Origin of the sequence: Polyangium sorediatum (assembly GCF_029946465.1) — a bacterium.
GTDB lineage: Bacteria > Myxococcota_A > Polyangia > Polyangiales > Polyangiaceae > Polyangium > Polyangium fumosum.
This window is the reverse complement of sequence record NZ_JARZHI010000036.1, coordinates 1-57671: the sequence shown is the minus strand read 5'-3', so window position 1 is coordinate 57671 and position 57671 is coordinate 1. Positions and strand designations below refer to the sequence as shown.

The following is a 57671-nucleotide window of genomic DNA, read 5'->3' as shown; positions in this document are numbered from 1 at the left end:
GTGATCGCGCTCGCCGGAGGCGCGGGCTCGGGGTGGGCGTGGCAAGGCGGCGGCGCCTTCGTGCTCGCCTTCGTCGCGTCGGGCGCGGCGGTCTCTCGGATTGCGTCCGCGGACGAAGGAAACCCCCTCACGCCGTTCGGCGGCGTGTTCCTCGTCGCGTTCGTGGGGATCATGGTCGCGGCGTCGAACGGGTGGAAGACGACGCTCGTGGGCGCGCCGATGGTCGTGCTCTCGATGCTCCTCACCATCGTGCGGCCCGTGAATCACCGCCGGGCGTGTGACATCGTGCTTTGCGTCGGCGCGATTGCGACGGGGGTGGGGGTTCTGCTGGTCTGAGCGCTGTTTCGGACTTGATTCGAGCTCAAAGGTTCAGGAACATGCCTCCATGCGTACCTTTGCTTGCGCGGGATGGCTCCTCGTCTCGTCTTCGCTCCTCGCCTGCGGCGGAGGCGGCTCCTCGGGCAGCGGCGCGGGCGGGGATCCAACGACCGATCCCGCGCTCGATGCGGTGATCGAGGCAGGCGTCAAGGCATTTCGCAAGCCGGGCGTGCGGGGCGCGTGTGCAGGTTGTCACTCCCCGGACGGAATCGATATCGCGGCGATCGACTATGACGAGGCCACGATTCGCCGCCGGGCCGAGGCGGATCAGGTGGGCGCCGAGGAGACGGACGCCATCGTCGCCTTGATCGATGCGCTGCGGAAAAAACACGCGATCGTGCCGGTGTCGGCGACAGCCTACCGGCCGTACCAGCCGGGCGGCGAGGTCCTCGGGGAGCTGCCGCCCGAGGGCGAGATGGATTCGTACGAGCGCCGCGAAGCGCGTGACCGTGTCTTTCTCGCGTCGCTCGAAGAGCAGAAGCTAAAGATCCTCGACGGCCCCATCGACAGCATCGACAAGGCCGCGGCCGTGGCGGACGAGCTCGACGCGATCGACCTCCGCAAGCTCCGCGTGGGCATCCCCTTCGATCGCTGGTCCGAGGACCCTTTCAATACGCCGGCCGGCCTTCCGCCGTTCGAGAGCGTGGCCGAGTGGATCCCCTGGCACGCGCAGCGGCCCCTTTTGGGGATGGACGAGGCCTGGTATGCGATCGTCGACGAATACCTCGCCGATCCGGCCGATGAGGCGAAGTTCTGGCGATTCTACGACGCGATCGACGAGATGACCGAGCCCGACGCCTGGAACGGCGGCGCCGACGAGCCCGGCGTCGCCTGGAATCGCGAGAAATGGAAGAGCGTGCAGATCGCGCAGCACATGCTCTTTCGCAGGAAGACGGATGAATACCCGAACGTCTGGCACGGGTCCGAGCCGCCGAGCGCGACGACGGGGCCCACGGAGTCCGCGCGGAACCGCGCCATCGATCGCAATCCGATCTGGCACGTGGGGGACATCATCCGGGTGAACCCGCTGCATTGCACGGGCGCGAGCACCTGCATCGAGCTGCCCGATTTCGCCGACGTGCCCGAGGACGAGGACATCCGCGAGCTCCAGACCGACGTGATCCAGCAATCGTGGTTCTGGACCGCGTGGGAGTACGACGCGCCCCTGCTCATCGCCGGCAACGGGATTCCTTCGATCGACGGCGATTATTTCCTGTCCACGTTGATGAACCGTTATGCGATTCATCATGGCTTCCTCATGGCGAAGGGGATGGTCGCGAAGGCGCGTGCGCCGCTCGGTTGGCTCAACGCAAAGGCGCCGGACCGGGATCGGAACAAGGAGGACTTCAACGCGGCGGGGCACGGAAAATGGGCGAGCCCGCGGCCGTTCCTGCTCACGCGTCAGCTCGAAGGGACGCGGCACGTGGTGGCCGATCCGGCGCGGCAGCCGGCGCATACACGTATGGTGACGAATGCGATCCGGATGGGGCTCTACCTGATGAAAAAGGAGCTCGACGCGCCGGCCCCGACGGTCTTCGACAAGGAGAGCACCCTCAAGAAGCTCGAGATCTTGAAGAGCTGGTTCCACGACGGCGCGTGGGACGATCCGCTCTACAACACCGGCATCGATCCGCTGATCGACGAGCTTGTGGGCAAGGTCGCGGCTGCGAAGGAGATCAAGGACCCGAGCATTCAGTTCCCCGACGCGAGCGACATCCAGTAGTGCGCAGGATTCTGGGGGCACGGAACGCTTGTGCGGGCGCGCGCGGGGCGGTATCCTCCGGCGTGGTTGGGTGGGATTCATGGACGTGAAGCTGCTTTTGCAGATCCTGGGTGGGCTGCTCGTGCTGGGGTTCTTGGTGTGGGCCATCAAGGATTTCGGAAAGTTCGAGAAGCAGCAGCAGCGCGTCTTCCAGGAGGGCGTTCGGGGCGAGGGCACGGTCGTGGACGTGAAGGACGGCACCTCGCGCAAGGGGCAAGAGCGCGAAGTCGTGCTCACCCTCGACATCACGTCTCCGGGGCGGCCGCCCCTCCGGGCGCAAGCGAGCGTGTTCGCGGGCCCGATCAAGGCGCGTGAGCTCGTGCCTGGGCTCCGCCTCCCGGTCCTCGTGGATCCCGTCGACGCGTCGCGCGTCGTGGTCGATCCGGCGTCGGGCTTTCCGCCCGCGCGCTGAGCGCCCGCCGGGCGTCTCGTTCGAGCTTCGTTTGGTGGTTTGGCCCTCGGGCCTCTTCGATTGAAGGTACGGACCATGACCGATCTCATCACGTTCTCTTCGAGTGGCCTGCCGGATGACGTTCGTGTGGTGGGCTTCCGCGGGCGAGAGTGGATCTCGCGGCCGTATCGATTCGAGGTCTTCCTCGTCGCGAAGAGCGAGAGCGGCGAGGGCGTCGACCTCGGCGATGCGGTCGGCGCCAAGGCGCAGATGGTGATCGACCGCGCCGACGACCGGCTGCCTCCGTATGTCTTCGCCGGGATCCTCGCGGGGATCGAGCTCTTGCACGAGACCGACGGGCAGGCGCTGCTCCGCGCGACGATGGTCCCGCGGCTCTGGGAGCTCTCGCTCGCGCGGCACAGCCGGGTCTTCACGAACATGAGCGTCCCGGAGATCCTGCAGGCGGTGCTCGAGGAGCACGGCATCTCCGGCGACGGGCTGGAGCTCCGGCTCGGCAGCTACGAGAAAGAGGCCCACGTCTGCCAGTATCGCGAGAGTGATCTCGAGTTCCTCTCGCGGTGGATGGAGCGCGAGGGCATTTATTATTTCTTCGAGCACGCCGACGGGGGCGAGAAGCTCGTGCTTTGCGACAACGCGTCTTACGACGACGAGCCGCTCGGCATGCCCATCCGGTATTACCCGCAGACCGGCGAGGACCGGAGCGCGCGCGCCTCGTTCCGGTCGTTCCGCAGCGCCCACGTCTCGTTGCCCGCCTCCGTGAAGCTCGCGGATTACGACGACACCAAGCCGAACCTCGACGTCTCGGGCAAGGCCACGGTGTCGCAGCAGGGCTCGGCCGAGGTCGTCTGGTATGGCGACCGGTTCTTCACGCCGGGGGCCGGCGCGCGCCTCGCCAAGGTGCGCGCCGAGGAGTACAAGGCGCGGCAGGTCGTGTTCCAGGCGGCCGGGACGCGCACGCACCTCCACACGGGCAAGGCGTTCGAGCTCGAGGATCACCCGCGCGCGAAGTTCAATGCCCGCTATCTCGCGATCGAGGTCGCGCACCACGGCAACCAGGCGATGGGCCTCGCGTCTTTCCGGGAGCTCGTCGACCTCTCGCACGACGAGGTGTATTTCGTGGAGGTCCTGGCGATCCCGGCCGACGTGCAGTTCCGGCCGGAGTCGCGCGCGGCGTGGCCGCGCATCCACGGCTTCGAGAATGGCGTCGTCGACGGCGCGGCGGAGAGCGAATACGCGCAGATCGACGATATGGGGCGGTACAAGATCAAGCTCCATTTCGACGAGGGCACCGGCAAGGACGGCAAGGCGTCGACGTACGTGCGCATGATGCAGCCCCACGGCGGCGGTATCGAGGGCTTTCATTTCCCGCTGCGGAAGGGCACCGAGGTCATCGTGAGCTTCCTGGGCGGTGATCCCGACCGTCCCGTCATCTCGGGCGTCGTGCCCAATGCGCTGACGCCGAGCCCGGTGACGAGCGGCAATCACACGAAGAACGTCATCCAGACGGGGGGCCGCAATCGCTGGGAGCTCGAGGACAAGGCGGGCCAGCAGCGCATCACGATGTCGACGCCTTATGCGAACACGTACCTCCGCATGGGTTCGCCGAACGACGATCACGAGGCGATCCTGAAGACCGATCAGCGTGGTCTCTGGCACACGTGTCAATCGACGGATCACATCGTCGGCACGTGGCAGAACATCGAGGTCGGCTCGTACCAGACGGAGTCCGTCGGCACGTATTACACGATGCAGGTCGGCGGCTACAAGGAAGAGAGCGTCACCGGATACGTGAAGGAGACGTACGGGTCGACGAAGGACGAGACCGTGACCGGGAAGGTCACGGAGACATGGCCCACGCAGGAGACGACGGTCTCGGGGCTCCGCAAGCAACACGTGGGCACGCTCGACGTGGACGTCGACAAGAACGCCACGCTCGACATCGGCGGCAACCAGACGATCAACGTGACGGGCGATCGCACGCTCAATGTGACGGGCAATCGCAACGACGTCGTCGTCGGCAACGTGACGGTGAACGTCACGCAGAGCTACACGCAGAACGTCACGTCGAACATGAACGTCCTCGTCCTCGCGAACAGGACGGTGACGGTCGCCGCCGACGACAAGAGCATTTTCGGCGGGCCCGAGGCGAAGATCACGGTGGGCCCGAACCTCGACATCACGCTCATCAGCAAGAACGAGGGCGTGATCGGGCTCCACACCGAGTTCAACGTCGGCGGCAAGATCGAGATGTTCGCGGGCTTGAAGCTCGCATTGGTGGCCGGCATGAGCATCGAGGTCGGGGCTTTCAAGACGGAGACGAAGGCGTTCTCGGCGAAGGTCAACGTGACGAAGATCGAGAGCGCGGCGACGTGGCTGGGGACCAAGGCGATTACCTTGCTCACCGGCATGAAGATCATCTGAGCGCGCCTCCATGAAGATCATCAAGCCGCAGCGCCTCGGCCTGCTCACGCACACGTTCGAGAACGACGGGCGGGCGTATTTCGTCATCACGGCGATGGCGTATTACGCCTTCGGCGAGGAGGACCGGCCCCTGCACGAGGCCGCGATGTGGACGATGATCCCCGAGGAGGCCGGGCCGCAGACGGTCTTCGACGCGGGGATGACGAAGCAACGCGCCGAGGTGCTCGTGGCCGGCAAGGCCCTGGCGCTCGGGGGCAAACCCGTGCCCGCGCGTAGCGTGCGCCTGCGGGTGTTGCGCGGGACGCGCGCGCTCGTCGAGAAGGAGCTCTACGTGGTCGGCGATCGCCGCTGGGAGCTCGGGGGGCCGAGTGATCCGGAGCCGTTCGTGCAAATGCCGGTCGCCTGGGAGCGCGCCTTCGGAGGGCAAGATTTCCCGGACAACCCCCTGGGCAAGGGCGCGGCCCCGGTCGAGGTGGACGGCAAGAAGGTGCATTTCCTGCCCAACATCGAGGATCCGAAGCGCCTCGTGAGGAAGAAGGGCGAGCGCGCCGCGCCCGTCTGTTTCGCGCCGGTCGACCAGACCTGGCCCGCGCGCATGCGCAAGGCGGGCACGTACGACGACGAATGGCTGAAGACCCGTTTCCCCGGGCTCGCCGCCGACATCGACTGGACCTTCTTCAACGCCGCGCCTGAGGATCAGCAGATCCAGGGATATTTCACGGGGGAGGAGACCTTCGAGGTGCACGGGATGAACGCGGCCGAGACCGTCGTCTCGACACGGCTGCCCCGCCTGCGGCCGCGGCTCTTCATCCTGCAGCGGAGAAACGGCGAGGAGGCATTCCGCGAGGCCGCTGCGCGCATCGATACGGTGTGGCTCTTTCCGAACGCGAAGCGCGCCGTGGTGCTGTATCGCGGGATGCTCGAGGTCGAGGAGGACGACGCGGCGGACGTCGTTCACGTCGTCGCCGCTTTCGAGCGGCCGGGCGAGCCGCGCTCCCCCACGCATTACCGGAGCGTCATCGACAAGCGGAACGACAAGAAACACGGCGCGATTTACGCGCTCGCCGACGACGATCTGATGCCCTCGCGCGCGTCCGACGATCCGAAGACGGAGGCGCCCGAGGAGACGTTCAACGACATGATGGGCGTCGTGGAGCGGGAGAACCTCCTGCAAAAGCGCCTCGAAAAGCAGGCCGACAAGGAGCTCGAGGCGATGCGCGCCGAGTTCCTGGCGGCCGGGTTCGATCCAAAAAAGGTCGACGCCCACATCGAGGAGCAACGACAAAAGCAAAAGCAGGTCGAGCCGCCGAAGGATCCGGCCGAGCTCGTGGCTTTCCTGGAGCGCGTCGAGGGCGAGAGCGAGGCGGCGAAGAAGCAGGCGGACGAGGTGCAGGCGCAGCTCGAGGCCGAGGCGCGGGCCGAGCTCGAGAAGATCGGGGTCGATTACGACGAGACGGTGAAGCGCACGAAAGGCCAGGGCGGGGGGCCGCCCAAGTTCTCGGCGGACAAGGAGCTCGCATGGCTGCGGGACCAAGCCGAGCTCGGCAGGAACGCGGGGGTCCCCCTCCCGCACGCCGAGGCGAAGCTCGCGGATCCGGCGTTCGAGAAGACCCTGCGGGAGACCGAGGAGAAGCTCTTCGAGGTTTATCGGCGTTACGGGCACCTCTCGCCGTCGGCGTCGTCGAAGGATGCCGAGGAGAGCCGCGCCTTCCGGCAATCCATCGAAGCCGCGCTCGATCGAAACGAGAGCCTCGCAGGGCGTGATTTCACGGGCGTCGATTTCGCCGGGATCGATCTCTCCGGCGCGGATCTCACGAGGGCCTTGCTCGAACAGGCGAACCTCGCGGGCGCGAAGCTCCGGGGCGCAAATCTGACGGACGCGATGCTCGCGCGCGCGAACCTCGAAGGGGCCGATCTCGACGGGGCAAAGCTCGTCGGGACGAACCTCGGGTTCGCGAACCTGAAGAAAGCGAAGCTCTCGGGCGGGGTCGATTGTGCAGGGGCCATTTTCTGGAAGGCGGAGCTCGAAGAGGCGAAGCTCCCGGAGGCCAAGCTCGAGGGCGCGCAGTTCATTGAGACCAACCTCGCGAAGGCGGATCTCGCAGGCGCGTCGGGGGCGAAGGCGCTCTTCCTGAAGGTCCGGCTCGACGAGGCGAATTTCGCGCGGGCGGCCCTGCGCGAGGCGATTTTCCTCGAATCGACGGTGGAGAAGGCGAATTACGCGGGGGCCGACCTCGGCGAGGCGACGTTCGTGAAGGTGCGCGGCGACGGCGCGAGCTTCGCGGGCGCGTCGCTCGAAGGGGCGCGGATGGTGCTCGAGACCTCGTTCGCGGGCGCGGATTTCCGCGGCGCCCGGTTCAAGCGGACGTGCATGCGCACGACGGGGTTTGCGGGCGCCGATTTCACGGCTGCCGAGATGCCGGAGGTCGATTTCTCCGAGTGTGATCTCTCGGGCGCGAAGATGCGCGGCGTGATGGCGGATGGAAGCCTGTTCATTCGGACGAACCTCTCCGGCGCCGACCTCGTGGCGGCGAGCCTGAAGATGGTGATCCTGCAGAAAGCGAAGCTCTGGGGCACGGACTTGCGCGGGGCGAACCTCTTCCGGAGCGACATGGCAAAGGTGAAGCTCGACACGAAGACGAACCTGAGGGACGCGCTGCTCACCGAGGTGCGCGTGGTCCCGGAGCGCCGCCGGCCGGAGGGAGCGTCGTGAACCGCGAGGAGCTGCAAAAGGCGCTCGAAGAAGGACCCATGGTCGCGGGCGCCTGGCTCTCGGGCGTGGATCTGTCGGGGATCGATCTCGGCGGCGCGATCTTCGAGAACGTGAAATTCGTCGGGGCGAACCTCTCGGGCGCGAGCCTGAAGGAGGCCACGTTCGTCCATTGCGATTTCGCGAACGCCGACCTCACGGGCGCGAGCCTCCGGCACGCCGTGCTGAACGAGTGCGAGTTGCCCTCCGCGAAGCTCGATCGGGCCGATCTCACGGCGGCGACGTTCAACGCGTCGAACCTCTCGGAGGCGTCGTTCTGCGGGGCGAAGCTCGTCGTGACGTCGATCGTGGACAGCAAACTCGACGACGCGTCGCTCGCGGGCGCCACGCTCGACAAGGCGAACATCGTCAACACGAGCACACCACGCATCTCGCTCGAAGGCGCGGTCCTCGAACGCGCGAACGTGCTGCATTGTGATCTCTCGAAGGCGAAGCTCGACGGCGCGCGTTTTCACATGGCGGTTCTGATTGGCTGCGACCTGTCCGGACAATCTCTCGCGGGGCTCGACCTCGCGAAGACGCAGTTCATGGACGCGAACCTCGAGCGCGCCGATCTCTCCAAGGCACGCTGCAACAACTGCAATTTCAAGGGCGCGAACCTCGAAGAGGCGAAGCTCGACGGGGCGCGCCTCGAACAGGCGCTCTTCGCGGAGGCGAAGATGGTGAAGGCGAGCCTGCGCGGGGCGAACCTGAGCCAGGCGATGCTCGTCGACCTCGACGCGCCCGGCGCCGATTTTCGTGACGTGAAGGCGCAGATGTCGGTCTGGCAGAAATCACGCCTCGTGGGCGCGATGTTCCAGGGCGCCGAGCTCCATTACGCTGATTTTTCGTATGCCGACGTGAGCGCCGCCGTGTTCCAGGGCGCCACGTTGTTCCGGGCGCGCTTCCACCGCGTGAAGGAGGAGGCGACGACGTTCGGGCCGGGCCGCGCCCTCGCGCTCGGCGACGACGTCGAGCTCGCGAAGGCCGAGGAGTACAAGTCGTCTCATCGATGATCGGAGAGCGAGAGCCATGCGAAACCTAGCGACGAAACAGAGACCCTCGGATCTCGCGACACAACTCGCGGGCGAAGTCCTCCGCGTGGAAGGCGCCGTCTTTTTCGTGCGGGCCGACGGCGCCGTGCACGAGGCGCGGCGGGCCGCGAGCTGCCTGCTCGAACCGGTGCCGGGGGATCGGGTGCTGCTCGCGTCGATCGCGGACGGCTCGTCCTACGTGCTCGCCGTGCTCGAGCGCGCGGAGGGCGCGCCCGCGACGCTCTCGGTCGAGGGCGATTGCGCGCTCCGGCTGCCGAACGGGCGGCTCTCGGTGACGACCGCGAAGGGCGTCGGCGTCGTCTCCGCGGGGGACGTCTCCATGGTCGCGCCCGCCGTCGAGGTGAAAGCGGCAGAGGGCACGTTTGGCCTCGGCCGCCTGACCGTCGTCGGCAAGGAGCTCTTCGCCGAGATTGCGTCCGCGAAGACCACGGTCGGCGCGCTCGACGTCGTGGCGGAGCGGGTGATGCAGCAGGTGAAGCGCGCGTACCGGTTCGTCGAGGAAATCGATCAGCTCCGGGCGAAGCGGGTCGATTACACGGCCGAGAAGAGCATGCGCCTCCACGGCGAGAACACGCTGATGACGGCCGACGGGCTGGTCAAGCTCGACGGCGAGCACATTCACATGGGATAGGGGGATCTGCCATGTTCGCGAATACGCAGATGATGGGAATGGATCTCGGCTTCCCGGACGTGTGCCTCACGCCCACGCCCGCGCCCGTGCCCATTCCTTATCCCAACATCCAGATGGGGCCGATGACCGTCCCGGCGGCCTACCACTGCCTGATGATGTGCGCGCCTGCGCATAACATGTTCTCGACCGGCGTGATGAGCATGGGCGATACGCCGGGCATCGCGCTCGGCGTCGCGAGCGGAATGGTGATGGGGCCGCGCCGCCACGTGACGGGCGCGTTCACGTGCCTCGTCGGCGGAGCGCCGGTCACGCGCATGACGAGCGCGGCGATCCAGAACAACACGAATTGCCCAGGGATGCGCATCGTGCCGAGCCAGGTGCAGGTGCTCGTCCTGTCGCCTTGAGGCGCCGAACTCCAAGGCGAAGCCCGGAATCCTAAGATGGGCGCTTGTCGGATAGGAAAACCTGCCTTCGCCGGACTCGCGGCGGTCGCCGCGTTCACGAGCTTTTTGGTGCCGGCGCGGGCCGAGCTCCCCGGCGTCGAAGACCGCCGTTATGGCCTCGGCAGCGTGAACATGTTCCTGCGGTATGCGCAGGTCCGCGACCCCGAGGCCGCGCGGGATCTGTCGGGCCTGTTCATGGGCGGGCTCTCCGCGCGTGCCTTGTATGGCAAGCGGCTCGCGTATGCGTTTGGCCTGGGGCTCGAGCTCGGCGCGGGCGGGGCGCCGGGGTTTGGCTTCGGGTTCGAGCTCTATCCGGCCGGCGTCGCGGTCGCGATCGGGCCGTCGGGGTATTTGGGGCTGTTCACCGGGATCGGCGTGAACGGCGTGACGGCACGCGTGCCCATGACGCTCGTGCTCCCGACCGAGGTCCGGCTGGAGCTCGACGTGACGAAGCGAGCGCGGATCGGCGCGCTCTTCGCGGTGAACTGGACCCCGGCGGACGATGTGCGGCAAACCCGCACGGGGTTGATCCCGTTCGTCGACGAGACCACGATGGCCCTCACGGCGCGGTTCGGAAAGACGTTCGAGAAATACGGCACGCTGATGGGCCGCGGGTATTTCTTTCGCCTGGAGCGGCGCGAGCTGATGCGGACCGTGTTCCTCGGGCTCGCCTTCGGCTGGCAGCTCGACGCCGCGAAATGATCAGCGATCGTCGAAGCCGATCCGGCCCGGGTTGACCGGCAAGATCAACGCCGGCGGCCACCAATCCACGCCGATCGTCAATCCCAGGATGTGCAGCTCCACGCCCTCCCGCAGGCCGAGCCTCACGCCGGCGATCCACGTCTCGACCTGCAGGCCCGTGCCGCCGCTCGTCGTCGAGATCCCGATCGGCCCCCGATAATCTTTGCCGATGGCCGTCGACGGCAGGTCGACCGGGATCTTGCAACGCCGGAGCATCTGATCCACGTAGGTATTGCTGTTCGGGCCGGGGATCGGCCAGTAATCGGGGTGCTCCTCGTTGTACCGCGGCGTCTCCTCGTCGAGGCATTGGACGATGTTTCGGATCGAGGCCCGGTCCCCCTCGACGACCCCGTGCAGCGCCACGTCCCCCTCGCCGAAATACTCCAGCGGCTGCGTCGTCGGCTCCTTGAAGGCGCGCGAGAGCAGCTCGTACCGGAGCAACGAGCCCTGGTCCGCGACGTTCGCCACGATCCACGCGTGCCGCGCCACCATCGTGATCGGCTCGGGCATCTCGCCGCTGAGCACGGCGACGTAAGGCTTGTCCGCGGCTGGCAACGTGGTCGGGCGCCGCAGGACGACACAACCCGCGCTCGACGTGAGCGCGGCCGCAGCGAGCGCGACGTGGGCGAGGAGGCGGGCTTGGTTCACGCGATCCTCACGCGCGCGAGAGCGGTTTCGTCGAGCTGGTACAGGGCGTCGAGCAGGTTCATTTGCAGGCTGCCGGGGCCGGCGCTGCGCGCTCCGGCGATCTCGCCCGCGACGCCGATCACGGCCATCGCGTGCGCGGCGGCGACGAGCGGATCGGGCTCCACCGCGAGGAAGGCCCCGACGAGCGCGCTCGCCGTGCATCCGAGGCCCGTCACCCGCGTCATCATGGGGTGGCCGTTGCGGACGGCGAGCAGCTTGTCGCCGTCGGTCACGTAATCGACGGCGCCGCTCACCACGACCACGCATTTGTAGGTCTGCGCGAGCTGCCGCGCCGGTTCGATCGCCGCTTGGGACGGGTCGGTGCTGTCGACGCCGCGCGTGTGCCTCGAACTCACGGCCGCGAGGGCGAGGACCTCGGAGGCGTTCGCCCGGATGACCGTGGGCCCGATCTGCGCGAGCTGATCCGAGACGCGCGTCCGGAGCGGCGTGGCGCCGACCCCGACCGGATCGAGCACCCAGGGTTTTTCGAGCTCGTTCGCGCGTGTAGCGCAGAGGCGCATCGCCGTGATCCATGGCGACGAGAGCGTCCCGATGTTGATCACGAGCGACGAGGCGATGGCCACGAATTCCTCGACCTCCTCGGCCGCGTGCACCATCGCCGGCGCGGCGCCGAGCGCGAGGAGGGCGTTCGCCGTGGTGTTCATCACGACGTAATTGGTGATGTTGTGCACGAGCGGTTGGCCCGTTCGGACCTTTTGCACCGATTCCCAGACTGCGCGCACGTGATCCCCCATGGCCTGCTCTCTGCTCGAAGCGCCGATCTTTGGGACAACCGGGGACGTCTGTCAACCTAGCATTCGGGAATGCCGACGCTCACGTCGACGCCGGTGTCGAGCGGGGCTTCGAGCACGTGCACGGCGAGGCCGCCGCGCGCGGTCTCCTTGTACTTCTCCTTCATGTCGGCGCCCGTGTCCCGCATCGTCTTGATGACCTTGTCGAGGGCCACGAAATGGCGGCCGTCGCCGCGCAGCGAGAGGCGCGCGGCCTGGATCGCCTTGATCGCGGCCATCGCGTTGCGCTCGATGCACGGCACCTGCACGAGGCCGCCGATCGGATCACACGTGAGCCCGAGGTTGTGCTCCATCGCGATCTCGGCCGCGTTCTCCACGTGCGCGGGGCTGCCGCCGAGCACCTCGCAGAGCGCGCCCGCCGCCATCGAGCAGGCCGAGCCCACCTCGCCCTGGCAACCCACGTCCGCGCCGCTGATCGAGGCGTTCTCCTTGTAAAGCAGCCCGATCGCCCCCGCCGTGAGCAAAAAACGCACGACGCCGTCGTCCGTCGAGTGGGGAATGAACCTGCGGTAGTAATGCAAGACCGCCGGAATGATCCCCGCCGCGCCGTTCGTCGGGGCCGTGACCACGCGCCCTCCGGCGGCGTTCTCCTCGCTCACCGCGAGCGCGTAGAGGCTCACCCAATCCATCGCCGTCAGCGGATCACGCAAGCCCGCCTCCGGGTTTTCGAGCAGATTCTGGTAGAGCCCCGGCGCGCGCCGCTGCACGTGCAGGCCCCCGGGCAGCGTGCCCTCCGTGCGCAGGCCGCGCTGCACGCAGGCCTGCATGACCTGCCAGATTCGCAAGAGCCCCGCCCGCGTCTCGGCCTCGGGCCGGAAGATCGACTCGTTCGCGAGCATCAGGTCGCTGATGGAGAGCCCGCCCGCGGCGCAGGACACGAGCAGCTCCGAGGCCGTGCGGAACGGGTAGGGAGACCTCGCGCTCGCGGCTTCTTTCGGCGCGCCTTCGCCCGCCCCGGGGTCGTCGACGACGAAGCCGCCGCCGACCGAATAATAGACGCGCGCGTCGAGGACCTCGCCCTCCGCGTTCGTCGCGGTGAATCGCATCCCGTTCGGGTGAAACGGCAGCGTCTTGCGGGAGAAGAGGATCTGCGAGGGGAGCGTGAAATCGATCTCCTTCTGGCCGAGCAAGGCGAGGCGGCCTGTGGACCGGACGGCGCTCACGAGCGCATCGACGCGCTCGACGTCGACCCCGTCGGGCGTCTCGCCGAGGAGGCCGAGGATCACGGCCTTGTCGCTGCCGTGGCCCTTGCCCGTCGCGCCGAGCGAGCCGAAGAGCTCGGCCTTCACCTGGGCCGTTCGTTCGAACGCGCCTCGCTGCGCGAGCCCCAGGGCAAACGTGCGCGCGGCCCGCATCGGCCCCACGGTGTGCGAGCTCGACGGTCCGATGCCGATCTTGAACAGATCGAAGGTGCTGATGGTCATCGCGGGGCTCGAGTGTACTCCCACCGCGCGCCCCTCGCCTGGCGAAGCGCGCGGAGGTGCTACATTCGCCCCGCGCGGACAGGCTGTTCCGCCGCGCCCTTTCCGCGATGAAGATGCTTCCGACCTTCCCGTGTTTGATCGTCGCCCTCGTGACGGCCGCCTGCGCCGCCGAGCCCCCCCAAACCTTCCGGCCGGCGTCGCCCGCGAACCCCGCGGCCGCGCCGGCGAAGCGGCCCTCCGTGGGCGCTGTGCTCGCCGCGACAGACCCGCTCGAAGCGCGCGTCTGCGCCGAGGGCGCTGCGTGTGTCCTTCCCGGCGCCCCGGCCGCGGACGCGCCGCCTGCGGAGCACACCGGGCACGGCGCGCATCACCATCACCACCACGGACCGTGAGGGAGCGGAATCCATGACGAGCTCCCGTGTTTTCCAAGGTCTTCCCGTCCTGCTCGTTTGGCTCGCCGCCGCGGGCTGTGGCCACGGGGCCCTCGACTCGGACGTGCGCGAGGTGAACGAGTTTCTGGCGGCGCAAGGGGCGGGGCGAACGCCGGGCGGCGCGGCGCCACCCTCCGCGACGCTCCCGTCCGAGGAGCGCTGGGAGGAGGATCCGGCCGAGGCGCCGCGTATCCTCGCCAAACCCTTGCATGCCGAGGCGGCCGTGCGCCTCTCGCTCCTCTTGAACCGCGATTTGCGGGCCTCGATGTACGAGCTCGGCATCGCCCGTGGCCGTGTCGTCACGGCGGGGCTCTTGCCGAACCCCGAGGTCGAGGTCTCGCTGCGCGCCCCGCAGGACCCGTTTCAAACACTACAGGCCGACATCGGGATCGAATACGACATCTCGCGGGTGATCCTCTTGCCCCTGCGCAAGGGCGCGGCCGAGGCGGAGCTCGCGGCCGAGCGCGTGCGCGTCGCGGGGCAGGTGCTCGACACGGGGTATCGGGCGCGGATCGCGTTTTACGAAGTGCAGGCGCGCCAAGGCGTGCTCGATTTGCGCGGGCGCGCGCTCGCCGCGTACCAGGCCGGGTATGCCGCGGCGGAGGAGCTCCACCGCGTGGGCAACCTCCCGGACGTGGACCTCGCGACGCAACGCGCGGCCGTCGAGGCTTCGCGGATCGAGGTCGCGGAGGCGGAGAACACGCTGCTCGACGCGCGGGAGCGGCTCAACCTGGCGATTGGTTTGTCAGGGGAGCAGACCTCGTGGACGGCGCCGGATCCGCTCCCGCCCCCCGAGGTCGATACGATCGACGCGCATGGAGAGAAAAAGGCGCTCGCGGCGAGCTTCGAGCTCGCGGAGATCGCGGGCCGGATGCAGGCCGCGGGCAAGCGCGTGGGCGTGGCGCGCGCCGAGGGCAGCTTGCCGCACCTCTCGGGCGGGTTTCATAGCGAGCACGACGGCCGGAGCTGGGAGATCGGCGGGCACGTCACGGTGGGGCTGCCGATCTTCGATCGGGCGCAGGGCCGCGTGATCAGCGCCGAGAGCGAGCTCGGGGTCCTGCGGGAGCGGTACGTGGCGACGGCGACGACCGTGCGCGCGAGCCTCCGCATGGCGCAGAACCGCGTGGAGTCTGCGGGCAAACGGTCGAAACATTTCCGGGAGGTACTGATCCCCGCCCGGGAGAAGGCGCTCGCCGAGACGGTCTTGCAATACAACGCGATGCAGGTCGGCGTGTTTCAGGTGCTCGAAATGCAGCGCCGGGTGACGGACACGGGCATCGCGTACACGGAGACGCTCCTCGAATACTGGAAGGCGCGCGCGGCCCTGGAACAGATCCTCGCGGGCCGGCATCGATCGGTCGGGCTCGCGGCGCCGGGCGTCGGAAGCCTCGGCATGGGCGCGGCGGACGTCGGGGCAGGGCAGGACCACTGAAGGAGGCACCATGGATCGACGTGATTTCGTGAAGATCGGCGCCGCGATCGGCGGCGCGCTCGTCGCCTCCGAGGCGCTCGCCCAGGGCGCGCCCGACAAGAACGCGGGCAAACGTCCGCGCCGCGCCGGGCCTTTCCCCGGGGGACAACCGGCCGTCGTCACGCCCAATGGGGCGACGCTCCCGCTCGTCGAGAAGGACGGCGTCAAGATCGGCCACCTCGTGGCAATGCCGGTCAAGCACACGTTCGCCCCCGGCCTCGACGCCGAATGCTGGGGGTACAACGGCCGCGTGCACGGCCCCACGATCGAGGTCGTCGAGGGCGACCGCGTGCGGTTTTACGTCACGAACCGCCTCCCCGAGCCGACGACCGTGCACTGGCACGGCGTCATCCTCCCGAACGGCATGGACGGCGTCGCGGGCGTCACGCAAAAGCCGATCGAGCCGCGGGAGACGCACGTCTACGAGTTCACGTTCTCGAAGGCGGGCACGTTCATGTACCACCCCCATTACGACGAGATGACCCAGATGGCGCTCGGCATGGTGGGGATGATCGTCGTGCACCCGAAGAACCCCAAGGGCCCGCGCGTGGACCGCGATTTCGCGCTCGTCACCCACGAATGGGCGATCCCCGCCGGCACGCGGCGGCCGGATCCGAACGAGATGACGGATTTCAACGTGCTGACCTTCAACGCGAAGGCCTACCCGGGCACGGCGCCGCTCGTCGTGGGCAAGGGCGAGCGCGTGCGCATCCGGCTCGGCAACCTCTCGGCGATGGATCACCACCCCATCCACCTGCACGGCTTGACCTTCGAGGTCGTGGGCACCGACGGCGGCGAGGTCCCGGTCTCCGCGCGTTTCCCCGAGACGACGGTGCTCGTGCCGACGGGCAGCGTGCGCGTCATCGAGTTCGTGCCCACGGAGCCGGGCGATTGGGTCATGCATTGCCACATGACCCACCACATGATGAACCAGATGGGCCACGGCTTTCCCGTGATGGTCGGCGCGAATGCCAAGAAGATCGACGCGCGGGTGCAGGCGCTCGTGCCCGATTACATGACGATGGGTCAATCCGGCATGGGCGGGATGGACGACATGAAGATGCCTGTCCCGAAAAACGCGATCCCCATGCGCGGCGGCAAAGGTCCGTTCTCGACGATCGACATGGGCGGCATGTTCACGATTTTGAAGGTGCGCGACGACCCGGACGCCGAGGATGGGAGCGGCTGGTATGTGCACCCGAGCGGGACGGTGGCAAACAAGGCCGACAACGTGAAAATGAAGGCAGACGGGATCGATCCGGACGTGACGTTCTAGAACGCAAGCGCCTGACAAGCGTCCCGGACGGCTGGTTTTTCCGGGCTAGCATCACGGGCGTACGTCCATTAAAGCTGGATTCATGGCTCCGCGTGGTGTCCAGGATGCAGCGGTCGAGGGCTGGCTCGCCGGCGGGGGCGAGATGGGCGCTTTGATGCGCTCGTTCGATTGGTCGCGGACCCCGCTCGGCCCGGTCTCGGGCTGGCCGACGAGCCTCAAGATGATGACCGGCGTCGTCTTGAACAACCGCTTCCCCATGCTGATCTGGTGGGGGCCGGAGTTCATCCAGGCGGTCTACAACGACGCCTACCGGCCTATCCTCGGCAACAAGCACCCCGCGTCGCTCGGCGCCCCGGGCAGCGAGGTATGGGCCGAGATATGGGACGTCGTGAGCCCGATGGCGCAAAGCGTGCTCGAGGGCGGGCCCTCGACGTGGAGCGAACATCTGCTGCTCTGGATGCAGCGGCGCGGGTTCGTCGAGGAGACGTACTGCAGCTTCTCCTACAGCCCCGTCCCCGACGACGAGGGGCGCGTGGGCGGCGTGCTCGTGACCGTGCACGAGACGACCGAGCAAATCCAGGACGACCGGCAGCTCCGAATGTTACGCGACCTCGCGGCCCACTCCGTCGACGCGCAATCGGCCGAGCAGGCGTGCCGCACGGCCGCCACGATCTTCGCGACGAACCACGCCGACCTGCCCTTTGCGTTGCTCTACCTCGCCGACGGGCGCGAAGGGGAAGCGAGGCTCGTCGGAGAGAGCGGGCTCGTTGGGTACGAGGGCCCGGCCAAGCCCGCGGCTCTCCCGCTCCGGGGCGACAGATCGCGGGCCGCGTGGCCCCTCGCCGCCGCGGCGCGCATGGGGCGGGAGGTCCTCGTGGAGGACCTCGCCGCGAGGTTCGGCGCCCTGCCCGGCGGCGGCTGGGGCGACCCGCCGGCGCGCGCGCTCGTCCTGCCCCTCGTGCGCACCGGGCAACCCGAGCCCTACGGCTTCCTCGTGGCCGGCGTGAGCCCGCATCGCCTGCTCGACGAGCGCTACCGCGGGCTCTTTCGGCTCGCGGCCGATCAGGTCGTCACCACGATCAGCAACGCCCGCGCCAACGAGGAGGCGCGCGCCCGCGCCGAAGCGCTCGCTGCGATCGATCGCGCCAAGACGGCCTTCTTCAGCAACGCGAGCCACGAGCTGCGCACGCCGCTCACCCTGATCCTCGGGCCGGTCGAGGACGCGCTCGCGTCGGACGCGGGGGCGCTCCGCGGCGAGGGCCTGCGGTGGGTGCATCGGAGCACGATGCGGCTCGCGAAGCTCGTCAACGCGCTGCTCGATTTCTCGCGGATCGAGGCCGGGCGTATCCACGCCGCGTACGAGCCGACCGACCTCGCGGCGCTCACGGTCGACCTCGCGAGCGCGTTCCGTTCGGCCTTCGAGCGGGCGGGGCTCGTGTTCGAGATCGACTGCCCGGCGCTGCCGGAGCCGGTCTTCGTCGACGCCGACATGTGGGAGAAGATCGTGCTGAACCTGCTCTCGAACGCGCTCAAGTTCACGTTCGAGGGGAAGGTCCGCGTGGCCTTGCGCGCGGCTGAGAGCCACGTCGCGCTCACGGTCGAGGACACGGGCACGGGGATCGCCGCGCACGAGCTGCCGCGCCTCTTCGAGCGCTTCTACCGCATCCAGGGCGCGCGGGCGCGTACGCACGAGGGCTCCGGCATCGGGCTCGCGCTGGTGCAGGAGCTCGCGCGGCTGCACGGGGGGCGCATCGAGGTCACGAGCGAGCTCGGCCGGGGGACGACGTTCTTGGTGGAGATCCCGCTCGGCGCGGCGCACCTGCCCGCGGATCGCGTCCGATCCGAGCCGGCGCCGCCGTCGTGCCGGATCGGCGCGGCGGCGCCGTACGTGGAAGAGGCGCTGCGGTGGCTGCCCGACGAAGGCGCGGACGCCGGCGACGTGCCGAGCGCGCCGCGTCTGCCCGTGGAGCCTGCGCTCGGCGCGCGCGCGTCGACCCCGAACGCGCGCATCCTGCTCGCCGACGACAACGCCGACATGCGCGCGTACGTCGGGCGTATCCTCGGCGAGCACTGGCAGGTCGAGGCGGTCGGGGACGGCGCGGCGGCGCTCGAGGCCGCGCGCGCGTCGCGGCCGGACCTCGTGCTCACGGACGTGATGATGCCGAACCTCGACGGCTTCGGGCTCCTGCGCGCACTGCGCGACGACGCGGCGCTCGGCGACGTGCCGGTGATCATGCTCTCGGCGCGCGCGGGCGAAGAGTGTCGCGTCGAGGGCCTCCAGGCGGGCGCGGACGACTACCTGTCGAAGCCCTTTTCCGCGCGCGAGCTCGTGGCGCGCGTGGCGATCCACTTGCAGCTCGCCGAGCTGCGGCGGAGCGCGGTGCGGGAGCGGGAGAAGATGTACGCGCTCTTCATGCAAGCGCCGGTGGCGATCGCGTCGTTCCGCGGCCCGCGGCACGTCTTCGAGCTGGCGAACCCGTACTACGAGACGATGGTCGGCAAGACGAACCTGGCGGGCCGGGCGTACGTCGACGTCTTCCCGGAGCTCGCAGACCACCCCATCATCGGCATCCTCGACCGGGTGTACACGACCGGCGTCCCCTACGTGACCGACGAGCTGCGGATCGACATCGATCGCGGCAGTGGGCACGTGGAGGAGTCGCACTTCAGCTTCAACCTGTTCCCCGTGCGCGGGGCGTCCGGGGAGCCGGAGGGGTTTTTGTGCGTGGCCGTCGACGTGACGGAGCGGGTGCGGGCGCGCAAGCGGCTGGAAGAGGCGATGCAGGAGCGGGAAGAGCTGCTCGTGCGGGAGCAGGAGGCGCGGCGCCAGGCCGAGTCGGCGAACCGGTCGAAGGACGAGTTTTTGGCGATGCTGGGCCACGAGCTGCGCAACCCGCTCGCGCCGATCACGACGGCGCTGTACCTCATGCGGATGCGCGCGGGCGACGTGGCCGCGCGGGAGCGCGCGGTGATCGAGCGGCAGGTGAAGCACCTGGCGCAGCTCGTCGACGATCTCCTGGACGTCTCGCGGATCACGCGGGGCAAGGTGGAGCTGAAGAAGGAGCGGATCGAGGTCGCGGAAGTGGTGGCGAAGGCCATCGAGATGGCGAGCCCGCTCCTGGAGCAGCGGCGGCACCACCTGACGGTCGAGGTGCCCTCGCGGGGCCTCGTGGTGGACGGGGACGGGACGCGCCTCGCGCAGGTGATGTCGAACCTGCTGACGAACGCGGCGAAGTACACGGAGTCGGGCGGGCAGATCGTGGTGGAGGCAGAGCGGCGGGGGCGCGACGTGGAGATCCGGGTGCGCGACAACGGAATCGGGATCGCCGCGGACGTGCTGCCGAGGGTCTTCGATTTCTTCGTGCAGGACAGCCAATCGCTCGACCGCGCGCAGGGAGGGCTCGGGCTGGGTTTGGCGATCGTGCGGAACCTCGTGACGATGCACGGAGGGACCGTCTCGGCGCGGAGCGAGGGGAAGGGGCGCGGGAGCGAATTCGTGGTGCGGCTCCCGGGCGTGGCGGGGCTCTCCAAGGCGGAAGGGGCGCGGACCTGGGGAGGGGAGGAGGCGAAGGCCGCGGTGGCAGGGCGCGCGGGGCATCGCATTCTGGTGGTGGATGACAATGAGGACGCGGCCATGCTGCTGGCCGAGTCGCTGGGGAGCCTGGGGCATCAAACGCGGGTGGCCTCCGACGGGCCGTCGGCCTTGCGGCTCGCCGAGAACTTCCGGCCGGACATCGCGCTGCTCGATATCGGCTTGCCCGTCATGGACGGCTACGAGCTGGCGCATCGGCTGCGGGAACGGCCGGAGCTCGACCGGCTCCGGTTGATCGCGGTGACGGGGTACGGGCAGGCGTCGGATCGGTCCCTCTCGCAGAAGGCCGGATTCGACGCCCATCTCGTCAAGCCGGTGCAATTCGATCGGCTGGCGGGGCTCGTCGAGGAGCTCTTCGGGCAGGAGGGGGAGGCGGAGGAATAGCCGCCGCTAAAACGCCGTCCAGAACCGGCTCCGCCTCGACTTCGCGCTCTGCCGCCCTTCGTATCCTTCCTTCTTGTCCGGCCCGAATGCGACGCCGAGGACGAACGAGCCGCGGAAGAAGTATTCGTCTTCCTTCATCTGCTTGCCCGTCGCGACGTGCTGCCAGGTGACGCCGTGGGGCGTGAAATCGGCTTGCAATCCGATCACGAAGAAGTCGAGGATGAACGCGGTGCGGAGCCCGGTCGTGAACGCGACGGTATGGTTGTCCACGATCTTGTAATCGGGCGCGTCCACGGTCTGGAGGTCGAGCGGGAACCGCGCGCCGAAGAAGGGCCGCAGCTCGAAGATGTCCGCAAACTTGATGGACCAGCTCCCGTGCACGGCCGGCCCCAGGTACCGATACGAGCCGTAGGTGCCGGCATAGTTGACGCCATAATCGAGCGTGCCGCCCAGGCAGATGGCGTCGAGGAGCCGAAGCTCCAGGGTGCCGCCGACCGCCGCCTCGGTCCCCGCGCCCCCGTGCACCGTCGCGACGAACCGATGTCCCTTGTCGCGAGCCGAAGCCGCAGGCAAGAGCGCGAAGAAGCCGAGGAGCGCGGAAGCGAACTGCGCAATTCGAAGACGAGTCATCGGAACACCTCCAGAAGGGATCCATTCCGGGCTGCGGAAAGGAAGCTCGTCCCGAAGAATGTGGGCAGCCGTCTGACCAGCGACGCTCATCCGACGAGCCGTGGGAATCCGCCGACGAGGGGCGCTCTGGGGGCGACGAGGCGCTCAAGCGCTGGCGCGGGATCTTGCGGCCTCGGCCATCGGCACGGTGAAATGGAACGTGCTGCCATGCCCGAGCGTGCTCTCGGCCCAGATCCTCCCGCCGTGGGCTTCGACGATCCCCTTGGCGATCGCCAGGCCCAAACCCGACCCGAGCCTCGCGGTCTCCTTGGCCTGCCAGTACCGCTCGAAGAGGTGGGGCAGTTGCGCGTCGGGGATGCCGGGGCCCGTATCCGAGACGCAGATCTCGATGTATCGATCCGAGCGATGGGCGTGGACCGTGACGACGCCTCCCTCCGGCGTGAACTTGATCGCGTTTCCCAGGAGGTTCGAGAAGACTTGCAGGATTCGATCGTGATCCGCGAGGATACGCGGCAGGTCGGGATCGAGCTCGTGGGTGACGTGAATCGACCTCGCGGCCGCGAGGGTCTCGATGGATTCGCAGCAGATGCCCACGATGGCTCGAATGTCGTGGACCTCGGGCTCCACGACGAAGGTCCCCGATTGGATCTTGGCGAAGTCCAGGATGCTCATGATCAGCCGTTGCATGACCGTCGCCGAGCGGTCGACGCTGTCTGCGATCTTCGAGAGCCGCGCCCGCACGTCCGGATCGTTGGGGCGGAGCCTCTTCAGCAGACGCGCGTTCATCAGGATGGCCGAGAGCGGGTTCTTCAGATCGTGCGACACGATGGCCACGACGTCTTCCCGTGTTCGAATGGCCTCACGGAGCTGCGTCTCGATGTTCTTTCGTGCGGTGACATCGCGGATGATCGCGGTCACCTGCAGCTCGCCGTCGACGAGCACGGGGCTCAGGGAGACGTCGATGGGGAACTCGCTCCCGTCTCTTCGCGCGGCATAAAGATCGAGACCCGCTCCCATGGGGCGCGCGTGGGGATCTGCGACATAGGCGGTCCTGTGCTGGACGTGCCCCCGATACCGCTCGGGGATCAACATCTCCACCGGCTGATCGATCACCTCCTCGGGCTCGTATCCGAACAGGGACGCGATCTGCTTGTTCACGAGCGTGATGCACCCCCGGGCGTCGACGACGACGATCGCGTCGTGGGCGCTCTCCACGAGGCTTCGATAACGCCGCTCGGCCACCTCGCGCGCGCGCTCCGCCCGTTTTCGCTCGCTGATGTCGCGAACGAAGCTCAAGAGCCTCCCATCGGGGGAGAACTTGGCGCTGATCTCGACCGGCAGATAACTGCCGTCCTTCTTTCGCAGATCCCATTCAGCGACGTCGACGGTTCCGGGCTCCGCCAGGCGCCTCAGGGCGGCCTCGAAGCGTGACGCGGCCTCGGGCGGGATCCTGTCGAGGAGCGCTGTGCCGACGAGCTCGTCCCGGGAGAGGCCGAGCATCCCGCACCCGGCGCCATTCACGTCGATGCAGCGCCCCGCCGCGTCGACGACGAAGATCCCGTCGGCCGCGAGCTCGACGAGATCACGATACCTCTGCTCGCTGCGCCGGAGCGCCTCCTCGCTCCTTCTCTTGGCGGTGATGTCGTCGTGCACGGCGACGAGGACGAGCCCGTGCTCGGGGTGGCGGAACTGCGACGCCGTGACGCGACACCAGAAGGGCGTCCCGTCCTTCCGGACGTTGTGGATGTCGTAGGTCGCGACGTTTTGCGCGAGAATGGTCGACACGAGCCGACGCGCGAGCTCCTGCGCGCCTCCGGTGACGTCCTCGAAATTCAGGATCGAGACGTGCCGCCCGATGAGCTCTCCGGGGGCATACCCGAACATGGCCTCGAATTTCGGGTTCGTGTGGACGATCGACCCGTCGGAGGCCTTCACCAGGCAAGCTCCTTCGGCCATGTTGTGCAGGATCTCCGCCTGGAGCGCCACCTGCTGCGTACGCTGCTCGACCCGCCGCTCCAGCTCCGCGTTCGCGTTCTTCAGCGCGTCCTCCGCGAGCTTCCTCTGCGTGATGTTCTCGACGAACATCAGAATGCCGCCGATCTCCTCGCCGTCCTCGTGCCAGGGGCGGACCTCCCACCGGATCCACGTGACCGTGCCGTCGGCTCGCTCGAAGCGATCCTCGTCGCAGCGCTCGACCGCGCCGGCGAGGCAACGACGGTGCACCTCTTTCCACCAGTCGGGGACTTCGGGGAAGACCTCGTAATGAGACTTGCCCACGCAGTCCACCGCCTCCAGGCGAAAGTCGGAGATCCATCGGCGGCTCACCCAGAGGTATTTCATGTCCCGATTGAACATCGCGACGGCGCCGGCCGCGTGGTCGATCATGAGCCTCCAGTGATAGGCGGCCCTCTCCCGCGCATCGTCCAGTCGATTGAGCTTCTCCGAGAGCCGCCATAAAATGGCGGACAGGACGGTCGTCCCGAGCGCGACGATGAGCACGACCGAGAAGCCCAGATCGAAGATGTGGTGGGTGCTCCCCAGTTGCACGAGGAGGCCGAGCACCACCAGCGTCAGCAGGGCCGCGGGCAGCGTTCGTTTTGCCAGCGCGCCCCCGGGCTTGTCGCTCACGAAGACGGACATGACGCCGACGCGAGGTCGGGCGAACAGCAGGCCGAGCGAGAGCAGCGTGAACGCAATCTCCGTGTGAATCGCCACGGAGGAGTAAGGGAAAAACGTGATCATGGCGTGGACGCCGTACAGATATCCGAGCAGCCCCAGCATGGAGAGGAACAGGCCCAGGAGGACCGGGATTTGCCACGGCCAGTTCCGGCGCTTGGAGGACTGCTGGAGGAGCAGCGCCAGGCCGAGCGACAAGAACTTCAGCGCTGTGATCGGCGCCATGCGCCCCGGCGGGGTCGGGGAAAGGGCGGAGTCCGCATCGGCGACGAGCGCCTCGTCGATGGGAAGAGCGAGCCCGCACAGGTACTCGGCGAGCGTCACGGCGGCCATGCAGGTCACGAGGCCCCCGCAGAGCAAGAGGAGAATGGTTTTGCCTTTCGAGCGACCCTTGGCTCGTTCTGCGTGGAGCACGAGGAGGGCGAGCCCCATCCATGCGAACGAGACCGCCGTGTTCACCTTCATCGACGGGAAGTGCGTCCTGACGCGCGTCAGCTCCTCCACGTCGAACGCCCAGCCCATCATCACGAGCACCGCGATCACGAGCACGGCGACCCCGAATGCCATCGATGCTTTCTGGTACAATGCGATGAGCCGGCTGCAAGATTCGGTGTCGCCCTTCGTGCTCATCACCTCCCCCTCTCGCCATCAACCGCGACGCTCGCCCGTCTCCTCGCCGTGACCCCTCCAGGCCACCGGAGACAGGCGGTCGAACAGCGCAGGCTCCTCGTGCCTCACACGGGAGGTTCGGCATCGCTTCGACATGACCGCTAGGGTATCTCGTAGCACGTCGCCGGTTGTCGTATCGTCTCTTTGTCCGTTCCCGGGACGCAGATAGGCGTCGCCGCCGGGCTCGACGTCAGGGTCGACGATACCGGTCGCCCGGTTCGTATCGAGGCGGAAGCGAGGGCGGAGGCTCGACGTGTGGAGGGGGGAGGAACGAGGAACGAGGACGCCGGAGGGGCCTGCGTCAGTTCGGCGCCGGAATGTCCACCTGGCAGTTCTTCGCGGGCGTCAGCCACTTGATCGCATTCAACCAGAACAGCTCGACCTGATATTCCGGGTGCCCCGTCCACTCGGAGTCGTACGTGATCCATTCGTCGCCCCACATGAGCACGTGGCCGCTCTCCACGTCCTGCGCCTTGAGCACGTCGTGCCCTTGCTCCGAGGCGAGCGTCTGGCCCATTCCCTCGACCGGATATCCATTGTCGATGCCGATCTGCGTCACGCCGTTCGTCACGGGATGCGCCACCCAGGTCGAGACGGGGATGGTCGAGCCCCCGGCCTGCGGGAGGATCTGCTGCGCGCCGTAGCTCATGCCGAAGGCGCTGAGGAGCGTGTTCACGTTCGTCCGCTCGTTCGGGTCGGCATACCCGATGAGCGTCATGAAGCCGCCCCCCGCCTTCACCCACGCGCTGAGCGCCGCGACCTCGGCCTCCGAATACGAGCGGTTCAGCTCGTTCAGGTTCTGCGCGACGATGACCTGGTATTTGTCGAGCAGGTCCTTCGTGAGCACCTGGTCGTTCAGGGAGACGGCTCCATTGTCGCTCCGGGTGTCGAGCCACGTGGCGAAGACATCGCCATTGCCCCACTGGCCGGGCAGCCCGAGCGTCGCGACGCGCAGGCAATCGCAGATGCCGTCGTTGCCCACGTCGACGTTGTCGATGACCCCGTCGCCGTCGTTGTCGATGCCGTCGCACACCTCGGGCCCGCCCCCGCCGGAGCCACCCGCGCCGCCACTGCCGACGAACGCGCCCCCGACGTTGTCGCCGCCTTGTCCGGCGCCGCCTTGTCCGGCACCACCCTGTCCAGCGCTGCCGCCTTGTCCCGAGCCGGTCGTGCTCGCGCCGGCGCCGCCGGTCGCAGTCCCGCCGCTTTGTTCGCAGCCAGAGGCGAGCACGAACAGGACGGCGGCGAGCTGAAGTGCATAAGAACGTTGCATTCCTGCACTATAAGGGTTCATACGCGCGGCACGCAATCCAGATGGATGGCGAGGGCTTGCTCCCTACGTGGAACCGGTTCGAGGGGGTCAGACGACCGGGTCGAAGGGGTCACACGACCGGGTCGAAGGGATCACACGACCGGGTCGAAGGGATCACACGACCGGGTCGAAGGCGTCGGCGATCGGGTCGAGGGCGTCGGCGATCGGTTGGAGGGGGTCGCACGACCGGTTGGAGGGGGTCGGGTGACCGGGTCGAGGGGGTCGGCGACCGGTTGGAGGGGGTCGGCGACCGGTTGGAGGGGGTCGGGGGACCGGGTCGAGGGGGTCGGCGACCGGGTCAACAGGGAAGGTGTCTTACGTTCCCCTCGGGCCTCTTCGCCGTGATCAATTCCGCCGGCGCGCGCGGCCCATGGCGTAGGCGATGCCGCTCTGGAGCGTCCCCTTGGTCACGATCGCGGTGAGGTCGAGGTCGAGGTCCACGATCGCGCGCGCGAAGTCCGGGCGCATGCCCGAAAGGACGACCTCGGCGCCGATCAGGCGGAGCGCGCTCGCCGATTGGAGCAAGGCGCCGGCCGCGCGCGCGTCGATGCGCTTCATCCCCGTCACGTCGATGATGACCGTGCGTGTCCTGTGCGCCTGGGCTCCGTGGAGGACCGCTTCCATCATCGCCTCGGCGCGCGGCGCGTCCATCGTCCCGATGAGGGGGAGCACGAGGATCTCCTCCGTGATCGGGATGAGCGGCATCGAGAGCTCGTCGAGCCGCGCGCTTTGCATCTGGATGATCTCCTCCTGCAGCGCGGCGCGCGCGGTCTCCGCCTGCGCGCGTTCTTCCAGCTCCTGCTCCAGGCGCTCGTTGGCCGCGGAGAGCTCCTCGGTGCGGCGGGCGATTCCCTGTTCGAGGTGCTGGTTGAGCTCCCGCAGCTCGGCGCCCATCGATTGCAGCCGGTCATAAAGCATCGCGTTTTCGATGGAGATGACCGCCTGCGCGCAGAGCATCTGCAAGAACTCCAGCCGCTCCTCGGCGAACGCGCCTGCGGTGCGGTTGTGCTCCAGGTACAGGACGCCGCGGCAGCGGCCCTGGTGGATCAGCGCGACGGCAAGCACGCTCTGGGGCGCGGCGCTCCGCACGTGCGCGTCCGCCGCGAAGCGCGGGTCACGCGTGGCGCTCTCCAGCACGAGCGGCTCTTGCGTGCGCGCCACGTAACGGACGATGGATTGGGCCAGATCCGCGCGCGCTTCGAGGGGGGTGTCGAGCCGAGACTCGACGAGATCCGGGCTGACCTGGAATCGAGCCTCGACGACCCACGCCCCGTTGCGATCGAGGATCAAAAAGCCGCGCTCCGCCCCGGCATTGGCGAGGATGATGCGCATCAGCCGCTGGATGAGCTGATCCAGGACGATCTCGCCGGAGAGCGCCTGCGCGGCGCGGACGGCCGTCGTCAGGTCGAGCAGCTTGCCGACCGTCGACCGGATCGAGAGGGTCGTCGTGCCGGGCCCGAGGGCCGGGGTGGACGGGACGTCCGGCGTGGAGAGCAGGGCCCTGTGTTTTCGTTCGAGCTGCGCGACCTTGATCGTGGCCCCCCAGCGGAGGTAGCCGTAATGGGCCTCGGTCAAATAGGTGCGGGCATTCTTCGATTGTCCCCGCCCGAGGAAGAAGAGGCCATAAAGCTCGTTCGTGATCGCCTCGTCCTGCGGGAAGCCGTGCTTGGCGGCCAGCGCGAGGGCCTGCTCGTAGGCGTCGATGGCTTCACTCGGGCGCCCTTCGAGTTTCGCGATCTCGGCCGCGACGAGGGCATGCCGGTGGGCGGTGTTCTCCGGACAGGCGCCCGCGAGCGAGGCGAGCTTGTCCCGGTACCGGACGAGCCGCTCGAGGAGGCGTGGCTTCTCTTCGGGCTTCGCGTCCGGGTACACTGCGGCGAGCACGAGGCTCGCATGGAAGGGCAAATCGGTGGGCCAGTGATGCCCCACGACCGCGCCCGCGGCCTCCTCGGCGCTTTCGAGGAGCGGGAGCGCCGCTTCGGGGCGGTCGTGCAGGAAGAGCGTGAGCGTCTTGTAGGTGAAATAGAGGACCCGGACGAATCCCATGAGGACCGGATCGAGGCCCGCGACCCACGCCGCCTCGTCGAAGGTCCCGTCGTTGAAGGACGTGGGGCTCTCGGTGTCTCCCCGCAGGCAGGCGATCGTCTGCTGGATCGCGACGAGCTGCGCGCTCGACATGGGGTTCTGGATCCGCTTCAGGATGGCGCCGCTGCGACGCGCCTCGGCGGTCACGACGTCGAGCGGATCGCCCAGCCGGAAGAGGGTCACCGGGACGAAGACACACGCGAACGAGCCATACACGAGCTCGCCCGACTGGAGGCTCAGTTGCCGGGCCCGCGCGAAATGCGGGACCACCCGCCGCAGCGGATGGGCATACCCGGCGAACGTCGCGAACGACTGGGTCACCTTGCAGAGGAGCGCCGGGTCGCCGTGTGTCTCGGCGAGCCCGAGCCCGACCTCGCCGAAGACGCGGCTCTCGGCATAACGCCCGAGCGCCCCGGCCAGATAAAACCCGTACGACACATAGGATTGCGCGGTCGACCCGCAATGGCCACGCGTCATCCCGCGCGAGGTCTGCGTGGCGAGGACGAGCTTCCAGAACCGGATGTCGATGCAGTACGCAGGGACCAGCAGATCGGGGAGGATCCGGGCCGCCGCGAGCTCCTCGGGATCCGTGAGCTCCGGCGACGCGAGGAGCGCGGCGGCGCCCCCCTCCGCGAGGAGGTGATCGATCCGCTCGACCTCGCGCGTGGCCATCTCCTCCGCCTCCTCCGGGGTCGGGGGCAGGTCGACGCCGAGCAGCGCGAGGGCCGCGCGCCCCGCGTCCATGGCCTCGGAGAACCGCCCGAGCGAGGTGTACATGATGACCCGCACGCCATACGCGTCCGCGCGCTGCCACGCGCGGACGGCCCGCGCGAGGATGCGGTCGATGAGCACGTCGGCCTGGGCCGTGCGCCCCGCCATGGCCTCGCACTCGGCCTGATCCCGGAGGAGCGAGAATGTCAGGTCGTCTTCGTCGATCCACCCCTCGTCGTGGACGAGGGCGACGCCCGCCGCGAGGAAGGCCGCCGCCTCGCTGTAAGCTCCTTGGCCGCGCGCGGCCCGGCCGGCCTGGAGGTCGAGCCGCGCGACCGTCCGTTTCTCCTCGGCGTCCTTGATGTGCGTGGCGCCTGCATTGAACTGGCGGGCCGCCTCGAAGAGCTCCTCGGGCCGCGCGCCCTCGCCGAGCGCGTGATGGAGCCGCCGTCCGATGCGCAGGTGAACCCCGGCCCGGACCTCGGCCGGGGCCAGCGCGTATGCCGCCTGCTCGACGCGATCGTGCAGGAATCGATACCGCGCATTGATCGGGGTCTCCCCGCCTATGCCCATGCCGTCCGGGGGAGGGAAGCCGGACGCGACGCTCGGGACCTCGACGTCGTCCGACGTCGGCAGGAGCAGGTAGTCCTGATCCAGGGGCACGAGGTACCCCTCCCGGAGCGCGGGCCATAACGAGGCGGCCACGCGGCCCGGGGGCTCGCCGGCGATCGCATGCAGCGTCGAAAGGTCGAACTCGCGGCCGATACACGCCGCGAGGGAGACCATCTGCTGGGCGCGCAGATCGAGCTGCCCGAGGCGCGCGGCCATGAGATCCGCCACGTTGTCCGCGATGGGGGCTGCGGCGATCTCCGCGTCGTCCCACGTCCATTTCCCTTCGGCTCGATCCACGCGAAAGAGGCCGTCGCGATGGAGGGCGAGGAGGAGCTGCGAGAGGAAAAACGGATTGCCCCCCGTCTTGGCCCCGAGCTGCCCCGCGAGCGTCCGGAGGCGCGCCGGGTCACTGCGCGGGAAGGTGTCCCCGAGGAGGCGCACGACGCTCTCCTCGTCGAGCGGATGAATCGCGAGCTCTGTCGGGATCACGCCTTGCTTTCGGATTTCGCGCAGCGTCATTCGAAGCGGGTGTGTCTCGTCCACCTCGGTGTCCCGATAGGCGCCGAGGAGCATGACGGCGCTCCCGGCCGGATCCGTCGTGAGCAGGCGCATGAGCCAGAGCGACGCGGCGTCGGCCCATTGCAGATCGTCGATGAAGAAGACGAGCAGGCGTTGCGGGCCGGAGAGGGCGCGGACGAAGCTCTGCATCAGCATGCCGAGCCTGTTCTGCGCCTCGACGGGGCCCGCAGGGGGGGCCGGGGGCTGCGGGCCGATGACACGCTCGAGCTCGGGGACGAGGTCGATGAGGAGCGCGCCGCCCTGGCCCAGCGCCGCGAGAAGGGCGCTCCGGCGCTCCTCGAACCGATCCGGCGGCTCGCTGAGCACGCCCTTCACGATCTCGCGGAAGATCTGGATGAACGCGCTGAAGGGCATATCGCGGCGCAGCGCGTCGAATTTGCCGGCGACGAGGTTTCCCCCTCGAAGCGCGAGGGCGCGCTGCACCTCCTGGACGAGCACCGATTTGCCGACGCCCGCCGCGCCCGCGAGCAGGACGATCTCCGCCCCGCCGCGGCTCATCCTGTCGAACGTCGAAAGGAGGGCCGCGACGTCCGCTTCGCGCCCGTAGAGCTTCTCCGGAATGGTCAGCGTATCGCGGAGGTCCCTGTGCCCGAGCTCGAAAGGCGGGACAGCGCCCGTATCGAGGGCCTCGACGCACCGGGCAAGATCGGCCGCGAGCGCGGCGGCTTGTTGATAACGGTCCTCCGCGGCCTTGGCGAGGAGCTTCATCACAATCGCGGAGACGACGTCGGGGATCCCATGCCGTCGCTCGTGCGGGGGCACGGGCATCCGCGCGGCGTGGCTGTGCACGAGATCGATGGGGTCCTGCTCGTCGAAGGGCAGGGCGCCGGTCAGCATCTCGTAGATCGTGGCGCCGAGGGAGTAGAGATCCGCGCGGGAATCCACCGTGCGCCGGAGGAGGCCGGTCTGCTCGGGGGCGATATAGGCGAGCGTCCCTTCGAGGAACGCGTGGCCCCCTGCGGGTGCGCTCTCGTGGGCCAGCAGCGTGGCGATGCCGAAATCGATGAGCCGGACGTCGGCGGGGCGCTCGCCCACGAGGACATTGTTCGGGTTGACGTCTTTATGGATGACGCCGCGCGCGTGGACGCCGTCGAGGATCCGCGCGAGCGCGAGCGCGATGTCGAGGCAGGCGCGGAGATCGAGCGGGCCCCGTCGCAGGCGGAGCGTGAGCGATTCGCCGCCGGTGTCTTCGAGGACGAGCGCGAGGCCGGCGCCGTACCGGAGGAGCGCGTGGGCCTTGAGGATGCCCGGGCCCTCCAGCATGCGCAGGAGGGCGTGCTCGTGGCGCAGCCTGGCCAGCTCACGCGGGTGCGGGTGTTCCCCCCTCGTCACCTTGAGCACGACAGGCGTGCGGTCGTTTTCCCGGAGACCACGGTAAAGGGCCACCCCAGGCCCCTCGTGAATCTTATCGAGTCCGGAATAGTTTGGAATGAAGAGCGTGGCATCCATGTAGAGCGTTGCCCTTTTTGGCCCCCGAACGGCCCCCCGAGCGTTGGAGGGCGAGGGTTTCACAACGCTGGATATTCGTCAACGCCCACTTGATCCGAAGTTTCGTGTTCGGGCGGCCCATGGAAGGTAACGACACCAGGCGTCGAGGAGAATGCCGCGGTGCGCCACTTTGGTGAAACCGAATCCAGGTCAAACAATGTCCGTACCGCGGCATTCTTTATGCCGCGTGTGCCGAGGACGGTGCTATCTTATCGATATCTCGCGCGCGCTGGCTCCATTGTGGATGGCGTATGACCGCGCGGGTTGTCATGCGCGTCGGCGCTCGCGGGATGGATGTCCACTTACGATGTCATGAGGTGACCCATGTCCGGAAAAGCTCAGATCAAGCAAAAGCTCGAGATTCACGATCTCGTCGCCAGGTTCGCCGATCTCGTGAACCGCAAGGCGATGAATGAAATGCACCACCTCTTCACGCCGGACGCGGTGCTCGACATCACCGGCTTTCAGCACATCGTCGGTCGCAACAACATCATCACGTTCCTGACCGACATCCTGAGCCTCTGGAGCGGTATCGTGCAGGCGGTCCACTCCGGCACCGTCGAGATCGTGCCGGGCACGCACCCCAAGCGGGCCACGGGGCGCTGGTATCTGACGGAGTTCGGCGTGAAGGAGAACGTCGACACCTATGTGGGCGGCGTCTACAGCGACGATTACGTGCGGACGGCGAGCGGATTCCGGTTCACCCGGCGTCGGTTCGATCTCCTTTACATGCGCGCCGGGGCGACCGTCACAGCCCAGGCGTTCCCCTCCGACCTGCCCTGAAGCGTCGCGCCGGGGCTTTGCCCCGGACCCCGCGGGGGGCTGTCCGCCCCCTCGACCCCGGACCAGCGAGGCGCTGGACCCAAGTTCGATGAACTGCGCGATGCGCAGTTCATCGAACAGGCCCGGTCAAGACCAGCAACGACCCTGCCCACCAAGACAGCCGCGCCGCGGGTTCGGCTGGCGACCTGGCTTCTTCGTCGGCCTGTTTGAAAACCTGCGCGGAGCGCAGGTTTTCAATCCTGGGTCCAGCGCCTCGCTGGTCCGGGTGCAGGGGCGGAGAGCCCCTGCTGGGGCCTGGGGCAAAGCCCCAGCGAAGCGGCTTCGAGCCTTGCATCCCGCTTGCCCCCGCGCGTTGTCTCGGCGAGCATGCGCCCATGCGCAGGCAGAGCGCCCTGTTCGGGACCGTCCTCCTCTCCTCGGTCGCCCTCGCGGCCTCCTGCGCTCCTTCCGGCGGCACGCCGGAGCTTTCACCGAAGACCGCCGCCCCCGCCGCCGATCCCCTACGGGGTCGTATCTTCGCCACCTTGCCCCAATCCAAGCTCGACCTCGCCCCGGCCGAGATCGTCTTGAAGGGCAAGCACCACGGCAAGGAACTCGCGGACGGCAGCGAGTGCGAGGGGTGCCACGCGGACGTCGCCGCCGGCTTTCGTGGCAGCGCCCATGCGTTTGCTTCGTTCAACAACCCCATGTACCGGGCCGCCGTCGATCGGTTCCGCGCCGACGTGGACCACGACAAGAGCCGGTTCTGCGGCGGTTGTCACGACATCTCCCTGCTCGTCGACGGCGCCATGGACAAGGCCATCGAGCCCTCCGACGCGCGCGCGCACGCCGGGATCGGGTGCCGGACGTGCCACGGAATCGAGGAGGCGCGTATCGACGGGAACGGGAGTTATACGCTCAGCGCCGAGCCGTTCCCCGCGCCCAAGCCGAGGGATCCCAGGAGCATCGCCGCGCACAAGGCCCGCGCCGCGACCCCCGCGCTGCGGACGGCCGCGATTTGCGCGAGCTGCCATCGGGCCTTTTTGAACGAGGGGACCGGGAACGCGCATCACCTCATCGGGCAGGACGACGTGACGCCGTGGCAACAATCCGTGTATGCAGGCTCGCGCGTGCACGCGCTCGACGAGGAGGTGGCCGAGCAGGATTGCCGGGGCTGTCATATGCCCCGCGTGCGCGCGGAGCGGGGGGATCCCGCGGCGAAGGAAGGGAAGATCGCGTCGCACGCGTTCCTCGGGGGGCATACGTGGCTCGCGGCGATCCGGAAGGATCCAGACGTGCTCGCGAAGACACGCGTGTTCCTCGAAGGGTCGGTGTCCATCGATATCGCGGCCGTGATCGGCGCGGATGGGCATCGGACGTTGCCGGCGGATGGAGCGCCGGTGGCGGCGGGGGAGCGGGTCGTGGTCGCGGTGGCGCTGCGCAATGAACGCGTGGGGCACAGGTTTCCCGGCGGGACGATGGACGCGGCGGACGCGTGGGTCGAGGTGGAGGTGCGGGACGCGAACGGCGCGCTCGTGGCCGAGGCGGGGCTCGAGCACGAGGCGACCGGCGACGATCCGACGGCGCACCGGCTGCGCGCATTGCAGGTCGGCGACGACGGGAAGCCGCGGCTGGAGAGGCAGACGGAGCAATTCCGGGCGCCGGTCTTCAATCACACGATCCCGCCGCGGGGCGCGCAGGTGGTGGAGTATGGGCTCGAAGCGCCGGCCGGCGTCGCCTTCCCGCTGCGCGTGATCGCGCGGCTGCGGCACCGGACGCGGAGCCTGCCGGTGTTCCACGCGGCGTGCGAGGCGTCGAAGAGCGAGCGCGGGAAGGCGTTCCGCGCCGCAGGTTTTGATCTCGACGGGTGCACGCCCGAGCCCGTGACGAAGGTGGCCGAGGCCGACGCGTGGATCGGGCCGGGCTCCGCGGGGCGGAAGCCGGAGAAGCCGGGCAAGCCGAGGTGGCGCAGGCTCTACGATCACGGGCTCGGGATGATCGGCGCTTTGCAGGAGCGGCGGGACGAGGCCGGGCCGAGCCTGCTCGCGGCGCTCGCCGAGGCCGAGGCCACGGGCGAGGCGAGGCCGAAGGCGGTGGTGATGGCGGCGCTCGCCTTGCTCGCGAGCCGGCAAGGGCGGGTGGACGAGGCGATGGGTTGGCTCGACAAGGTCACGCCGCTCGCGCCGGACCACCCGGCGATCCCGTATCTGCGCGGCGAGGCGCTCGCGCAGGTGTGGCGGTTCGAGAAGGCCACGCCGCCGCTCGCCGAGGCCGCCGCGCGCGCGCCGGGCGACGACGCGGCGTGGGTGATGCTCGCCGTCGCGCGAGGCAGCGCGGCCGACGCGCGGGGCGCGCTGGAAGCGGCGCGGCGAGGGCTCGTGGTGCAGCCGCGGGATCACGATCTCTTGCGCGTGCAGGCGCTCTCGCTGGCGGCGCTTTCGGCGCCGGAGGCCGAGGTGACGGCGGCGTGGGCGGCCTGGCAGAAGGTGCGGCCGGCCGATGTGATCCCGCGGGTGAAGGCGAAATGCAGCCGCGAGGTGCCCGGCTGCGCGCTGGAGCGGAGCCCGGTGCACGTGCATCCGCTGCGGATGCGTCGGTAGCAGTTATCCGCCGTCCGGCTCGCTCGACGAGGGGGCGGGCGAGAGCGGCAGCTCGACCCGGAAGGTCGACCCCTCTCCGACCTCGCTCGACAAGAAGATCCGCCCGCCGTGCGCCTCGACGATGGTGCGGGTGATGTAAAGGCCGAGCCCGAGTCCCCCGTAATGGCGCGAGGAGACGCCGCGCTGAAACCGCTCGAAGAGCTGCACCTGCACCTCGGCCGGGATCCCGATCCCGTGGTCCGTCACCGAGAGCCGGGCGCGTGGCCCCTCGCTCGCGATCGTGATCTCGATGGGATTTTCTTTCCCGAATTTGATGGCATTCGTGAGGAGGTTCGTCACGACCTGCTCCAGCCGGTACGGATCCCACCGGCCGACGACTGGCTCTGCTGCGCGCACGGTGAGCGTGCTGCCGGATTGCGCGATCTGGTCGACGAGCTGGGCGACGACCTCCTCGACGAGCGCGCGCAGATCGACCTGCGTCGGGTTCAATTCGAGCCTGCCCGCCTGGATCCGGGAGACGTCGAGGAGCATGTCGACGAGGGTGGCGAGGCGCTTGATCTGCCGCCCGGAGAGGGCGACCGCGGCGCGCACGCGCTCGGGATCCATGCCTCGGGAGAGGCGCTGCCCGAGCGATTGAATGGCGAGCTGCAAGCTCGTGAGCGGGGTGCGCAGCTCGTGGGAGGCGACGGAGAGGAACTCGTCGCGCAGGTGGACCGCCTCCTCTGCCGCAGCGCGCGCGTGCCGCTCGTCGAGCAGGAGCCGATCCCGCTGCCGCTCGGCGTGCACGCGCGGGGTGACGTCGCGGAAGCTGAAGACCCGCCCGACCACGCGATCGCCGAGCCGCTGCGGCTGCGAATACCGCTCGAAGACCCGCCCATCCCCGAAGACGAGGGTATCGATGGAGCTCTCCTCGGGGGCGGCATAAATGGCCCGAACCTTTTGTAGAAACGATTCGGGGTCGAGGAGCTGGTCGCGGACGAACGAGAGGAAGATGCTGTCCGACGCGGTGGCGAGGACGTCTTCGGGGATGCCCCACATCTCCACGAACCTGCGATTGTAACGCACGGCGCGCTGCGTTTCGTCGACGACGAGGATGCCGTCCGCCGTCGATTCGAGCGTGGCTTCGAGGAGCGAGTAGGAATGACGCAGCACCTCCTCCGCGCGCTTGCGGGAGGTGACGTCGGTCGCGATGCCTCCCGTGCCATAAGGCTTCCCGGCGGCGTCGCGGAGCGGGAACCTCACGCTGATGTAGGCGCGCGCCTCGTTCTCCATGTACGGCACCGAATCGTCGAACTCGAGGGCCCGGTTCTCCCGCAGGACGAGGAGATCCTGGGCGCGATACCGCTCGGCGACCTCGCGCGGGAGAAAGTCGTGGTCGGTCTTGCCGAGGAGCTCCTCGCGGCGCCGGTGGAACATCTCTTCGAGGCGGCGGTTGGCGAACACCAAGCGGCCCTCGAAGTCCTTGGCGAAGATGACGGCGGTCGTATTGTCCACGATGGCGTGGAGCAGCTCCTGGCTCTCTCGAACGGATGCCTCCGCGCGCCGCCGCTCCGCGTTCTCCTGCTGCAGGTCCGCATAAAGGCGCGCATTCTCGATGGAGATGGCCGCCTGCGCCGAGAGCAGCCGGATCACCTCGACACGATCGGGGGTGAACGCCGCGCGGGTGAGGTCATTTTCGAGGTAAATGACGCCGGCGAGGCGGCCCTTGTAAACGATGGGCGCGGCGAGCGAGGAGCGAGGCCGCGCGCTGGCAAACCATGGATCACGGCCGAACGGCCCCTCGATCGCGCGATCGTCGAGGACGACCGTCTCGCGCGTGCGCGCCACGTACGTCATGACGCCGGCCGGCAGGTCCGCGCGGTCTTCGAGGGGCGTCGCGCGGTGTGCGTGGATGGGCGCCTCGCCGATGAAGTGCTCGGCCTCGACGACGAGCTGCCCGTCGCGCGCGAGGACGAGCACGCCACGCCGCGCGCCGGTGTTCTCGACGAGGACACGCATGAGCGCGTCGAGCAGGCGGTCGAGGACGATCTCGCCCGAGATGGCCTGGGACGCCTTGAGCACCGAGCCAATGTCGAGCGCGGTGCCAGCCGGCCCGGTGGCCGCGGGGCCCCTCGCGCCGCGGAGGATCTCGCCGGGGACGAGGTCGGGGTACGAGCGTTCGAGGCGCCGCATCACCTCGGTCGCGCCCCATTGGCCGTAGACCCTGTGGGCCTCGGTGAGGTAGGCGCGGGCGATGGTGGTCTTGCCGAGCGCGCGGAAGGAGAGGCCCGCGAGCTCGTTGGCGAGCGCCTCGTCGTGGAGGTAGCCGCCGCGCTCTGCGAGGGCGATCGCCTCGTCGTACCGATCGCCGGCCGCGCGCGCGTCCCCACGGGCACGGGTGAGCTCGGCGTGGAGGAGGGCGCTCCGGTGCGCGAGGTTCTCGGGGCAGAGATCCGCCCAGTGGGCGAGTCGTTCGGCGAGGATCTCCGCGCGGGCGAGGAAGCGCGCTCGTTCGTCCGGCGAGACGACGTCCGCCGCCTGCGTCAGCGCGACGCCGGCGTAGAAATGAAACGCGGGGTTTCCATGCCAGGCCGCGACGCCGGGGATCTCGGTGTTCATCGGCAGCGCGGTGCGCGCAGCCTCTTCGAATGCGCCCTGGAAGACGCAGAGGATCACGACGTAGAAGTGGGCGAAGAAGAGCGAGGCCTGGTTGTCGATCCGGCGGGCCGCTTCGATTGACTCGCCGATGTGGACCCACCGGCCCTCGAGCATGGCGGGGTGCGTGGTCTCGCACGAGAGCTGGTGCGCGAGTTGTCCGGCCGCGCCGACGAGCCACGTGATGGCATCGGACTCGTCGAGCTTGCGCATCGGCTGGTAGCTCTGCGCCTCGGCGAGGAGGTCGGCGAGCGGGATGCCGCGCAGGAGGCTGTTCGTGATGCCATTGACCGTGTTGTAAAACGACCAGATGTACTGGCCCGTCTCGAGCCCGGCGTGCATCCCCGCGACCAGCGTCGCCTTGCAGGCGGCGTAGCCCTCGCGCCAGTGCTGCACGAAGGCGCCCCACATGTTGCAGAGCATCGCCTCGGACTTCTTGTCCGGGTAGCGCGCTGCGAGGTCCTTGGCGGCGCGGCCGAAGCGGTAGCCGAGCGTGATGTCGCCGCGGGCGCAGAGGAGCATCCCGAAGTTCATGCAGCCGAAGATCGAGTTCTTCGAGAGCCCGTGGCGCAGCGTGTTCTCGAGGATCTTCGCGACCGTGATGCCGAGGTTGTTCGTGGCCAGGAAGTAGCAGGGGAGAAAGAGCTCCTGGAGCACGTCCTGCATGGCCAGGATCTCCGGGTCCACGAGCGGCGGCAGGCCGGGCAGCGCTTCGATCGTCGTTTCCCGGACGAGCGCCATCGCCCTCTGCACCTCGGCGTCGAGCATGGCTTCGTCGGGGAACGCGGGCAGGTCGAGCCCGAACCCGCGGAGGGCCGCGAGCCCCTCCGCGAGCGCGGCCGGCAGGTCGTTCTTGAGCACCTGCACGCTCATCTTGAGCCGGAGCACCTCGGTGCGATCGAGCCTGCCCTCGGTGTGGTCGAGGCAACGCCCGAGCTCGGCGAGGCCCTCGTCGTGTCGGCCGGCGAGCGCGAGCATGAGGCCCATTTTCTTCGCATACGCGAGGCGGAGGGCGTGCGTGGACGTCCAGGCGTCGGCCGGCAGGCGCGAGAGGCCCTGCTCCAGGTAGTGCAGGGCGGAGCCGAACGCGGCCGACTCCTCGGCGCGCAGGGCAGCGTCGAGGTTCATGCGCGCGAGGCGGAGGCGCTCGGCGGCGTCCGTGACGAGGTCGCCCGCGGCGTTCCAGTGGCCGACGACGTCGAAGAGGCTCGGGCCGTCCGCGCGATCCATGTGCCGCGCGAGGTGGCGGCCGATGCGGAGGCGGTACACGGCGCGATCCGCCTCGGGGATCATCGCGTACGCGCCCTCCTGGACCTTGTCGTGCGCGAAGCGGTAGCCGCTCCGGTCGGCGACGAGCAGCCCCTCCTCGACGGCGCGCTCCAGGCGGCCATACGCCTCCTCCGGCGAGCAAGCGAGCAAGGCGGCGAGCAAGTCGAGGTCGAAGCGGCTCCCGATCGCCGCGCCGAGCCATAACGATTCCTGCGTTCGCGCCGGCAGCCGCCCGATGGTGCGCACCATGAGGTCGACGACGTTCTCCGTGTACGCGAGCGCTTCGATCCTCGCGAGATCCCACCGCCACCCCGCGTCGAACGTGTACGTGAGCACGCCGTGGTCGTGGAGGGACTGCACGAGGCGTTTGACGAAGAACGGGTTGCCGCCCGTCTTCTTGAGCACCACGTCGGCGAGCGGGCCGGTGTCCTCGCGCTCGAGGCAATCGCCGAGCATGGCGAGCAGGTGGCGCTGCACGAGCGGGGCGAGGACGATATCGCACACCGAGAGCCCTCCGCGCCGGAGCTCCCCGAGCGTCATCATGAACGGGTGCGCGGGCGATACCTCGTTGTCGCGGTAGGCGCCGCAGAAGAAGAGCGCTTCGAGCGAATCGTCGGCGAGGAGGGCGCGGAGCAATCCGAGGCCCGCAGCGTCGATCCACTGCAGGTCGTCGAGGAAAAGGACGAGCGGGTGCTCGTGCCGCGCGAACACCGAGACGAAGAGCAAAAAACACTGGTTCAGTCGGTTCTGCGCTTCGATGGGGGTGAGCGCAGGGACGGGCGGCTGCGGGCCGATGACGTGGGTCAAGGAGGGGATGACGTCGCAGACGACCTGCCCGTTTTGCCCGAGCGCCTCGAGGAGCGCATTCCGCCACCGGACGATGCGCGCCTCGCTCTCGGCGAGGATCTGCCGCACGAGGCCGTCGAAGGCTTGGATGAACCCGCTGTAGGGCGCTGCGCGGTGGAAAGGGTCGTGTTTGCCGCTCGTGAAGTAGCCCTTCTGCCGCGCGAGCGGTTTCAGGATTTCATGCACGAGCGAGGACTTGCCGATGCCCGAGTAGCCGGAGACGAGCACGATTTCCCGGCTCCCCGCGAGCGCGCGTTCGAACGCGTCGGTGAGCGCCTGGATGTCGTGCTCGCGGCCGTAGAGCTTCTGGTGGATCCGGAAGAGGTCGGTGCGATCGTGCTGCCCTGGGAGGAAAGGCGTGAGGGGCCCGCCGTTCTGCAAGACCTCGCGGCAATGATGGAGGTCGGCGAGCAAGCCTTCGGCGCTCTGGTAGCGGTCCTCGGCGTTTTTCTCGAGCAGCTTGAGCACGACACCCGAGACCGCCTCGGGGATGGCCCGATCGAGGCTGGAGGGCGGCGTGGGCGAGACGGCGAGGTGCGCATGGATGAGCTCCATGGGATCGACGCCCTCGAAGGGGGGGCGGCCCGTGAGCGCCTGGTAGAGAAGGGTGCCGAGCGCATAAAGATCGGTCCGGTCGTCGACGCCGCGGTTCATCCGACCCGTCTGCTCGGGGGAGACGTAGGGGAGCACGTCGGCGAGCACGGTCGGCGCGTAGAGCATTTCGTGCGCGCGGGTGATCTCGGCGTCGGCGCCGAAGCCGGTGATCTTGACGGCGCCGCCCTCCCCGAGGAGCACGTTCCGCGGGCGGAGATCGCGGTGAACGAGCCCTTCGGCGTGCATCGCGGCGAGGCCTTCGGCGAGCGCGTGCGCGAGATCGAGCGCCTCGCCCACGGGCAACCTGCGGGAAGGACGCGCGGCGAGGGTCTGCGCGAGGTCGCGGCCCGGGAAATCTTCGAGCACGACGATCAGCGCGCCGGCGCGCTCCTCGACGCCTCGCACCGCGACGAGGCGCGACGAGGCGATCCGCGCGAGGCGCTCGTACTGTTGCTTGAAGCGCGCGATTTCAGCGGCGCGCGCGCCCTCGGGGCGCAAGACCTTGAGCAGGACGGCCGTGTCGCCCTCGCGGCGCGCGCGGTAGAGGGTGAAGGAGTCCGTCTCCTCGGTTTTCTCGCCGAACGCGTAGCCTGTACCGGCCATCATGGGAAAACCTCGCTCGTCTGACGGGCGCGGACGGGAGCGGTTTGTTTATGCCACAGAGGCGAGGCCGCGGAGCGGGTTTCCGGTGTTGCCGGGCCGGAGGGCCGAGCTGTGACGCCTCGTCGCGTACGCCCGAGCGCGCAAGCCCATCGTTTACGGGCTGTAGAATTCGAGGACGGTCGCGAAATCGTCGGGATCCGACGCGATATTCGTGACGTCGCCCGTGGTGAGGTCGATGGTGACGTACCCGAGATTGGCGAACACGTAGTATTCGTTTTTCGCCGGATCGAGGCCCCCGCGGGCGCTGTGCGCCATGACGGTGGGGAGCGTCTTGATCGGGGTATGTAGACCGGTATGGGGATCCAGCGTCCCGAACTCGAACACGAGGGCCGCGGCGTCCCACACGAGCCCATACATCGTGCCCGTGAGGGGATGGATCTCGATCCCGGACACGTCGTCCACGACCGGCGCGACGTGGCTGATGAGGCCCGTGCTCACGTCGATCGTCAGCCAACCGAGGTTCGTCCTCAGGTAATAATGTTCGCCGGTCGGATCGATCCCCGGATCGTCCGAGAGCCACATCACGCCGGGGAGCGTGCGGATGCTGGTGAAGACCCCGGTCGCTGGATCGACGGTGCCGAAGTGCTCCTCGAAGGCCACGTCGTCCCATTTCACCCCGTAGAGGACCCCGGTGAGGGGGTGCGCTCGCACCGTCGCGCTTTCCCACGGCGGCGAGACATCGACGACATTGCCGGTGTTCACGTCGATCGCGAGCTGGCCGAGGTTCGTGTTGACGTAGAATCGACCGTGCACGGAGTCGAGCGCGATCGGGCCGCCGACGAATTGAACACCGGCGAGGATGTTCATCGTGTGCAGCTTTCCCGTGGAGGGGGTGACGAAGCCGAAGTGCTCCTCCATCTCCATTGGATCGTAATGTACGCCGTACAGCGTCGTCGTCAGCGCTCCGCCGCCCGAGCCGCCAGCGCCGCCAGCACCGCCAGCGCCGCCTTGTCCGGCTTGTCCACCAACGCCGCCAGCGCCGCCTTGTCCGCCAACGCCTCCTACGCCGCCCGAGCCGCCAGCACCGCCTTGTCCGCCAGCGCCGCCTTGTCCGCCAACGCCTCCTACGCCGCCCGAGCCGCCTTGTCCGCCAGCGCCGCCCAAGCCGCCTTGTCCGCCAGCGCCGCCCGAGCCGCCCTGCGCGCCGCCGCCCCCTTGCCCGCCCGAGCCGCCGACGCCGCCCGAGCCGCCCTGCCCGCCGACGCCGCCCGCGCCGCCGGCTGCCCCATTCCCCTCACTGCCGTTGTTGCCGCTGCCGCTGCAGCCGAGAAGCACAACGAGCAAGACAAGCATTCGAGAACCCCGCATTTGGCCTCCTGCTCAAGGTGCGAAAAGTAGACAGGGCCCCCTTTCCCCGGTCAATCAAGAAGGATCACCCGTACGTTTCCAGCAGCGCCGCCAGCCGCACGTGCACGGGGACGCGGCCCAGGTAGCTCTCGCGGAGCGCGGGATCGGCGATCTTCTCGGCCTGCGCCTCGGCTGCCTGTTTCAAGTGGAGCAGCGTCGTCCGGACTTGGCCGTGCTCTCCGAGCGCCTCGAGCGCCTGGACCAGGACGAGGCCGAGCGCGACGCGCAGGCGGTGATCCACGACTCCAAGCGCTTCGCCTTGCGCGAGCGCCTCCTCGCAAAGGCTGCGCGCCTCGTCGGCCCGACCTGCGGAGAGGCGCGCCGCAGCGCGTACGGTCGTGTGCCCGAGCGCCACGAGGGGCATGCCCTTCACGGCTGGCTCGAGCGCCACGAGCGCAGGCTCGACGCCGTCGAGGTCCCCGCCCGCGACGCGCGCTTCGAGGATCGCGAGGCGCGCATACAGGCCGAGCAGGCCTTCGTCGAGCGCGTCGGCCTCCTTTGCGACGGCCTCGCAGAGGCGGATGCCCTCCGCGACGGCCCCCCGATCGAGCGCGATCCACGCGAGCACGCATCGGCCCAAAAGCACGGCCTGGCTGCCGGGAGGCGACGCGGCGAGCGCGCGCTCGACGAGGGCGCTCGCCTCCTCGAACGCGCCGAGCGCGAGGAGAAGCCAGCCCACGTGGACCTCGGCGTGGGGCCCGTAGCGCTGGTCGCCCGCCTCGCGGAAGCCACGCGCGCTCAGGCGGTGCAGCTCGAGCGCGTCCCACAGGTCTTGCTCGATGTGGCGCGCCCAGCACCCCTGGGCGTGGGCGAGCCACGCCATCACCGAGGGATCCTCCGCCGCGCGGCCCATCGAGAGGTGCTCCATGCGCCGCAGGTACCGCTCGGCCGAGGCATGCTGGCCCCTCAGGAGCTCGGTGTTCATGGCCATCGTGAAGGCCCAGGCGAGCGCGGGGATCGCCTCGGGCTCGGGCTCGACGCGGAGCAGCGCCGCCATGGCCTCGCCGAGGACGTCGAAGCGGCGGAGCATGAGGCCGTTGCTGATGACGCCGCCGAGCGCGCGCGCATGGCTGAGGCTGCCGGGCTTGGCGAGGAAGAGCGCGACCTGCGCCGCCTCGTGCGCCCGGACGTACTGGCAGCTCCAGGTCCAGGCGTCGGTCTGGATGGCCCGGAGCACGGCCGCGTCCGCGCCGGCCGCGCCGAGGCCGAGCGCCGCGTCGGCGAGCGAGACCGCGGCCTCGTTGTCGCCCGCGGCGAGGGAGTGCTCGGCCGCGCGCACGTAATACCCGATGGCCCGGCTCGCGTCGCCGGCCCGGCCGAAATGCTCGGCGAGGACCTTGGGATCCTTCTCCCCGGCCGCGAGCAGCCACGCGCCCGCCCGCGCGTGCGCCAGGGCGCGATCCCGCTCCGTCAGCGTCGCATAGGAGCCCTCCTGGAGCAGGGAGTGGCGGAAGGCGTATTCGTCGCGGCCGGAGAAACGGCTCGTTTTTCGGCGGAAGGCGAGCTCGCGTGCTTCGAGGCAGGCGAGCATCGTGGTGACGGAGGAGGCGGGCTCGTCGGCGACCGCGGCGAGGGCGTCGGCCCAGAAGACCTCGCCGAAGACGCTGGCGACGCGCAGGAGGCGCCGCTCTTCGGGGACGAGCGCGGCGAGGCGGGATTCGACGAGGCCGAGCGCGGTCGCGGGCACCTCGCCGCCGCGGCCCTCGGCCACGGCCCGCACGAGCTCTTCCAGGTAAAACGCATTGCCGCCGGCCCGCGCGACGACACGGTCGACCTCCTCGGCCGAGATGCGGTCGCCCACGTAATGCCGCACGAGCTCCGCGGCCGCGCGGCCCGACAAGGCGCCGAGGCGGATCTCCTGCGCGTCGTGTTGCTCCCACAGGCGCGGGAAGAGCTGACGCACCTCGGGCCGGCCGAGCGCGAGCACCACGAACGGGCGATGCGGCAGGGCGCGGAGCGCGGCGTCGACGAGCTTCATCGAGGCCACGTCCCCCCATTGCAGGTCCTCGAGCACGAGGAGGCGCGGCCGGGCCGAGAGCTCGGCCGCGAGGAGGTCGACGTACACCTCGCGGATGCGATCGGCCATGAGCGCCGCGCTCTGCCGCGCCGCGCGGAGCTTGGGGCTTTGATCGTCGGGGTAGGGGATGCCCACCATCTCGCCGAGGAATTCGAGGACGTGCCATTGCCGTTCGGGTGGCAGATGCTTGCCGAACGTGTCTTCGAGCTTCTGGCGGCGCACGGCGAAGGGCTCGCCGGCGTTGATGCGGGCCGTGTGCTGCAAGGCCGCGGCGATGACCGAAAAAGGCGAGCCCTGCCCGAGGAGATCGCCGCGTCCGATCTCGATGACGGCGTCGGGCCAGGCGGCGGCGATCCGCGCCTCGACCTCGCGGCGCAGGCGTGATTTCCCCATGCCCGCCGCGCCGACCACGAGCACGGCCCGCGCCTCTCGCTCGTCGAAGCTCGCGTGCACGAGCTCCTCGACCATCCGGAGCTCGCGGTCGCGGCCGATGTACGGGCTCGCGCGCCCGAGGAGCGTGCGCGCCTCCGCCGGGGCCTCGCGCTCGCCTTCGAGGACGAAATCCCCCGAGGTCAGCGCCACGGCGAAGCGGCCGTCGAGCAGCGCCGCCGTGACCTCGTCCATGAGCACCGAGCCCCGCGCGTGGCGCGCCCCGTCCTTCAAGAGCACGACGGCGCGCTCGGCGATCTCGCCGATCGGGGCCTTTCCGTCGGCCTCGCCGAGGCCCGTGACGAGGGCGATCGCGCTCGGGGGCAAGAGCGGGCGGAGCGCGAGCGCGGCCCGCGCGGCCCGGATGGCGAGGTCGCTCGCGCTGCCCTCGCCCGAGAGCGTGACGAAGAGCGCGCCGTTCGCGAGCGCCGAGGCGTGGGCGCCGAAGGGGCGCACGGCCTGCTCGATCGCCGTGACGCGGACGTTCGTGGGCGCCTCGGTCTCGGCGTGCGGGCCCGCCGCCTCCGGCGCGTGGGGCAGGACCGCGACGATGGAGAAGAGGCGCCGCTCCGTGTGCCCGAGATCCGCGCGGCCCGGCGGCGGGCGCATCGAGCCGCGGCCGAGGTCCATCGATTCGAGCGCGCGCGCCACCACGCCCGCGTCGCGGGGCCTGCCGTCGGGGTCCTTGGCGAGCAGGCTCGCGACGAGCTCGTCGAGCGCGCGGGGCGCCTCGGGCCGGAGGTCCCGCAGGCGCGGCACCTCCTCGAAGAGCAGCCTCGCGAGCAAGGCCATCACGTGGGTGCCCTCGAACGCGGGCCGGCCCGTCACGCATTCGAAGAGCACGGCGCCGAGCGAGAAGAGGTCGGCGCGGCCGTCGACGCGGGGTGTTTCACCGCGCGCCTGCTCGGGGGCCATGTAGCCCGGGGTGCCGATCGTCGTCCCGCTCTCGGTGACCCGCCGCGAGGTGCTCAGGGTCTGGGCAATGCCGAAATCGATCAATCGGACCTCCTCCACGGAGGAGCCGATCAAGCGCAGGTTGCTCGGCTTGATGTCGCGGTGGATGACCTCGCGGCGGTGGGCGGCTTCGAGCGCCCGCGCGACGCGCGCGCCGAGCGTGATGGTGTCCTCGATCGAGAGGCGCCCGCGGGTGAGCCGCGCGGCGAGGTCCTCGCCTTCGAGCCATTCCATGGCGAGCCAGCGCCCGCCCGCGGCCATCGAGCCATGCGCGACGTAGCGGACCACGTGCGGGTGGCGGAGCTCGGCGAGGCTCTGCGCCTCGTGGTCGAAGCGGCGCGCCCTCTCGGTGTCCTCGTCGTCCACGCGCTTGAGCGCGACCCGCAGGCCCGTGTGGCGATCGAGCGCCCGGTAGACCGTGGCCATGCCGCCCGCGCCGGCGACTCGTTCGATCTCGAACCGATCGTCCACGATGTCGCCCACGAAAAGCCGCATTCCGAGAGGATCTACCGCTCTCGCGAGAGGGCGACAAGCTTTCAGGTCGAACGAAATCGCGGCTCAGGAGGCGCGGGCGGCCGCGGGGGCGCGGCTCTTCGGGAGCGAGACGGTGAAGGTCGAGCCTTCGCCGGGGCGGCTCGTGAGCGTGATGGCGCCGCCGTGCGCCTCGACGATCTGGCGCACGATGTAAAGGCCGAGGCCGAGGCCGCCGTAATGGCGGGACGAGACCGCGCGCTCGAATCGCTCGAAGATGTGCGGCTGGCGATCCTCGGGGATGCCGATGCCGCGATCCTCCACGCAGAGAAAGCCCTGCGTGTCGTCGCCCGCGGCCCGCACCCGGACGGGCTTGCCGGCGCCGTACTTGAGCGCATTGCCGAGCAGGTTCGTGACGACCTGGCGCAGCCGCGCCCGATCCCACATGCCGCGCACCGGGCGCTCCGCCTCGACGATGAGCGAGCCGCCCGTGCGCGCGATCTCCTCGCGCAGCTCGGCGGCCGCCTCGCGCGTGAGGGCCGCGAGATCGACCTCTTCGAGCTCCAGATCGAGGTGGCCGGCTTCGAGCCGCGAGACGTCGAGCAGCCGGTCGATGAGGTGGAGCAGGTGCTTGCTTTGCCGATCGCTCGTCTCCAGCAGGCGCTCGATCAGCGGCGCGGGCATTCGATCGAGCTTGCCGGCGCGCGCATGCCGGAGGAGCGCCTCGATGCCGAGGCGGAGCGAGGTGCAAGGCGTGCGTAGCTCGTGCGAGGCGATCGAGAGGAACTCGTCGCGCGCGCGGATGGCCTCCTGCGACTCCTCGTAGAGGCGCGCATTCGCGAGCGCGAGGGCCGCGTGGTGGCCGAGGTCCTCGGCGAGCGTGAGGTCGGCCGCGCAAGCCGGGTGCGAGCCGGGCATGCGGGCGAGGGTGATCGCGCCGAGCGTGCGGCCGCGCGCGACGAGGGGCACGGCGACGTACGAGGCGAGGCCGAGCGCGCGGACGAGCGTTTCGCAGGCCGGATCGCGGGTCCCGAGCGCGGCGAGGCGCCCGTCGGTGGTGTCGGGGACCGCGGGGCAGAGCAGCGGCTGGCCGAAGCGGACGACGTGGGAGACGCCGCCGGGCAGGTCGGGCTCGACGCGGATCTGGCCGGGCTTGGCGAGGGCCTCGCGGTCCGGGTCCACGTGGGCGAGGGCGCCGAGGTGCACGCCGCCGTGGCCGTCGACGGTCCACACGGCGCACCAATCGGCGGCGAAGGGGACGCAGAGGTGCGCGAGCCGGGTCGCGGTGTCCTCGTAATCGAGGGTGCCGGAGAGGATGCGGGTCGTCTCGGCGAGGAACGCGGAGCGGCGCTCGGCGCGCTCGGCGGCCGCGCGGGCGATCTGCTCTTTTTCGAGCAGCCGATCGCGCTCTTGCTCGGCGCGCCTGCGGTCGGTGATGTCGCGGCCGAGCACGACGAGGCCGCGGCGCCGCCCGTCCGGATAAAAGAGCGGCACCTTGTACACGTCGTAGGTCCGGGTCGACCCGTCGGGCCGCGGGACGTTCTCCTCGACGCGGGAGAGCTTGCCCGCGTCCCAGGCGACGCTGTCCGTATCCGGACAAACGAGCAAGGCTTCTCGATAAAAGGGCGTGAAGGCGGAGAGCTCGGCCTCGCTCTTGCCCTGGTAATCGACGCCTTCGAGGCCGAACACCTCGAGCCCGGCGCGATTGACCTGGAGCCAGCGGCCCTCGCCGTCCTTCATGAAGATGGGATCGGGCGAGGCCTCGATGAGCGTCCGAAGCTGCTCCGCATTGGACATCCCCTGCTCGGAGGAAGCCTCCTCCAGCGGGAACCTGGTCGGCTCGGCGCGTGCTCCGGACGCCGGCGCGTGCTCCTGTCGGGCCTCGCGATCCCGCGGGGCACTTCGCATCATCGCCGCCATGGTCGCGCAGCCTAGCCCCTCGCGTCAGAGACGCAAGGTAGCGATGGCTGGAGGATTACGGGCGGTCAGGCGGGCCCGAGCCCTCTTTCCGTCGATAAAGCCACCACGTGCCGACGTGATTCACGGGGACAATCGAGGAATCCTCGCGAAACATGCCGTCCGGCGAGGTTCGGCTACGAACCAGGAACCAATCGAAGAACCTGCCATTCTGGAGGGGCCGGAATTTGTGCGGCGTCCATTCCCATCGCGTGGGGACGGGCGGCGGAATCACGGCCGAGGGCTCGAACCGGCTCCGGTACACGAGCGGCGAGGCGCCGAAGACCGCGAAATGGAAGCTGAGCCAGCCGCCCTTGTCGGCCTGCACGTACGCCGGCAAATGGATGAAGGGGGTGTTTTTCTTGGTCGAGCCCCCGTGGTCGAAGACGAGGTACATGAGGCGCGGGGCCCGCGGGATGTCCTCGGTGATGCGGTGGAAGTCCTCGGTCGCCTGGTCGAAGATGGCGTAGTTCCTGGCCACGGCGCGGGCGAGGCCGACAGGTGCGAGGGCGAGCGCGAGGACGAGCGGGGCGCGGAGCAGGGGCGCGCGGGGCAGGTCGGGCAAGAGGCCGAGCGCGAGGAACGCGAGCGCCGTGGCTTCGCGCGGGTAGACGTACCACCAGACGCCCTGCTGCATCGGGAGCATCAGGAACGACAGGAGGAACGCGCCCGCGCAGCCGAGGGCGAGGACGTGGCTGCCGACGGCGAAGGACCAGGCGCGGCGGTTCCAGGCGGCCGCGCGGCCCGAGAGCACGAACGCGAGGAGCGAGACGAGCGCGACGACGCCTACGGCGCGGTAGCTCGTGAGGATCGCGGCGGCCTCGGTCGGATCGTGGAAGCCGCCTTCGAGGAGGAGCGGGCGCAGTTCGTCGAGCCGCTTGAGGTCGAAGCCCGAGAGGTCGATGGGCCCGCCGATGGCCGCGGGCCGGACGCGCGTCCACACGGCGAAGAGCACGAGCGGCGGGACGAGGGGCGCGAGGATCGGCCGGAAGCGCTGCGTCGCCGGGTACATCACCAGGGCCGCGGCGACGACGCCCGCGACGGCGAACGGGAAGCGGAAGACGTGCGTGAAGAAGAGCAGGACGAGGACGGCGGAGAGCGTGATCTGGCGGCGCCACGAGGGCGCGTCGAGCAGGAGGAGCGTCACGCCGATCGCCATCGCGAAGAGGCCGAGCGCGCCGACGAAGTTGAGGAAGCCCCAGTGCGTGAGGTGGCTCCAGGTGAAGGGGAGGGCCGCGAGGCCGAGGAGCGGGCTCTTCTTCATGCCGTGGAAGAGGACGGCGAGGCCCGCGGGCAGGAGCGCGAGCATGGCCACGGCCGCGATCTTCACGGCGACGTGTGTGGGCACGACGAACATGAAGAGCGCGCCGATCACGTACGAGGACATGTACGGGACGGCGAGCGGGTGCAGCTCGAACTGCTCGCGCAGGTGGTAACTCGGGTCGAAGAAATGCCGGAGCGCGCCGGTCTGCGCGGCGTGGAACGGGAGATCCGTCATCGGCGCGTACCGCGCGGCCGTGAAGGGGTAGGCGACGACGTAGAGGGACGCGGCGAGCGCGACGAGCGCGAGGGCCGAAGCCAAGGGACTTTTCTGCACGGCGGCCGCGAGCCGCTTTCCGAGACGCACGGGGGCGGCAAGTTACCACGCCCGAAGCGCTTGCCATCCGCTACCCTCGCGCGCGCATGATCCCGAGGCTCTCGCTCCGCTTGCCCCAAGGCTCGGACGGCTTGCCCGTGGCGAGCGCGCGCGAGGCGCGGATCGCGCGGGCGCTCGTCGCCCTTGCGACCGCTTGGTTTTTCCTGGTCGCCGCGTGGGAGATGTTCGGGCCTGTGCTCGCGGGGCACTGGGCCTCGACGGCGAGCATGGGGATCATCGCCGAGAACATGCTGCGCTGGGGGATCCCGGGGCCGGTCTGGGAGTACACGGCGAGCCGGCCCGGCCCGGACCTCTACTACTGCCACCACCCGTGGGGGATCTTCTGGGTGACGGCGTTTTTCATGAAGATCGTGGGCCGGCACGACGTCGTCTGCCGCCTGGCCGCGATCCTGCTCTCGGCCGCGACGCCGCCGCTGCTCTACGCGATCGGGCGCTCGATCTGGCGGCCCGCGGCCGGCGCGGCGGCGGCCGTGGGCTTCGTCGTGCTGCCGATCACGCTGGCCTTCGCGAGCTTCAACGCGCTCGAAGTGCCGCTCGTGTTCTGGTCGTTGCTCGCCCTCTACGGCTGGGTGCGGCTCGTCCAGACGTGGCGGCGGCGCTTCCTCTTCGTGAGCGCGCTCGGGCTCTTCATGGCGCTGCACACGGACTGGCCGGCGTTCGTGCTCGCGGGGCAGTGGCTCGGCTTCGGGCTCGTCCGCGGCTACCTCGGCGGGCGCCGGTTCTTCGGGCCGCTCCACGAGCGCAGGTACGCCGAGCTCTGGATCACGTGGGCCGTGCTCTCCGTGCTCACGGGGGTCCTCTACCTCGTGATCTTCCAGAAGGCCGGCAAGCTCGGCGATCTGCTCGCGATCTACGGCTCGCGCTCGTCGGGCAACGTGACGCCGCTCTCGGCGGTGCTCGCGAGCCGGCGGTACTGGATCGAGCTCTCGTTCACGCCGATCGCGATCCTGCTCGGGAAGATCGCGGCGGTCGTGTGCGTGCTCCGGCTGCTCGTCACGCGCGCCGAGGTCGAGCTCGCGCCGCTGCTCGTGCTCGGCATGGCGGCGTTCCAGTACGTCGTGTTCAAGCAGGGCGCCGACATCCACGTGTTCTGGCCGCAGCCGTTCGGCGCGTACTTCGCGCTCGGGATGGGCGCGCTCGTGGCCACGCTCGCGCCTCTGGTGGAGCGGCTCGTCGCGCGCGTGCGCCGGGCGCGGCAAAGGCCCGCGGAGGGCGCCGTCGAGGGCGGGCTCGTGGCGCTGGGGATCCTGCTCGTGCCGCTCGTGTTCGTGTTGCGCGACGGCGCGCCCGCGGCGCTGTACGCGCGGCAGACGGGCGGGCGGTTCAACGAGAAGGGGCTCGTCATCGACTCCGACGGGGACAAGACCGTGTTCCTGCGCTGGCTCGGCGGGCGTATCCCGCCGGACGCGACGGTGGAGCTACACGAGGGCATGCACGCGACGTGGGCGCAGGTCTGGTCGCTCGGCGGGCGCGTGGTGAAGACGAACCAGCCGGTGCCGGCGGGGCCGCTGCCGGGGCGCGGAAGCGTGTACGTGATGGACAGCCGCTTCGCGCCGGACGCGCAGCTCGCGGCCGTGGCGAAGCGGTTCCACGTGACCGCGGTGGGCCCGTTCTGGATGGTGTTTCCGCGGGAGCCGTACGCGCCGATCGACGCGTACGTGTTCGAGGCGCGCGAGCCGGGGGCGCTCGCGTGGATGTTCGTGAGCGCGACGGAGCCGGTGCGCACGATCGTGCCGGACGTGTTTGCGACGTGGGAAGCCCGCGTGCACTGGGACCAGGAGGCGACGCCGCCCGAGGCGCCGCCGCAGACGCTCGAACAGAAGCGGATCGCGCACAACGTGGCCGTGATGCAGGGCGACGCGGCGCGGGCGGAGGCGCTCTTCGGGGAGATCACGCGGGCGCTCCGGCCGATCGGCGCGACGTACGAGGAGGGGCCCGAGATCGTGGGTTCGCTCTTCCAGACGGGCGTGCGGCCGCGGCTCGACCTGTTCGTCCGGGCGTCGGGGCCGCTCGCGGCGGGGACGGTGCTTTCCGTGCGATCCCGCGTCACGAGGCGCGCGACGCTCTCCACGACGATGCCGGATCCGACGACGCGGGACGTGGGGCTGCCGCTCGGGGTGCCGGTGGAGCGGATGCGGAAGGGGTTTTTGTACGTGGATCCGGTGACGATCGTGAAGAGGCCGGGCGTGGAGGTCTTCCACGCGGCGTTCGTCGGGCGAGGGAAGTCGATGAAGCTCGCGCGGACGCCGGGGGTGAATGCGATCGAGGTGCTGCGGCTCGATTAGGGTCCGACCCCAGACAGACAACGTCTGCCCACCTCGTGATTTGTCTTGTCCGACCCATTCGTCCTCCTGATAGATAGGCCACAGATCATCGCAGGAGGGGTTTCCAGATGAGGCGAGGTGATCTTCTCGTCGCCGCGCCGGGCCTGGCGGGAGCGACGTGGGGGAGGTTCGCGCAGCTCGTGCTGTTCGCGTTTGGCTGGGTGGTGCTCGTCGTCTCGACCACCGGGTGCATGGTCGACGACATGCCGGCGCTCACCGACATGGTGACGACGGCGAAGCTGCGGGCGTATTACGGGAACCCGAACAACCACACGGGGATCACGTACAACCAGGCGGTGGGGCTTGCCTTCCAGAGGGACGTGCTCGGGGCGTTGCCGGGGCCGAGGGTGCTTTCGTCGAATGGGAAGGTGTTCCCGTCGGCGTGGCGCGAGGAAGCGAGCGACAAGCGCTTCCGCGGCGTCAAGCCCGACGGCGTGACCGGCGCCATCCAGGGGTTTCACGGCCCCCTCCCGCCGGTCATCAGCACCCACCCTGAGAGCACGTTCGTGGAGGTCAAGGCTGTCAAAGGGACTGTCAACCTCGAGTATGCCCAGTACCAGATTCTCGGTATGCTGGACGCGCTCTCCAAGTCGCCGGCGGCCTCCTCCACGGGGCCCGATCGGGCCTATCCCTCGCTGTATTTCGTCGTGACCGGTGACACATCGATCGGCACGGACGTCGGGGTCCGTGCTGCCTCCCATCAGATTCTGGTCTGGGTGTCCGCGGTCCGAGACCACGGGGGCGGCAAGCTCCAGGTGGGTCCCCCGTGGTGCATGAACTGCGGAGCCGTCCTTCAAGGCAAGCAGCTCCCTGCCCCCACCCTCGACGGCCCCTCGTTCTACGTTCAGAAGCTGCGCGCTTCGAACGACCGGGGCCTGGACAAGCCGATCCTCGATGACGGCCTCGTCGGTCACCCCGGGACTCCGGGCAATACCCGCCCCCACTGAGTCGAGAGGCATCCCATGAAGAAGGACCCGCGTCATCGTCCTCCCTCCAACGGAAAAGGCTGGGCCAAATGCTGGTCTGTCACGAAGTCCGAGGTGCAGGCGCTCTTGGCCGAGGGGAACTGGACACGGGACCTCGAGAATTGCGAGCCGTATCTCTGGGAGGCATACGTTTCTGACAGGGGTGAGCTTCTCCGAGTGAAGCCGAGTGGCCGCGGCACCCTCTACGCATCTCGCCAGGAGCTCATGGAGAAGCTCGAGGAGTTGCGAAATCGCCCCCCCGAGCGCCCCTTTCACATGCTGGAAGGCAACCTCCCCCAGGGCCCGCATTTCATCGAGGCTGTGCCCTCGCTCCTCGACGAGCTCGCACGCACCCTCAAGATTCCCCGTGAATCCCTCGACAGCTCCTTCGATAGCCTCTACCTCGTGGAAAAAGCCCTGAAGAAGATCCGACCCAAGAGACGCATCCTCGAAATCCCCAATCTCTTCCCGGGGCTCGTCGCGTATGCCGGCGAGGTCATGCGCAAGGCGACCGGAGGCGAATGGTTCCTCACGGAGGTGGGTGGTTCGATTCACGAGCCATACGTCCGTTATGGCCCGGGAGGCCGAACCATGAATCCGTGGCTGGAGCTCTACAAGTCGATCACCGAGCCGGGGCCCATCGCTCTCCACGTTCTCGTCTCTGTCGAGGTCCCGCACCCGGACGATTTGAAGCCCAGGGTGACCTTCGTGAACGAGGAGCCCGACGAGGCGCTCGAGACGTTCGGGGAGCTCGTGAAGGACCACAAGGGCCGCGAGGTCTATCGGATAGGGCTCCGCCGTCGGACCAAGTAGCTCGCTTGGGAGCACTCCACTCCATGAGGACCTGCGGGTGTCGCCACGTGGCAACCCCTTCGGTCGACGAGGCCCTGTGGGGGTAGCCACGTGGTGACCGCCTCGGTCGACGATGCCCGGCAGGGGTAGCCACGTGGCGACCGCCTCGGTCGACGATGCCCGACGGGTGTAGCCACGTGGCGACCTCCTCGGTCGACGATGCCCGGCGGGGGTAGACACGTGGTGACCCCCTCGGTCGACGATGCCCGGCGGGTGTCGCCACGTGGCGACCGCCTCGGTCGACGATGCCCGGCGGGGGTCGACGCGAGGCGACCCCCTCGGTCGACCGTCGCGTGGCTCTGCGTGGTTCCGCGACCGGAACGGTGATACGAGGCGGGGAGGGCCATGCCCGAGCTGCCTCCCCGCGCTGATTACGATCTGCGGATCCCGCTCGCCGCCGAGCGCACGTTGCTCGCGTGGCTGCGCACGGGCCTCGCCATGATGGGGTTCGGGTTCGTCGTGGCGCGGTTCGGGATCTTCCTCCGCGAGCTCGCGGCGACCCGCGGCGTCGCGCCGTCGCATCCCGCGCACACGTCCCAGGTGGTCGGCATTGCGCTCGTGGTGCTCGGCGTCGTCGTCAACGTCGTCGCGGCGCTCCAGCATGCGCGCTTCGTCGTTCGCTACAATCGCGGCGAGACGCCACGCGCGCACCCCCTTTCGATGGGCGTGGTCCTCTCGGTCGTGCTCGCGCTGCTCGGGGGAGCGATGGCGGTGTATCTCTTGCGGCTCGATTGAGGTGGGTCGCCTGTAGCCCGGGAGGAATTTGCTCGTGTTGCCCGACGCCGGGCACGTGGCGTCGAGGCAAGATCGAGGCGCCCCGAAAAAACATGCGACCTCGGGACGACCCGAGCATCCCCCAGGCGCTGGGCCTGTTGCGGGCGGCGCCGCGCGGCGCCGTGAGCACGTCGACGCCCGGGGTAGACGAGCATGAACACCAGACATCGAACACATCCCTTTGCGGGCGCCCTGCATTGCACGGCGTTCGCCCTTGCGCTTACCGTCGCGCTGGTTTTCCCGCGCGAAGCACGTGCCGCGACGACCATCGCCGGCGGCACCCTCGCCACCCAGACCTGGACCGCCGCGGGCAGCCCCTACAATGTCCAGGGGGACATCACGGTGCCGAGCGGCGCCTCGTTGACCATCGAGGCCGGCGCTGTCGTGCGGTTCGCGAGCAGTGGCGGGCAAGGAGGCACCGACCCGGCCCGCATCGAGCTGATCGTGGAGGGGCAACTCAACGTCCAGGGCACGGCGGCGAGCCCCGTGCAGTTCATGGCCCAGAGCGGGTCGGCCGCGGGCACGTGGTTTGGCATCCGCGCCGGTGCGGCGAGCGCCGTCACCCTCTCCGGCGCGTCGATCGCCCATGCGAGGCAAGGCGTCACGTCGAGCGCGGCGGGCATGGGTCTCGTCGTCTCAGACACCACGATCACCGCCACCACGTTTGGCTTCTACCTCCTCGCCGGCACGCCGACGCTCACGAACGTGAGCGTCTCCGGCGGCTCGGTCGGCATCGATATCGCGGGGTCCGCCGCTGCGACGATCAACGGCTGCACGATCGATAACAATACCAACCGCGGCATCAGGATCCTGACGACGGGCGTGGCCGCGGTGAACACCCTCAACAACTGCGTGGTCCGGAATAGCTTTTATGGGCTCGATCTGTCGGCGGAGTCGAACGGCATCTCGACGGTGAACATCACGGGCGCCACGCTCTACCAGCAGTCTCGCGGCGTGACCGTCTCCACGTCTTCAGGCGCATCGACGACGGTGAACCTCAAGAACTCCAACGTGACGGACAACACCACCGGCTTCTACTCGGGGGGCGGCGCGGCGACGGTGAACGTCACGTATTCGAACGTCTGGGCAAACACGACGAACTATAATAATGTGACCCCCGGCCCGGGGTGCTTTTCGGCGAACCCGCTGTACGTGAACCCGCTGTCGAACCTGCGGATCACGTCGAATTCGCCGTCGAGGTTCGCGGGGGACGCGGGCCAGGACATCGGGGCGCTGCCGTACGTGAACGACGCGACGCCGGGGTATCACGGGACGCTCTGGACCGATACGACGCTGACCTTGGCGGGCTCGCCGTATACCGTCGCGGGGGACATCACGGTGCCGCCGGGCCGGAAGCTCTCGATCGAGCCGGGCGTGGTGGTGAACTTCTCGAACGGCGACATCATGGGGGCGGGCACGGACACGGCGCGCGGCGAGATCCGGGTGCTGGGGACGCTGGAAGCCATCGGGACGGCGGCCGCGCCCATCACGCTGCGCGCCCTCGTGGGGGCCGCGCAGAACTGGTATGGCGTGCGGGTGCTCTCGGGCGCGACGGCGGCGACGCTGACGCACGTGAACGTGCGGTACGGGTACAATGCGATCCATTCGAGCGCCGCGGGCGACGTGCTCGGGCTTTTGAACGTCACGACCGATACGTCGTTTTACGGCCTGCTTCTCGACGCGGGGGCGCCGCTCATCAAGAATTTCACGACCAAGAGCAACGAGTACGGGGTCGACGTGGTTGGCAATGCCTCCCCCACCTTCTCGGGCCTGACCGTGAGCGACAACAAGTGGGATGGTGTGGATTTCCGCCCGCAGAGCGGCTCCGCCACGATGACGATCGAGAACGGGCTCTTCCGCAACAACTGGGATAACATCACCGTCCGCGCCGCGAGCAACGCGACCGGCACGCTCCACGTGACGAACACGACGATCCACGGTCCAGGCGCGTTCGGCGTGAGCCTGAGCGCGCAGGCGAATGGGACCTCCATCCTGAACGTCAAGAACAGCATCATCGTCGGGGTCACGTCGGGCATCTACCGGAACAACACGACGGGTACGACGACGGCCACCGTCACGTACACGAACGTCCTCGGCATCGAAGAGAACTACGATAACGTGGTGGCAGGCGTGGGCTGCATTTCGCAGAACCCGGGCTTCGTCAACGCGCCCTCGGACCTGCACCTGGCCCTGGGCAGCCCGTGCATCGACAAGGGCACGTCGGCGGGCGCCCCCCTCACGGACTTCGACGGCAATCCGCGGCCGATGGACGGGGACGGCGTCAATGGCCCCGCGGTCGACATGGGCGCGTACGAGTTTGTGCCTCCCTTCTATTGCGGCGACGGCGTGGTGAACGGCGCCGAGGAGTGCGACGACGGGAACGCGTCGAATACGGACGGGTGCCTCACGACGTGCAAGACGTCGGGCTGCGGCGACGGCTTCGTGCAGGCGGGCGTCGAGGAGTGCGACGACGCGAATGCGTCGAACGCGGACGCCTGCACGACCACCTGCAAGAACGCGACGTGCGGCGACGGCTTCGTGCAGATGGGCGTCGAGGCGTGCGACGACGGCAATGCGTCGAACATGGACGCGTGCCTCGTCACCTGCAAAATCGCCGCGTGCGGCGACGGCTTCGTGCAGGCCGGCGTCGAGGCGTGCGACGACGGCAACCAGATCGATAACGATGGCTGCCGGAACAACTGCAGCCTGCCGGGCTGCGGCGACGGCGTCGTGCAAGCGGGCGAGGAGTGCGACGACGCGAACGCGTCGAATGCGGACGCCTGCACGAACACCTGCAAGACGGCCAAGTGCGGCGACGGCCACGTGCAGACGGGCGTCGAGACGTGCGACGACGGCAACGTGTCGAATGCCGACGCCTGCCTCACGACCTGCCTGTGGGCCAAGTGCGGCGACGGGTTCGTGCAGGACGGCGTCGAGGAATGCGACGACGGGAACACCGTCTCCGAGGACGGCTGCGCGTCCGACTGCAAGACCGAGTCGTCGGGACAGGGCGGCGCGGGTGGCGCAGGCGGCGCAGGCGGCGCGGGTGGCGCCGGCGGTGCTGGCGGCGACGGCGGCCTCGGAGGCGCGGGTGGTGCCGGCGGCGCGGGTGGTGCCGGCGGCGCT

The 57671-nt window shown here is 69.1% G+C and carries 32 protein-coding genes (1 of these 32 running past the window's edge); 20 read left to right on the top strand and 12 right to left on the bottom strand.

The window, feature by feature from the left end; genetic code table 11:
• The 9 genes from QHF89_RS31155 to QHF89_RS31115 form a co-directional block, all read left to right on the top strand.
• On the top strand, positions 1-336 hold the final stretch of the coding sequence (locus QHF89_RS31155; protein WP_136971219.1) for a hypothetical protein. 549 nt of this gene lie to the left of the window's left edge; 336 of the gene's 885 nt are visible here — the last part of the coding sequence; its start codon lies off the left edge, out of view; it ends in the stop codon at positions 334-336.
• 49 nt (positions 337-385) lie between these two features.
• Positions 386-2101 carry a hypothetical protein gene (locus QHF89_RS31150; protein WP_136971218.1) on the top strand — a complete coding sequence of 572 codons (1716 nt, stop codon included), beginning with the start codon at positions 386-388 and terminating at the stop codon, positions 2099-2101.
• 79 nt (positions 2102-2180) lie between these two features.
• On the top strand, positions 2181-2552 hold the full coding sequence (locus QHF89_RS31145; protein WP_136971217.1) for a hypothetical protein: 372 nt from the start codon (positions 2181-2183) through the stop codon (positions 2550-2552).
• Positions 2553-2627: 75 nt separating this feature from the next.
• Positions 2628-4973 (top strand): type VI secretion system Vgr family protein, encoded by a 2346-nt coding sequence (locus QHF89_RS31140; protein ID WP_136971216.1) that lies wholly within the window; start codon positions 2628-2630, stop codon positions 4971-4973.
• Positions 4974-4983: 10 nt separating this feature from the next.
• Complete coding sequence (locus tag QHF89_RS31135) at positions 4984-7686, top strand: DUF2169 family type VI secretion system accessory protein (RefSeq protein ID WP_136971215.1); 2703 nt, start codon at positions 4984-4986, stop codon at positions 7684-7686.
• On the top strand, positions 7683-8738 hold the full coding sequence (locus tag QHF89_RS31130) for a pentapeptide repeat-containing protein (protein WP_136971214.1): 1056 nt from the start codon (positions 7683-7685) through the stop codon (positions 8736-8738). The genes QHF89_RS31135 and QHF89_RS31130 overlap by 4 nt, the downstream gene beginning before the upstream one ends.
• 16 nt (positions 8739-8754) lie before the next feature.
• Entirely contained in the window at positions 8755-9408 is a 654-nt protein-coding gene (locus tag QHF89_RS31125) for a DUF3540 domain-containing protein (RefSeq protein WP_136971213.1), read from the top strand.
• 11 nt (positions 9409-9419) lie between these two features.
• Positions 9420-9812: a DUF4150 domain-containing protein gene (locus QHF89_RS31120; RefSeq protein WP_136933552.1), complete on the top strand. Its 393-nt coding sequence runs from the start codon at positions 9420-9422 to the stop codon at positions 9810-9812.
• Between the two features lie 36 nt (positions 9813-9848).
• Positions 9849-10553 (top strand): hypothetical protein, encoded by a 705-nt coding sequence (locus QHF89_RS31115; protein ID WP_136971212.1) that lies wholly within the window; start codon positions 9849-9851, stop codon positions 10551-10553.
• On the opposite strand, the gene QHF89_RS31110 is transcribed toward QHF89_RS31115, so the two are convergent.
• The 3 genes from QHF89_RS31110 to QHF89_RS31100 all read right to left on the bottom strand — a co-directional run bounded on the left by QHF89_RS31110 (position 10554) and on the right by QHF89_RS31100 (position 13515).
• Positions 10554-11240: a DUF3750 domain-containing protein gene (locus QHF89_RS31110; RefSeq protein ID WP_136933550.1), complete on the bottom strand. Its 687-nt coding sequence runs from the start codon at positions 11238-11240 to the stop codon at positions 10554-10556.
• Positions 11237-12001 carry a hydroxyethylthiazole kinase gene (gene thiM / locus QHF89_RS31105; RefSeq protein WP_483880025.1) on the bottom strand — a complete coding sequence of 255 codons (765 nt, stop codon included), beginning with the start codon at positions 11999-12001 and terminating at the stop codon, positions 11237-11239. Before thiM ends, QHF89_RS31110 begins: the two co-directional genes overlap by 4 nt.
• An 89-nt stretch (positions 12002-12090) precedes the next feature.
• A complete protein-coding gene (locus QHF89_RS31100; protein WP_136971210.1) occupies positions 12091-13515 on the bottom strand; it encodes an L-serine ammonia-lyase in 1425 nt (474 codons plus the stop codon).
• Between the two features lie 107 nt (positions 13516-13622).
• Here QHF89_RS31100 and QHF89_RS31095 point away from each other — a divergent pair, with 107 nt between their 5' ends.
• The 4 genes from QHF89_RS31095 (at position 13623) to QHF89_RS31080 (ending at position 20669) form a co-directional block, all read left to right on the top strand.
• Positions 13623-13907 (top strand): hypothetical protein, encoded by a 285-nt coding sequence (locus tag QHF89_RS31095; protein WP_136971209.1) that lies wholly within the window; start codon positions 13623-13625, stop codon positions 13905-13907.
• 13 nt (positions 13908-13920) lie between these two features.
• Entirely contained in the window at positions 13921-15378 is a 1458-nt protein-coding gene (locus QHF89_RS31090; protein ID WP_136971208.1) for a TolC family protein, read from the top strand.
• Between the two features lie 10 nt (positions 15379-15388).
• Positions 15389-16693, top strand: a complete 1305-nt coding sequence (locus QHF89_RS31085) for a copper oxidase (protein ID WP_136971207.1) — start codon at positions 15389-15391, stop codon at positions 16691-16693.
• An 82-nt stretch (positions 16694-16775) separates the two neighbouring features.
• Positions 16776-20669: an ATP-binding protein gene (locus tag QHF89_RS31080; protein WP_136971206.1), complete on the top strand. Its 3894-nt coding sequence runs from the start codon at positions 16776-16778 to the stop codon at positions 20667-20669.
• Between the two features lie 6 nt (positions 20670-20675).
• Here QHF89_RS31080 and QHF89_RS31075 read toward each other — a convergent pair whose 3' ends face one another.
• From QHF89_RS31075 to QHF89_RS31060, 4 genes are all read right to left on the bottom strand, one after another.
• Positions 20676-21299: a hypothetical protein gene (locus QHF89_RS31075; RefSeq protein ID WP_136971205.1), complete on the bottom strand. Its 624-nt coding sequence runs from the start codon at positions 21297-21299 to the stop codon at positions 20676-20678.
• A gap of 144 nt (positions 21300-21443) precedes the next feature.
• Positions 21444-24605: a PAS domain S-box protein gene (locus tag QHF89_RS31070; RefSeq protein ID WP_136971204.1), complete on the bottom strand. Its 3162-nt coding sequence runs from the start codon at positions 24603-24605 to the stop codon at positions 21444-21446.
• Positions 24606-24945: 340 nt separating this feature from the next.
• Positions 24946-25917 carry a ThuA domain-containing protein gene (locus tag QHF89_RS31065; RefSeq protein WP_136971203.1) on the bottom strand — a complete coding sequence of 324 codons (972 nt, stop codon included), beginning with the start codon at positions 25915-25917 and terminating at the stop codon, positions 24946-24948.
• Positions 25918-26301: 384 nt separating this feature from the next.
• Positions 26302-31392 carry an AAA family ATPase gene (locus QHF89_RS31060; RefSeq protein ID WP_284721144.1) on the bottom strand — a complete coding sequence of 1697 codons (5091 nt, stop codon included), beginning with the start codon at positions 31390-31392 and terminating at the stop codon, positions 26302-26304.
• Positions 31393-31755: 363 nt separating this feature from the next.
• Here QHF89_RS31060 and QHF89_RS31055 point away from each other — a divergent pair, with 363 nt between their 5' ends.
• Both QHF89_RS31055 and QHF89_RS31050 read left to right on the top strand, forming a co-directional pair.
• Positions 31756-32214: a nuclear transport factor 2 family protein gene (locus tag QHF89_RS31055; protein WP_136971201.1), complete on the top strand. Its 459-nt coding sequence runs from the start codon at positions 31756-31758 to the stop codon at positions 32212-32214.
• Between the two features lie 374 nt (positions 32215-32588).
• Entirely contained in the window at positions 32589-34793 is a 2205-nt protein-coding gene (locus QHF89_RS31050; protein ID WP_136971200.1) for a multiheme c-type cytochrome, read from the top strand.
• Positions 34794-34796: 3 nt separating this feature from the next.
• On the opposite strand, the gene QHF89_RS31045 is transcribed toward QHF89_RS31050, so the two are convergent.
• The 5 genes from QHF89_RS31045 to QHF89_RS31025 form a co-directional block, all read right to left on the bottom strand.
• Positions 34797-40742: an AAA family ATPase gene (locus QHF89_RS31045; protein ID WP_136971199.1), complete on the bottom strand. Its 5946-nt coding sequence runs from the start codon at positions 40740-40742 to the stop codon at positions 34797-34799.
• 150 nt (positions 40743-40892) lie between these two features.
• Positions 40893-42092 carry a hypothetical protein gene (locus tag QHF89_RS31040; protein ID WP_284721143.1) on the bottom strand — a complete coding sequence of 400 codons (1200 nt, stop codon included), beginning with the start codon at positions 42090-42092 and terminating at the stop codon, positions 40893-40895.
• Positions 42093-42171: 79 nt separating this feature from the next.
• Positions 42172-46041, bottom strand: a complete 3870-nt coding sequence (locus QHF89_RS31035; RefSeq protein WP_136971198.1) for a protein kinase domain-containing protein — start codon at positions 46039-46041, stop codon at positions 42172-42174.
• Between the two features lie 63 nt (positions 46042-46104).
• Entirely contained in the window at positions 46105-47928 is a 1824-nt protein-coding gene (locus QHF89_RS31030; RefSeq protein WP_284721142.1) for a sensor histidine kinase, read from the bottom strand.
• Between the two features lie 64 nt (positions 47929-47992).
• On the bottom strand, positions 47993-49600 hold the full coding sequence (locus QHF89_RS31025; RefSeq protein ID WP_136971196.1) for a hypothetical protein: 1608 nt from the start codon (positions 49598-49600) through the stop codon (positions 47993-47995).
• A 56-nt stretch (positions 49601-49656) separates the two neighbouring features.
• On the opposite strand from QHF89_RS31025, the gene QHF89_RS31020 reads away from it, so the two are divergent.
• The 5 genes from QHF89_RS31020 to QHF89_RS31000 all read left to right on the top strand — a co-directional run.
• Positions 49657-51915, top strand: coding sequence for an ArnT family glycosyltransferase (locus tag QHF89_RS31020; protein ID WP_136971195.1), 2259 nt, complete (start codon positions 49657-49659; stop codon positions 51913-51915).
• A gap of 107 nt (positions 51916-52022) precedes the next feature.
• The gene (locus tag QHF89_RS31015; RefSeq protein ID WP_136971194.1) at positions 52023-52901 is read left to right on the top strand and encodes a hypothetical protein; all 879 of its coding nucleotides are present in this window, start codon (positions 52023-52025) and stop codon (positions 52899-52901) included.
• 15 nt (positions 52902-52916) lie between these two features.
• Positions 52917-53732, top strand: coding sequence for a hypothetical protein (locus tag QHF89_RS31010; RefSeq protein ID WP_284721141.1), 816 nt, complete (start codon positions 52917-52919; stop codon positions 53730-53732).
• Positions 53733-54116: 384 nt separating this feature from the next.
• Positions 54117-54506 (top strand): YidH family protein, encoded by a 390-nt coding sequence (locus QHF89_RS31005; protein ID WP_136971192.1) that lies wholly within the window; start codon positions 54117-54119, stop codon positions 54504-54506.
• Between the two features lie 192 nt (positions 54507-54698).
• Positions 54699-57671 (top strand): DUF4215 domain-containing protein (locus QHF89_RS31000; RefSeq protein ID WP_284721140.1); only part of this gene is annotated, 2973 nt, incomplete at its 3' end.

Coding starts and splice junctions, on each gene's coding strand:
- QHF89_RS31150 (WP_136971218.1), top strand. CDS start 386: ATGCGTACCTTTGCTTGCGCGGGATGGCTCCTCGTCTCGTCTTCGCTC.
- QHF89_RS31145 (WP_136971217.1), top strand. CDS start 2,181: ATGGACGTGAAGCTGCTTTTGCAGATCCTGGGTGGGCTGCTCGTGCTG.
- QHF89_RS31140 (WP_136971216.1), top strand. CDS start 2,628: ATGACCGATCTCATCACGTTCTCTTCGAGTGGCCTGCCGGATGACGTT.
- QHF89_RS31135 (WP_136971215.1), top strand. CDS start 4,984: ATGAAGATCATCAAGCCGCAGCGCCTCGGCCTGCTCACGCACACGTTC.
- QHF89_RS31125 (WP_136971213.1), top strand. CDS start 8,755: ATGCGAAACCTAGCGACGAAACAGAGACCCTCGGATCTCGCGACACAA.
- QHF89_RS31120 (WP_136933552.1), top strand. CDS start 9,420: ATGTTCGCGAATACGCAGATGATGGGAATGGATCTCGGCTTCCCGGAC.
- QHF89_RS31115 (WP_136971212.1), top strand. CDS start 9,849: ATGGGCGCTTGTCGGATAGGAAAACCTGCCTTCGCCGGACTCGCGGCG.
- QHF89_RS31100 (WP_136971210.1), bottom strand. CDS start 13,515: ATGACCATCAGCACCTTCGATCTGTTCAAGATCGGCATCGGACCGTCG.
- QHF89_RS31095 (WP_136971209.1), top strand. CDS start 13,623: ATGAAGATGCTTCCGACCTTCCCGTGTTTGATCGTCGCCCTCGTGACG.
- QHF89_RS31090 (WP_136971208.1), top strand. CDS start 13,921: ATGACGAGCTCCCGTGTTTTCCAAGGTCTTCCCGTCCTGCTCGTTTGG.
- QHF89_RS31085 (WP_136971207.1), top strand. CDS start 15,389: ATGGATCGACGTGATTTCGTGAAGATCGGCGCCGCGATCGGCGGCGCG.
- QHF89_RS31080 (WP_136971206.1), top strand. CDS start 16,776: ATGGCTCCGCGTGGTGTCCAGGATGCAGCGGTCGAGGGCTGGCTCGCC.
- QHF89_RS31075 (WP_136971205.1), bottom strand. CDS start 21,299: ATGACTCGTCTTCGAATTGCGCAGTTCGCTTCCGCGCTCCTCGGCTTC.
- QHF89_RS31070 (WP_136971204.1), bottom strand. CDS start 24,605: ATGAGCACGAAGGGCGACACCGAATCTTGCAGCCGGCTCATCGCATTG.
- QHF89_RS31065 (WP_136971203.1), bottom strand. CDS start 25,917: ATGCAACGTTCTTATGCACTTCAGCTCGCCGCCGTCCTGTTCGTGCTC.
- QHF89_RS31060 (WP_284721144.1), bottom strand. CDS start 31,392: ATGGATGCCACGCTCTTCATTCCAAACTATTCCGGACTCGATAAGATT.
- QHF89_RS31055 (WP_136971201.1), top strand. CDS start 31,756: ATGTCCGGAAAAGCTCAGATCAAGCAAAAGCTCGAGATTCACGATCTC.
- QHF89_RS31050 (WP_136971200.1), top strand. CDS start 32,589: ATGCGCAGGCAGAGCGCCCTGTTCGGGACCGTCCTCCTCTCCTCGGTC.
- QHF89_RS31045 (WP_136971199.1), bottom strand. CDS start 40,742: ATGATGGCCGGTACAGGCTACGCGTTCGGCGAGAAAACCGAGGAGACG.
- QHF89_RS31040 (WP_284721143.1), bottom strand. CDS start 42,092: ATGCTTGTCTTGCTCGTTGTGCTTCTCGGCTGCAGCGGCAGCGGCAAC.
- QHF89_RS31035 (WP_136971198.1), bottom strand. CDS start 46,041: ATGCGGCTTTTCGTGGGCGACATCGTGGACGATCGGTTCGAGATCGAA.
- QHF89_RS31030 (WP_284721142.1), bottom strand. CDS start 47,928: ATGATGCGAAGTGCCCCGCGGGATCGCGAGGCCCGACAGGAGCACGCG.
- QHF89_RS31020 (WP_136971195.1), top strand. CDS start 49,657: ATGATCCCGAGGCTCTCGCTCCGCTTGCCCCAAGGCTCGGACGGCTTG.
- QHF89_RS31015 (WP_136971194.1), top strand. CDS start 52,023: ATGAGGCGAGGTGATCTTCTCGTCGCCGCGCCGGGCCTGGCGGGAGCG.
- QHF89_RS31010 (WP_284721141.1), top strand. CDS start 52,917: ATGAAGAAGGACCCGCGTCATCGTCCTCCCTCCAACGGAAAAGGCTGG.
- QHF89_RS31005 (WP_136971192.1), top strand. CDS start 54,117: ATGCCCGAGCTGCCTCCCCGCGCTGATTACGATCTGCGGATCCCGCTC.